The organism is Roseateles sp. P5_D6 (assembly GCF_054049415.1).
The window spans coordinates 1-54,720 of the sequence record NZ_JBFUMK010000007.1; the positions used below are offsets into that span (position 1 = coordinate 1).

Here is a 54,720-nt window from a genome sequence, read left to right on the forward strand (position 1 = left end):
CTCACTCAGCGGACGACGGCTGCGGTCATGCAGCGCCTGCGCATCGCCCGCGCAGGTTTCGAAACGGCTCAGCCACTTGTAGCCGGTCTTGGGGCTGATGCCGAACTGGCGACACAACGCACGCACGTTGGCGCCGTCCTGGCGGGCCAGGTGCACGAACTCTTGACGCAGGGACACGGTGTTCTTCTCCATCCAGACCATGGGCTTCTTCCGGGGCTTCGAAACCCCGAAAGCGTTACCCATGTCCTGGCACGGGTGTTACCCATGTCTCCGGTCCAAACAGCGCGTCAGAGAAAAGTTACCCGCCATCGCGGGGCGGACTCCCGCGGCACTGCATCGGGTCGAGAGGCTCTTCACAGAGTTATCAAGTGCATTTGCATTGTTGGGGTTCGCGCTGCTTGCCCTAACTTACCCGCTATGCGACCAGCAAGCATGCCGCCGAAGGCCTGGCAAGTGTGCAGCCCTGGACGGCACAGCGGCCGACACGCGCGCCGGCAACTCGACGCAGCGCTTCGGCACCGTCGACGAGATCGACCAGCCCATCGTCTTCCTGGCCAGCGACAAGGCGCGCTATCTGACCGGGCAGTCGTTGGCGGTGGATGGGGGAATGACGGCGCAGTGAGCGCCGCGGTCGTGCGGTGCGGGTGTTAGCCTGCACCGCACGGCCTGAACTCAGACGCAACGGCAGACGGGTTGGCACGCGCAGTTCGGTCCGCAGGCGCAGCCGGCAGTGGCTGCCGCGGCGGCCAGTTGGGTCGCAAGCGACTGGCAACCGCAGGTGCAGGAGGCGCCGGGGCAGTTGGCGCAATTGCAGGCGGGGGTGGTGGTGTTTTGCATGGATAGCTCCGTGAGGTGACAAAGATGCGGACCGGTTTGTCCGTGAAAAGAATTCTGTTCATTGCGGGCCCTGCCGGCTTGAACAAAACGGCTGATCTGCGCTGGCGCAGCGGGAGGCGTTGATGCCGTCGGCCAAGCCCATCGTCGGCATCGGCCGCGTGCTGCTGTGGAGCGGTGGCAGCCTGTGGATCGGCCGCGCCACGGGTCGCGCCCAGGCGCATGCCCATCACGCCATCCAGATTTCCATGGCCCTCACCGGGCGGCTGCGCTTGTGCAGCGACGAGCAGCCATGGCAGGCGCGCGCCGTCGCCATGGTCAGCCCGCACCAGCGCCATCAGTTCGATGGTGGCGGCGAAACGGTGGCGCAGATCTTTGTGGAGCCCGAGACCGCGCAAGGTCGTGCCCTGCTGCAGCAGTACGGTGCAGCAGCCATCGTCGACCTGCCCGTCGAGGCTATCCAGACCCTGCTTGCGGAATTGCTCGACGCATTCACCGCCGACGCGCTGGGCGAAGCCCTCGTCGATATCAGTCACCGCATCGTCGACACCTTGTGCGGTCAGGCGCCGCCCACGCTGAGCGTGGACCCGCGCATCAGCCGCGCCATCGAGTTCATGAGGGGCCGCCTGAGCGAGCCGGTGACACTGGCACAAGCCGCTGCCGCGGCACATCTGTCACCCAGCCGCTTCCGCCATCTCTTCGTCGCGCAGACCGGCATGTCGCTGCGGGCCTATCTGCTCTGGGCCCGCGTCGAAGCCGCCGTTGGTGCGGCCATGGGTGGGGTGTCGTGGACGGAAGCAGCGCAGGCCTGGGGATTTGCGGATTCGGCCCATCTCAGCCGGACGTGTCGGCGCATGTTCGGCATTGCGCCGACGATGTTGGTCAGGCCTTAGCGCGAAACAAGGCCCAAACAGGTCTGGTCAACGCGCATTGACGGTTGATGGCCTGCACGAGGCTGCCTAGCGCTGCAAGCGAAAGACTGCAGGCAATGCAACCAGTTCACGAGCGAGCGCGAACGCTGAATACGAAGCAACAAACAAGATCAGCCCCTTATCAACACCCATCGCAAAAGCCCAAATCAGTGCACTCACAGAAACCGCCCACAAAAGGAGAACAGACAGACGCCCGCCTTTGGTGGCATAGAGGGTCTTTCTGACTTGCATCGCTGATTCGGTCTGCTTCAGCTCTTCAGCGACCAAGCTCAACGCCTGGGCCTGAGCCGCTCCGGCAAAGCTGCCAATGCAGAAGGTGAGCATGGTCGCGTACCTTGCCTCGGGCCAGCCCAGATAGATCGCGACAGCAGTAACTGCCAGCCACCCGGCAATCAACAGCAGGTTGGCGCGAGGCGTCAGGCTCTTGTGCATACGGCATTGGCCTCAGTTCAATCCTTGCGCCCCGCACCAAGATACGTCTCAATCACCCTCGGGTCCGCCGCCAGCTGATCCGCCGGTCCACTGAGCCCGAACTCCCCCGTCTCCAGCACATGCCCGTGATCGGCCACTCGCAGCGCCGCACGCGCGTTCTGTTCGACGAGCAGGATGCTGACGCCACTGGCGCGCAGGTCGTCCACGATGGTGAAGATCTCGCGCACGATGAGCGGCGCCAGGCCCAGGCTGGGTTCGTCCAGCATCAACAGTTTGGGCTGGCCCATCAGCGCGCGGCCCAGGGCCAGCATCTGGCGTTCGCCGCCGGACAAGGTGCCAGCCGCTTGCGCGCGGCGCTCCTTCAGGCGCGGGAAGCGCGTGTAGACGCTGTCCATGCCGTCGCGCCAGCGCTTGTCGCCGAGCTTCTTGGGCCGCCAGCCGCCGAGCAGCAGGTTGTCCTCGACGGTCATGGTGCCGAACAGCTCGCGCTTCTCGGGCACCAGGGCCAGACCGGCGAGCACGCGCTCTTCCAGCGTCAGCTTGGCGATGTCTTCGCCCGCAAAGCGCAGCCTGCTGCTGCGCGACGGGATCAGGCCCATCAGCGCGCCCAGCAGCGTGGACTTGCCGGCGCCGTTGGGGCCGATGACGGTGACGACGCTCTTCTCCGCCGCGGTGAAGCTCAGCCCATGCAACACCTCGGCACGCCCATAGCCGGCGAGCAGGTCGACGACCTCCAGCAATGCGCTCATTCGTCCGCTCCCAGGTAGGCCGCACGCACCGCCGGGCTGGCCTGCACTTCGGCTGGTGTGCCCTCCATCAGCCAGCGACCGAACTCCATGACGACGATGCGGTCGGTCAGCCTCATGACGAAGTCCATGTCGTGCTCCACGAGCAGCAGCGACAGGCCCTCGCCCTTCAGCTGCCGCAGCACTTCGGCGAGCGCTTCCTTCTCCTTGTGGCGCAGGCCGGCGGCTGGTTCGTCCAGCAGCAGCAGCGACGGGTCGCTGGCCAGCGCGCGGGCGATCTCGACGAGGCGCTGCGGCCCCAGCGCCAAGTTGCCGGCCAGCTCATGGGCTTGGTCGCCCAAGCCGATGCGGCGCAGCTGGCGCATGGCCTCGGCGCGCGCCTGCGCCTCCTCGGCTCTGTTCAGGCCGAGCATCGCTCGCACGGTGCCGCTCTTGGTGCGCAAGTAGGTGCCCAGCGCCACGTTCTCCAGCACCGTCATGTCGGGCACCAGCTTCACATGCTGGAAGGTGCGGCTCAAGCCGGCGCGGGCGATGTCGCGGCTCTCGCGGCCGTCCATGCGTTGGCCGAGCAGCTCGACCTCGCCGCTGGTGAGCGGCAGCACGCCGGAGACAAGGTTGAAGGTCGTGCTCTTGCCCGCGCCATTGGGGCCGATGAGGCCGACGATGTCGCCGGCGCGGATCGCAAAGCTGATGTCGTTGACGGCGACCAGGCCGCCGAAGGTCTTCCTGATCTTGCGCACGTCCAGCAGCGCCGCGCCCGGCTGCGGATGGCTACGCGAACTCAAGACAGGCACCGATTCGTCCACCGCCCTCGCGCGGCCCGCCGGCAGCCAGCGCGCGATCAGCGGCCACAGGCCGTCCGGCGCAAAGCGCAGCACCAGCACCAATACGACGCCGAAGACGATGATTTCGTAGTTGCCCGAACCGCCGAAGACCATGGGCAGCACGACCTTGAGCTGGTCCTCCGCCAGTTTCACCAGCGCCGCCCCCGTGAAGGCGCCGCCGACCGTGCCGATGCCACCGAGCACGGCCATGAAGAGGTATTCGATGCCGAACTTGATGCCGAAGGGCGAGGGGTTCACGCTGCGCTGCATGTGGGCATACAGCCAGCCCGACACCGAGGCCAGCAGCGCCGCGACGACGAACATGATGAGTTTGTAGCGAAAGGTCGATGCGCCCATGGCCTCGGGCATGGTCGAGCCGCCACCGCGGTTGGTGTTCAGCGCCCGCATGATGCGGCCCGGCCGGGAGTCCAGCAGCCGCGTGACGCCCAGGGCCGCGAGCAGGGCCGCGAGCCAGATCAGCAGATAGATGCGGCGCTCGCTCTGGAAGCTGAAATCACCGAGCGTGATGGCCGGCAGGCCGAGCAGGCCGTCGTACTTGCCCAGCGCCTCCAGGTTGCCGACGAGGTAGTACAGCGCCAGGCACCAGCAGATGGTGGCCAGCGGCAGGTAGTGGCCCGACATGCGCAGCGTCAGCGCGCCGATGACCAGGGCCAGCACCAGCGTGATCGCGAGGCCCGCCACCAGCCCCAGCCACGGCGACATGCCCAGCGCGTTGCAAAGATAGCCGGTTGCGTAGGCACCGACACCGGCAAACGCGGCCTGGCCAAACGACGTCAGGCCGCCGACGCCCGTCAACAGCACAAGGCCGAGCACAACCAGAGAAAACAGGCCGATGTAGTTGAGCTGCGTGATCCAGAAATCCGGCACCGGGGCGAAGGGCAGGACCAGCAGGACCGTGGCCGCTATCGCGGCGAGCGCGGGGCGTTTCTGTGAAGCGATCATGGATTGCTGGGACCGATGAACACAGCCACAGAGGCACAGAGGCACAGAGGTTGAAAGGTCATAGCGCAACCCTTTGCAGCCCCTGCCGCAGTTGGGCGTGATTGAAGTTAATCAAAAGACCGGTGGGCACTTTCAACAACCTCAGGTAGGTCAGCAACTGCGCCGTATGAATCGGCGCAAGCCGCTCCACCGCCTTCAGTTCCACCACCAACTGCCGTTCGATCAGCAGGTCGACGCGGTAGCTGGACCCCAGCAACTCACCCTTGTAAAGCATCGGCACTTCAACCTGCCGGTCAACCTTCAGACCACGAATGCGCAACTCAATATCCATGGCAGCTTCATAAATGCTTTCAAGAAGCCCCGGCCCCAACTCCCGATGTACCTCGATGGCCGCAGCGATCACAGTTTCCGTGACCGCATAACTCTGTGCCTCTGTGCCTCTGTGGCTGTGTTCAGAGACCGTCATCAATGCTCCTCGTGGTGCGGATCCACGAAGGACCGCCAGAGGAGGATCGGCAGGATCACCGTGAAAACGATGACCTCCTTGAAGGCGCTGGCCCAGAAGGAGCCGAAGCTCTCGATAAGGCCGACGCCGATCGCGCCGGCCAGCGCCATCGGGAAGCTGGCCAAGCCACCGAACACCGCGGCGACGAAGCCCTTCAGGCCGATCAGGAAGCCGGTGTCGTAATAGATGGTCGTCGACGGCGAGATCAGCAGGCCCGACAGCGCGCCGATGAAGGCCGCCATCGTGAAGCTCAGCGAGCCGGCCGCGTCGCCCGAAATGCCCATCAGCCGCGCGCCGGTGCGGTTGATCGAGGTGGCGCGCAGGGCCTTGCCCATCAGGGTGCGCTCGAAGAAGAAGAACATCGCCACGAGCAGCGCGATGGAGGCGCCGAAGATGATCAGCGTCTGGCCCGTGAAGCTCAACGGCCCGACGTCGTAGCGCGCTTCCCAGAAGGCCGGTGTGCGATAGCCCTCGGCACCGAAGAAGACCAGGCCGACGCCGGTCAGCGCGAAGTGCACGCCGACGGACACGATGAGCAGCGTCAGCACACTGGCGCCCGACAGCGCGCGATAGGCCAGGCGGTAGAGCAGCGGGCCCATCGCCGTGACGATGGCCAGGGTCAGCAGCACCTGGATCCACAGCGCTGGCTGTTCCTGCGCCAACATCGGCAAAGCCACAGCCATGCCGATGGGAAAGCTCAGCGTCTGCATCAGCCCGAAAGCGATGCGCGCCATCGGCCGCCGCTCACGCAAACCCTGAATCACGTCCAGCATCGCAACCGCCGTGGCCATCAGCAGCAGCAGCCAGACCGTGCCCGGCACCTTGCCCATCTGCAGTGAAGCCAACGTCAGCGCGCCGAAGGCAACGAACTCGCCCTGGGGAATGAAGATGACGCGGGTGACCGAGAACACCAGCACCAGGGCAAGGGCGACCAGCGCGTAGATCGCGCCGTTGGTCAGGCCATCCAGGCCCAGGATCGCGGCAATCGTCAGGTCCATCGGGGGGGCGCGCAGGCTAGCAGCAGGAAGTGCGCGGATCGTAGCGACGATTTCCTACTCGACCCTTGCGCGAACCCTCACTTGTCCGGCTTGTCAGCCGGCCGGCGCGGCGTCTTCGCCAGCGTCCAGCGCCCCCCACCGGTCAGCTTCAGCACATGGCGGTGAAAGCCCGCCACGGCGGCGCGGTGGGCGATGCTGATCAGGGTGGTGCCGCGTTCGGCCAGCCGCTGGTACAGCCGCTTCTGGTTGGCATCATCCAGCGCGCTGGTGGCCTCATCCAGGATGGCCAGGCGCGGCGCATGCACCAGCAGGCGCGCGAATGCCAGGCGCTGCTGCTCGCCGCCGCTGAGCAGCTTTTCCCAGTCCTCGCTGCGGTCCAGGCCGCTGTCGCCTTCGGCGAGGTGGCGCAGCTGCACCTCGTCCAACACCTTCAGCAGCGCCTCGTCGTCGAGCTTGCTTTGCGTGCTGGGGTAGATGAGTTGGCTGCGCAGCGTGCCCACCTGCAGATAGGGCCGCTGCGGCAGGAAAAAGACATCCTCGCGCGGCGGGTGCAGTACCTGGCCGCTGCCCTGGGTCCACAGGCCGGCGATGGCGCGCAGCAGCGAGCTCTTGCCACAGCCACTGGCACCGGTGATCAACAGTGAGCCGCCTTCCGGCACGTGCAGGGAGAGCTTTTCGACCAGCACCCGGTCGCTGCCCGGCGCGTGCACGGTGAGGTCCTTGATGTTCAGCTCGCGGCCTTCCTGGCGGTCGATGCCGGCCTCGGGCAGTGCCGCATCCAGCACTTCGGTCATCACATGCAGGCGGTCGATGCCGGCCACGAAGCGCGAGAGGCTTTCGAAGTTGTCGATGATGAGGGACACCGCCCCCAGCACCGCCGCAAAGGCGCCACCGGCCTGCACGGCCTGACCCACCTCGAGTCGCCCGCCAAGCACGTCGGCGGCCAGCACGACGCTGGGCACCAGCAGGCTCAGCTGGCTGAAGGCCCGCTGGAAAAGGTTGAGCCCGAACTGCGCGCGGATCAGCTTGCGTGTGTTCAGCAGCGTGGCGCGCAGGCGCTGCTGCAGCTGGTGGCGCTCCTGGTCTTCACCGCCATAGAAGGCGATGGACTCGGCGTTCTCGCGCACGCGCATCAGCCGGAAGCGGAAGTCCGCCTCGCGCTTGAGCTGCCAGTAGTTGAGCCGGATCAGCGGCCGCCCGAACAGGCCGAGAGACAGCAGGGTGCCGGCCACTGCGTAGACGACGAGAAAGCCCACCAACGAATGCGACAGCGACCACAGCACGGCACTGAAGGCCACCAGTTGCATCAGCGAGCCCAGCAGGATGAGCAGGAAGTGCAGCGACCGGCTGGTGAAGGTGTTGATGTCGTCGGCGATGCGCTGGTCCGGGTTGTCGATCTCGTCGCCGGCGATGTGGAAGTAACGGCGCTCGCGCAGATAGCCGTCCAGGAAGCGGTGGGTCAGCCAGCGCCGCCAGTCGTTGGCATAGGCGTCGCGGGCGTAGTAGTAGATGGCAAAGATAGGCACCGCGAAGGCCATGATCCACAGCATGGCGCGCACCGCGGCCCAGAAGCGCGGCTCGTCGCGCGCCGCCAGTGCCGAGGTCAGCTCGCCGGTCTGGTTGTTCAGCAACACGGCGAACTGCGTCTCGGCCAGCATCAGCACGATGAGCCCGACCAAGAAGGCCCAGGCCCAGACGCGCCGGTCGCCCACCCAATAGGGTTTGGCCACGGTCATGAAGCGTTTCAATGCAGAAACAGGGGCGGCCATGAGTAAGCGATTGCAGTTGTCTAGACAAGGCTATCGTTACGGCCGGCGGTGGACTGTCGGACGGCATGCCGACGCGGCCAAAGCAAAGGCGCCCTCGCGGGGCGCCTTTGCTTTGGCGAGTTGCAGGGTCAGCCGTTGCGGGTGACCACCAGCTGGTTGTTGACCTGCTTCACCCCGTCGATGGCCGCGGCCAGCGTCGTAGCGCGCTCGCGCGACCTCGGGTCGGGCGCCTGACCGGACAGCGTCACCTGCCCGTCACGGGTGTCGACATTGATCTGCGTGGCCTTCAGCTGGTCATCCACGGCCAGCGCGGCATTGACCTTGGCCGTGATGTTCATGTCTGAAGAAACGCGGGCTGTCGCATCCGCGGCCTCGCGCGCCGACATGCGGGCGTCGGCCAGGACTTCGCTGCCTTCGCGCTTGGCATCGGCCACGGCGTTGTCCGCGCGCTGGCCGGCGCTCAGTTCATCGTCGGGCTGGCGGCTGCAGGCGCCAAGCGCGGCGGCCATGGCGAGAGTGGCCAGCAGGGGCAGGCGGGCAGTGGTGTGCTGTTTCATTGGGGCGTCCTTTCCGGTGCGAGGCCATCAGGCCGGTTTTCATACTTTGGACGTCTCTGGCCGCACCCGATTTCGGCCCAGGCGCCGATCGCCTGTCGGACCGAACCGACAGGCGCGTGTGTCAGCCAGCGTCCTACAGGCATGGGGCCCCCCGTCCCACGCCGGTCCCGGCAACCGGCCGCGAGCATGGCCTTCATGAAAGTCGCCGTCACCATTGCCGGCGCCGTCGTGCTGGTCGTCATTGCCGTCGTGGGCATGGATCTGGCCGGCTGGCCTGGCCTCGCGCCCCGGCTGGCCGCCCAGGCCGAGCGCGGCCTGGACATGGACGCCGGTGCTCGGCTGCACCTATTGTGGAAACCTCGGCTCGAGGCCCCCCGGCTGCGCGTCAGCGGCACCCGCGGCGAGCCCCTGGCCGACGCCAAGGACGTGCTGCTGAACTGGCAATGGGGTGACATCTGGGCCTGGCGCCGCGGCGCACCGCTGCGGCTGCGCCTGGTACAGGCCGAGTCCTTGTCCCTGAACTGGCAGCGTGACGCCGCCGGCCGCACGGCCTGGCCGGTGCAACCCTCGGGCGCCCGCGATGAGCCGGCCGAGCTGCCGCAGATCGACCACCTCGTCGTCCGCCACGGCAGCGCCCAGCTGGACGATGCGCCGCTGCTGTTGGTCGGCGACGCCCGCTTCGCGACCCAGGCCGACGGTCAGTGGACGGCCGATTTGAAGGGCAAGCTGCGCGGCCAGCAACTCGCGCTGAAGGCCGAAGCCGGCGCCGGGCTGGCCCTGCTCGCGCCCGCCGACACCGGCCTGCCGCCGGTGCAGCTGCGTGCCGAACTGACCCAGCGTGACGGCCGCATCGCTTTCGCCGGCACGGCCGCATCGCTGCTCGACGCCCGCGCGCTGGACGGCCAGCTGCAGGTGCGCGGCAACTCGCTGGCCGACGTCGGCCGCCCTTTCGGAATCACCCTGCCCAGCACGCCGCCGCTGGAGCTCAGCGGGCGGCTGCAGCATGCCTCGGGCGTCTGGCAGCTGGGCGGTGCCCGTGCCCGCATCGGCAAGAGCCAACTGGCCGGCGATTTCAGCTTCGACACCCGCGAGAAGTCAACACGGCGCCCCATGCTCAGCGGCATGCTGCGTGGCGGCCCGCTGCGACTGGCCGACTTAGGCCCAGCCGTCGGCGCGGATGCGCCACCCAGCCGCCCGGGCCGCGTGCTGCCCGACCGGCCGCTGGACCTGCCGTCGCTGAGCACGATGGACGCGCGCGTCGCCGTCGCGCTGACCCAGCTCGACCTCGGCAGCGCCAAGCTTGCGCCGCTGGCACCGGTGAATACCAGCGTGGTGCTGGAAGGCGGCGTGCTGACGCTGGAGAACTTCAATGCCGGCGTGGCCGGCGGCGAGCTGGCCGGCCGGCTGCGGCTGGACACGCGCCCCAGCCCGCCGCTGTGGCAGGTGCATGCCGACGTACGCGGCATGGCCATTGAGCAGTGGTTCAAGTTCCAGGCCAAGAGCCTGAGTGAACACCCCGTGACCGGCCGCATGCGCGCCGACATCGACGTGCAGGGCCACGGGGGCAGCACGGCCGCATTGCTGGCCAGCCTGAACGGCCCTATTCGCCTGCAGCTCGACAAGGGCAGCATTTCCCATCTGCTGACCGAAGCCACCGGGCTGGACCTGGCTCAAGGCCTGGGCATCCTGCTGCGCGGCGACAAGAACCTGGCGCTGAATTGCGCCCGCCTGGACGGCAATTTCAAGGCGGGTGTGCTGAGGCCACGCTCGGCCGTGGTGGACAACCGCGACAGCCGCATCGACATCGACGGCCGCATCAGCCTGGCCGACGAGACACTGGACCTGCGGGTGGTCGCCAGGCCCAAGGACTTCTCGTTGCTGACGCTGCGTTCACCGGTGCGCGTGCAGGGCACTTTGGGCGACCCGCGCATCGCCCTGGAGGGCAAGGCCCTGGGCGGCAAGGCCATTGCCGCCATCGCCCTGGGGGCGCTGGCGCCGCCGGCCGCCCTGTTGGCCTTCGTCGATCCCGGGGAGGACCTGCCGCCCGTGAGCTGCGATGGACCGGCTGCGGCGCCACGTGCGGATGCGAGCGCCAAGCCGGCTGTAACCGCGTCGGCGGCTTCCTACCCGGCAGCGCGGCGGGGGCCGGCACCCCAGCACCAGCGCCAGCCCTAGATTAGCGATGCCAACAGTCCAAGGAGAAACCTCATGCTGCGTTACGCGATCATCTTCTTTGTTGTCGCCCTCGTGGCGGCCCTGTTCGGCTTTGGCGGCATTGCCGCCAGCGCCGCAGGCATTGCCCAACTGCTGTTTTACGGCTTCATCATCCTGGCCATCATCAGCCTGGTGGTGGGGTTGATGCGCAGATAGCGACTCGGTTCGTCCCTGCGCGTGGCCCGCGTTCAGCTTCGAGAAGAAGCGCGACGCGGGCCACGCTTTTTGGTGCAGTTCCGACAGGCCTGCCACAAGCTGACAGGCTTGGAGCAAGGATCAATCAACGGGCCAGGCGCTCAACGGCCGCGATGGGGCTGTTCCTGGATGGCGTCGAGGAACTCGCGCAACGTCTCGCTGCAAGGCCCCTGGGGGCAGAGGAAGAGGCCTTCGGCCTCGGCGGGCACATCGGCCGCAAAGCCCAGTGTGCTCAGCGAATTCATCGCGTCGCCGCATAGCGCCACGGTGCGGCCGCAGCGCCAGGCCATTTTCAGCAGGGCTTGCAACTTGGCGCAGCCGGTTGGTGCAGCCCAGGCGTCGGAATTCAGCACGATAAGGCCGTCGGCCCAATCCGCCTCGACGGGCGGTTCGCCGAACTCGTCGTCCAGACGCCAGTCCAGGCGATGCACGCTGCTGTTTGCCGCCAGTACCGCCAGGTCGGCTTCGCAAGCCTGCATCACATCGGCCGTGCCGACCACGCAGATCAGCACGTCCGCAGCCTGCGAAGGTGCTGTTTCCAGCCGGGGCGGGCTGTCCATCATCGTGTCCATGATTGCATCTCCGCAAATCGGGATGCTTCACTCTCGCGCGGCCACCTCCGCACCCGCGTGAGCCTGCGGCGCGACGCCGTGTAGGACGGCGCGCCAGGCCCGCCTCAGTCCCCCAGGCGACGCTCCAGCATCGCATCGACGCTGTCCGCCAGGCGGCTCAGCAGCCCGCCGAGCACCGCCACCTCCTCGGCGCTGAAGCCCTGCAGCGCCTCCGCGCTCAACGCCTGCATAACGCCACGCGCCTTGGGCATGCGCTCGCGGCAGGCGGTCGTCAGCGAGATGAGGCGGCTGCGGCCGTCCTCGGGGTCGGGCACTCGCTCGACGAGGCCGTCTCTTTCCATGCGCGCCAGCAACTGGGCCATGCTGGGTTGCTCCACATGGGCCAGCCGCGCCAGCTCCGCCTGGGAGCGCGGCTTGCCGTCCTTCAGCGCCATCAGCACCGGCAGCTGGCCCAGCGCGAAGCCCTGCTCGCGCAGCAATTGGTCGGCCATGCGCTGGAAACCGCGGTGGACATGGCCGATCAGCTTCAGCGGCGGTTGGGGTTCTCGAGGCTCGGGCATGGACGCACAGAAAGGACTGATGAACGGTCCTTGACTTTACATAGGCGCCTATCTTAATATGAATAGGCTCCTATGCAGCGAGCTCGGCGTCTCATCCCGCTCCAGTCTCTGCTGCCACGTCCGGGCACGCCCTCGCGCACACTGCGTGGCAATCCCAACGCCGCCATCGAGCGGCACGCCAGCGCCCAACATCCCCCCATCAGGCCCCGCGCCTGCCACCGCCGCCGCCCATGCCCGAAGCCACCGCTCCAGCCACTGCCCCGCCGCTCGCCTTCACCCCCTACCAGCGCTTTGCCACCGGCCTGCTGACACTGCTGCAGTTCGCCGTCATCCTGGACTTCATGATCATGTCGCCGCTCGGCGCCATGATCATGCCGGCCATGTCGATGACAGCCCAGCAGTTCGGCCTGGTCGTGTCGGCCTATGCCTTCAGCGCCGGCATCTCCGGCCTGCTGACGGCAGGCTTTGCCGACCGCTTCGACCGCAAGAAGCTGCTGCTGTTCTTCTACGGCGGGTTTCTGCTCGGCACGCTGTGGTGCGGCCTGGCCACCAGCTTCGAGTCGCTGCTGATGGCGCGCATCGTCACCGGGCTGTTCGGCGGTGTCATCGGCTCCATCGTCATGGCCATCGCCGCCGACCTCTTCGAGCCGGCACTGCGGGGGCGCGTCATGGGCCTGCTGCAGGGCGGCTTTGCGGCCAGCCAGGTGCTGGGCCTGCCTTTCGGCCTCTACCTCGCCACGCACTGGGACTGGCACGCGCCCTTCATGGCATTGGTGGCCTTCGGAGCAGTCGGCGGCCTGCTGATCGCCTGGCGCATGAAGCCGGTGGATGCCCACTTGAAGCTGCAGAGCGACCGCAGCGCCTTCGCCCACCTCTGGCACACCGTCGCCAAGGCCCGCCATGTGCACGCCTTCGTCATCACGGCGCTGCTGACGACCGGCGGCTTCATGATCATGCCCTTCGCCAGCGCCTTCTCGGTGAACAACGTCGGCATCGACCTGCAGCACCTGCCCATGGTCTATCTCGTCACCGGCATCAGCACGATGTTCGTCGCGCCGCTGGTGGGCCGCCTCGTCGATCGCTTCGGCCCATTGCCGGTGTTCTTCACGGGCAGTGCCATCACCATCGTGATGGTGGCGATCTACACGCGGCTGGGTCCGTCATCGCTGACGACGCTGGTCGTCGTCAACGTCATCCTCTTCGCCGGCATCTTCTCGCGCATGGTGCCCTGGCAGGTTGTCGTCACCGGCATCCCCGCGCCGGAGCAGCGCGGCGCCTTCACGGCCATCAATGCGGCGTTGCAGCAGCTGGCTGGCGGCCTGGCGGCGCTGGTGTCCGGCCATATCGTGAGCATTGGCACCGACGGCAGGCTGGAGCACTTTCCGTGGGTCGGCAACGTGCTGATCGGCACGACGCTGATCGTCTGTGTGCTGCTGTGGCAGTTGCAGAAGAACGTGCCCAGGAAAAGTCCACGCTGACGAGCAGGCCGCGCCCCCCGGCCCGGCGGCCAGGCGGATGCTGGCGCCATTGCGCGCTGCCACTCACCCGACGTGGCCGAATCCCGGCGCAGGCACGCAGCGCCCCTGAAACGAGGCGTTTGTCACGGGTTGCCGTCTGGTGCCACATGCGGGCCGATGTCGCGTTGCCCCCGTCATGTCGCTGCGTTATCGTCGAGCGACCGGGTCACCGTTGGGAGGGTGCATGGGGCAGCCACAAAGCCGGGCATGTTGCATTGCAGCAGCTGCGCTATGGGCGGCGCCCGCGGCGGCCCAGGCCCCTCTGGTCGACCTCAGCCTGGAAGAGCTCGGTAACGTCACCATCACCTCCACTGCCAAGCGTGAACAGCGCCTGGGGGATGCGGCGGCCTCACTCTTTGTCATCACCGCCGACGACATCCGCCGCGCCGGCGTGACCCGCCTGCCCGAGGCCCTGCGCCTGGCGCCGAATCTGCACGTCGCCGAAACCTCGAGCGGCGACTATTCGATTAGTGCACGCGGCTTCAATGCCGGCTCGGCCAACAAGTTGCTCGTCCTTGTCGACGGGCGCTCGGTCTACACGCCGCTGTTTGCCGGCGTTTTCTGGGACGTGCAGGACGTGGCACTGGAAGACATCGATCGCATCGAGGTCAGCAGCGGCCCCGGCAGCACACTGTGGGGCGTCAACGCCGTCAACGGCGTCATCAACATCATCACGCGCAGTGCCTCGACCACGCGCGGCAGCCTGGTATCGGCGGCGACGGGCAGCCACGAGCGCGACACGGTGCTGCGCCATGGCTGGTCGCTGGGCGACGGCGGCGACATGCGCCTCTACCTCAAGCACACCAGCCAAGGCCGCACCGAAACGGCGGCGGGCACGCCCGTGGAGGATGCGGGCCACATGCTCAGGGGCGGCTTTCGCGCCGACTGGGGCCGCGGCAACGATCGCGTCACACTGCAGGGCAATGCCTATCGCGGCAACCACGGCCAGCCGCTGCCGGGCAGCATCGACGTCACGGGCGTGAACTTCGCGCTGGACACCATCCGGCTCTCCGGTGCCAACCTGCTGGCGCGCTGGGATGGGCCGATCGGCGGCGGCGAACTCAGCGTGCAGGGCTATCTGGACCGCACCGTGCGCGTGAACCCGCCCACCTTCGACGAGACGCTGGAGATCGCCGATTTCGAAGTGCAGTACACGTTGCGGCCCACGCCTGACCACACCGTCGTGCTAGGCGCCAACCATCGTCGCTCGCAGGACCGCGTCGGCCACGGCGCGCCTGAGTTCGCCTTCCTGCCCGAGCGACTGAACCAGGCCTGGACCAGCCTGTTTGTTCAGGACGAGGTCGCGGTTGCCGAGGGCCTGCGCGTGACACTCGGTGCGCGTGTCGAACGCAATGACTACACGGGCAACGAGTTCCTGCCCAATCTGCGCCTGGCATGGAAGCCTTCGCCCGGCCAGCTGTGGTGGGCTTCGGCCGCACACACCGTGCGCGCGCCCTCGCGGCTGGACCGCGACATCTACATCCCTGCCCAGCCGCCTTTCATCCTCGACGGCGGCGCGGGCTTTCGCGCCGAGACGGCCAATGTGCTGGAGCTCGGCTACCGCGGCCAGCCACTGCCCGCACTGACGCTGTCGGCCACGGCCTTTCATGGCAACTACGACCATCTGCGCACCCAGGAGCTGGCGCCCAGCGGCACGTCGGTCTATTTCGGCAACGGCATGAAAGGCCGCGTCAGCGGCCTGGAGGCCTGGGGCAGCCTGCAGGCTGCGTCCTGGCTGCGCCTGCACGGCGGCGTCACGCTGCTGAGGCCGCACCTGCAGCTCAAGCCGGGCAGCATCGACACCGCCGACTCCGTGGCCGCCGCCTCCGGCGCCATGCCACGCCAGCTGTGGCGGCTGCGTGCGGCCTTCAACCTGCCCAGCGATGCCGAACTGGACCTCATGCTGCGCCATGTCGGCGCCCTGAGCGCGCCAGACGTGCCGGCCTACACGGCCGTGGACCTGCGCCTTGGCCGGCGCATCGGCCCCGATGTCGACCTCGCGCTGGTGGCCCAGAACCTGTTCGGCAGCCACGGCGAGTTCACCGCCATCCAAACCCGCACCGAGTTCGGCCGCAACCTCATGCTCCAGATGCGCATGCGCTTCTTCTGATGAAGGTCGCCCGCCTCGCCCGCCGAACGCTGCTGCTCGCGGCGTTGGCCATCGCGGGCGGCGCGCGTGCGGGCGACGATGACGGCATGGCCGAATACCAGGTCAAGGCCGCCTTCGTCTGCAAGTTCGGCAACTACATCGACTGGCCACCGCAGTCGCTGGGCCCGGTGGGCGAGCCGTCTCGCATCGGCGTGCTGGCCAGCGAGGCGGTCGTCGAGGAGTTCCGCCGCACCGCCACGGCCACCTCCGTGGCCGGGCGGCCCGTCGAGGTGCGCCGGCTCGTGCGCGGCGAAGTGCCAGAGGGCGTCCACGCCCTCTTCGTTTCGCGCGGCATGGTCTCCTACACACCCAACCTGCTCGCGGCCGTACAAGGGAGGCCAGTCCTCACAGTCACCGAGTTTGACCCCGGCGGCGCAATGGGCATGATCAATTTCGTCGTCATCGACGACAAGGTGCGTTTTGACATCCTGTTGCCGCCCGCCACGCAAAGCGGCCTCAAGATCAGCGTGCGCCTGCTCGGCGTCGCGCGTCGGGTTGAAGGCAAGTCATAGATGTTCAGGCTCTCACTCCAACGGAGACTGCTCGGCGTCACGATGTTGACGGCCCTGGTCGCGTTGCTTGTCGCGCTGGGCGCGATGGTGGCCTATGACCTGAAGTCCTATCACGAAGGCTGGGTGGCTGATCTCAAGGCCCAGGCCGAGTTGCTCGGCCATTCGACGGCGCCGGCGCTGGAGTTCGACGACGTCAAGGTGGCCAGCGAGAACCTTGCGCTGCTGCGCCTGCAGCCGCGCGTGCGTGCCGCCGCCATCTACGGCGCCCAGGGCGAGCGCTTCGCCTCCTACACGGCCGCGGGCGCCGACGCGCCGCTGCCCGCGCATGCTGAAAAGCAGGGCGTGCACCGTGCCGACCGCGACATCGCCGTCGCCCTGCCCATCGTGCAGGACGGGCGCGCCATCGGCAGCGTCTATCTGCGCGCCGAGTACGCGCTGCATGACCGCGTGCTGACCTATCTCGGCATCGCCGCGGTGGTCGCCCTGGCCGCGCTGGGCATCGCTTTCCTGTTTTCCATGCGGCTGCAGCGCGCCGTGGTGCAGCCCATCCTCGCCATCAGCGATGTGGCCCGCGACGTCATGCAGCGCCAGGACTATTCGCGCCGGGCCGCCAAGATGACCGACGATGAGGTCGGCGTGCTGGCCGATTCCTTCAACGGCATGCTGGGTGAGATCGAGAAGCACGCCCAGGAAGTCATGCGGCTCAACGAGCAGCTGGAAGCCCGCGTGCACGAGCGCACCGCCCAGCTCGAGACCTCCAATGAGGACTTGCGGCTCGCCACCGCCGTGGCCGAGAAGGCCAACCGCGCGAAGTCGGAATTCCTGTCCAGCATGAGCCACGAGCTGCGCACGCCGCTGAACGCCATCATCGGTTTCGGCCAACTGCTGGGCACCAACATCGCTGACGCCAAGCCCGAGCGGCGCCAGGAGTTTGTCGACCACATCGTCGGCGCCGGCAAGCATCTGCTGACGCTGATCAACGAGATCCTCAACCTCGCGCGCATCGAGAGCGGCCATGTGGAGCTGTCGGTCGAGCCGGTGCCGCTGGACGATGTGCTGGCGGAATGCCGCAAGATGATCGAGCCGATGGCCAGCCAGCGCGCCATCGCCACCCAGTTCGTCAACAGCAGCGGCTGCGTGGCGCTGGCCGACCGCATGCGGCTCAAGCAGGTGGTGCTCAACCTCGTCAGCAACGCCATCAAGTACAACCGCCCCGGCGGCTCGGTGCGCGTGGACTGCGACCGGTTCGATGCCGGGCATGTGCGCATCTCGGTGAAGGACACCGGCGCCGGGCTCAAGCCCGAGCAGGTCGAGGCGCTGTTCCAGCCCTTCAACCGCCTCGGCCAGGAGGGCGGCCCCGAGCAGGGCACCGGCATCGGCCTGGTCGTCACCCAGCGCCTGGTCGAGCTGATGGGCGGCCAGATCGGCGTGCACAGTGTGCCCGGCGAAGGCAGCGTGTTCTGGGTCGACCTGCGGGCCAGCGAACTGCCCGCCGTGCCGCACGCCGAAACCGACTGGGGCGACCTGGCCAGCCTGACGGCCGCGCCGCGTGAGGGCGAGGCGCCAGCCACCGTGCTCTATGTGGAAGACAACCCCGCCAGCCGCCAGCTCGTCGAGGAGCTGCTGGCCGCACGCGGCGACATCCGGCTGCTGACGGCGCCCGACGGCCAGCGCGGGGTCGAGATGGCCCGGCAATATGTGCCCGACGTCATCCTGATGGACAACAACATGCCGCGCATGACCGGGCGCGAGGCCCAGTCCATCCTGCACATGGACCCGCGAACAGCCCATATCCCCATCATCGCGCTGACCGCCAACGCCATGCCCGATGCCGCGGTGGCGGGCCTGGCCGCAGGCTTCTTCCGCTACCTGACCAAGCCGCTGGAGCCGCGGCGGCTGCTGGAGGCGCTGGACAGCGCGCTGGCCACCGCGCGGGCGCGACGCTAGACGGCTGCCGCGGGTTTCTGCTGCTGATCGCGAAAGCGCCGCTGAGCCAGCACCAGCATGCGGGCGAAGGAGACGACCGGGCGCGGCAGCGGCTGCGGCCGCGGAAGCGTGGGCAGGGGCAAGGTGTTCATCTGAAGTCCTCAGTGAAGTCAACCGAAGGTGAAGGCATAGGCGCGGGCGCCGGGTGCATCGAAGCGGATCTCGAAAGTGCGTGCGCGCACCGGGCCTTGCTGGCGCACCAGCTGATAGAGGCGCTCGCCACTGGCCAGGCCGCGGCCGTCGGCGCCCACGTCCAGGCCCGCGTCGGTGCCAGGCGGCTGGCCGTCGAGGGTGATGCGGAATGGCAGCGGCTTGCCGTCAGTTGCGGGACCAAGCACGAGGTGCAGGTCGCGCGCTTGAAAGCGCAGCGCCACGCTGCCGCTGTCGCCCGACAGCTCGGCGTACTCGGGGCGCACGGTCCAGTCGCCGGCCAGCGACCACTCATTGAGCCGGGGGGTGCCACCGGCATAGCGCTTGAGGCGGTCGGGCAGGATGCCGCGGGCTGCACCGTGCCCATGGCCGAGATAGGTCTCGGGTGAGCGCACATTGGCGATGTCGGGCGCCAGGCCGATGCCGGTCGCCGCAACCTGGGCCATGCCCGCCTCCGGCGCCTTGCCAGCCTCGCGCAGCAGCTCGCGGATGACCCGCTCGGCGCGCTCATAGTCGCCCTCGCCGAGCTGCTGGTGGCGCACGCGGCCCTGGGCGTCAACGAAATACAGCGCGGGCCAGGCCTGGTTGCCAAAGGCGCGCCAGATGGTGAAGTCGTTGTCGAGCACGATGGGGTAGTCGAGCTTTCCTTCCATCGCGGCCTGGCGCACGCGCTTCACATCGCGCTCGAAGCCGAACTCAGGCGCATGCACGCCGACGACGACCAGGCCCTGGGGGCCGTATTTCTGCGACCAGGCGCGCAAGTACGGCAGGGTGCGCTGGCAGTTGATGCAGGAATAGGTCCAGAAGTCGACCAGCACGACCTTGCCGCGCAGGCCGGCGAGTGCCAGCGGCGGTGAGTTGATCCATTCGCCGCCACCGTCCAGGCGCGGGTCGGCCGAGGCGTGAGCGGTCATGAACAGGGCGAGCGCGGCGGCGACGGAGAGCCTTCTGGCGAAGTTCATGACGTGGAACTGCGGGTTGCGAAATCGATGGCGTTCATTATTATTGACCGATCGTTCAAAAACAAGTCCAATTCATTCATGGCAAGACCTTCCGAATTCGACAGGGACGAAGTCCTCCACCGCGCGATGGAGGTGTTCTGGTGCCAGGGCTTCGAGGCGACGGGCATGCCCCACCTCGTCGAGGCCATGGGCATCGGCCGTCAAAGCCTCTACAACGCCTTCGAGAGCAAGCGCGGCCTCTTCCTGGAGGCTCTGCGCCTTTACCAGGCCGAGCGCGCCAAGTCGCTGCAGAAGGTGCTGGCATCCGCGCCCTCGCCGCTGGCCGGCATCGAGACGCTGCTGACGTCCATCGCCACCTCCAGCGGCGTGGCGCGCACGCGCGGCTGCATGTCGGTCAACACCGCCGCCGAGATCGGCACCAGTGACGAAGAGGTCGCCGCCATCCTGCGCGAGGGCGCTAGGCGCTCCAAGGCCGACGTCGCCGCCGCGCTGGCGCAGGCCAAGCAGCAGGGCGAACTGCCGCCCAGCCTCGACGAGACCGCTGCCGCCGACTTCGTGCTGACCGTCATGCGTGGCTTGCGCCTGAGCGCCAAGGCGGGCGCCAGCGTCACCGAGACCCGCAATGTCGTGCGCATGGCTCTGTCGGCCTTGCGCCACTTCCAGGCCGAGGCCTGATCCAGCCACAAGCCCCGGCACCATGCGCGCCATCGAGAAAGTCGTCTACACGGCCCATACCCACACCGCCGGAGGCCGCGATGGCTGGGGCAAGTCCAGCGATGGCCAGCCTTTGACGGCGCCCACCAGCTCTGCCCCCACTCCCATGCGACGCGGGGCAATATCGACCTGCGCTTCGAGGTTCTCTAAGTCGCCAGCAGGTAGTCCACGAAGCACCTCACCCGCAGCGGCACATGCCGCTGATGCGGGTAGAGCAAGTTGAAGGGTCGCGAGCGGCCGCCGAAGGGCTTCAGCAGCTCGACGAGGCGGCCCTGGCGCAGCTCTTCCTCCACCGTGAAGCGATAGGCCTGGAAGATGCCGGCGCCGTGGCGAGCCAAGGTCACGCCGGCCAGCACATCGTCGGAGCAGCTGGTGCCGCCGGTGGTCTGGCGTTCGGCGTCCTTGCCGTCGACACGGAACAACCAGGGAATGGTGCGGCCACTGCTGGGCAGCTCGAACTGGATGCAGTCGTGCTGCGCCAGCTCGTCGAGTGACTGCGGCTCGCCACGCCGGCGCAGATAGTCGGGCGCGGCGACGAGCAACAGCTCGGCGTCCTCCAGGTGCCGCGCGATCAACGTCGAGTCGGCTGGCGCGCGCACGCGCACGGCGAGGTCATAGCCCTCGGCCGCGAAGTCGATGTTGCGGTTGCTGACGTGCACATCCACGCGGATCTCCGGGTAGCGCTCGCGGAAGGCCGGCAGGCGCGGCAGCAGGCGGTGGTGGCCATAGGTCGTCGGCACGCTGATGCGCAGCAGGCCGCTCGGCGCCGCCTGCCGGCCGCTGACCTCGCGCTCGGCCTCCATCAGCTGGTTCAGCACCTGGCGGCATTGCTCGTAATAGGCCTGGCCCGCGTCGGTGAGGCGGATCTGCCGCGTCGTGCGCACGAACAGGCGCACGCCCAACCTCTCTTCGAGGCGCGCCACCGTGCGGCTGACAGCCGCCGGCGTCACGCCCGCCGCCGTAGCCGCCGCCGTGAAGCCGCCCAGCTCCGCCGCCGCGCAGAAGAGCTCCAGGCTGCCCAGCATCAGGTCGTCGAATTGCCGATTCATGCCATCACATCATGTAAATACTGAAGTGGCCAGGATCTTATTTATTGATCACGACGTCGCCAATAGATTTGAGTCCATCGCAACCCAATGGAGTCATCCATGAACCACTCTCCTCGCACCGTCATCGTCACCGGCGCCTCCAGCGGCATCGGTCTGGCCATCGCTGCCGCCTTCCTGAAGCAGGGCGACAACGTCGTCGCCAACGGCCGCAACGCCGAGCGCCTGCAGCAGGCCGCCGTCGAACTCGGCAAGCCCGACAACCTGCTCACCGTCGCCGGCGACGTGGCCGACCCGGCCACCGGCACCCGCCTCGTACAGGCGGCCATCGAACGCTTCGGCCGCGTCGACGTGCTCGTCAACAACGCCGGCATCTTCAACGCCAAGCCCTTTGTCGACTACACGCCGGCCGAGCTGGATGCCCTCGTCGACACCAACCTCAAGGGCTTTGTCTACCCGTCGCAGGCCGCGGCCCGCCACATGGTGGAGCGCAAGGCCGGCCACATCATCAACATCACGGCCGCCATCGCGTCGCAACCCATCCAGGGCGTGCCAGCGGTGTTGCCGGTGCTGATCAAGGGCGGCATCAACCACGCCACCCGAGCCCTGGCGCTGGAGCTGGCACCGCACAACGTGCAGGTAGCCGCCGTTGCACCCGGCATCGTCGACACGCCGATGTACACGGCCGACATGCATGGCTTTTTGAACACGCTGCAGCCGGCCGGCCGCATCGCAACCGTGCAGGAGATTGCCGATGCGGTGCTCTATCTCGCCGGCGCGGCCTTCACGACCGGCGTCGTGCTGCCCGTGGATGGCGGCATGAGCTCCGGCAAATGGTGATGCCATGACCGACCGCGAAGAACTGCTGGCGCTGCTGCAGCGCTATTTCGACGGCCTCTACCGTGGCGATGTGGATCTGCTCGCGCAGGTCTTCCACTCGCAGGCGCGGCTCTACGGCGAGGTCAGCGGCCAGGTGCTGCTGCGCGACGTCGAGCCCTATCTGCAGGTGGTGGCCAAGCGGGCCAGCCCGCAAAGCCAGGGCGAGACCCAGCGCATGCAATTGCAGGCCCTGCGCATCGACGGCTCGGTCGCGCTGGCGACGGCGCGCTGCCAGATGCTGGGCTTCGACTACCTGGACCAGCTCAGCCTGCTCAAGGATGGCGGCCGCTGGTCCATCGTTGCCAAGCTCTATACCCATCAGGAGACCTGACCGTGCCCTACATCCGCATCGAGATCACCCGCGAAGGCGTGACGCTGGATCAAAAGAAGCAATTGATTGCCGAGGCGACCGACCTGATGGTCCGCGTGCTGAACAAGGATCCGGCGGCCACCTTCGTCGTCATCGACGAGGTCGACACCGACAACTGGGGCGTTGCCGGCCGCACCGTCACCGAGCTCCGGCACGAGCGGGCGGCGGTGCCAATAAAAAGATGAGGGCGCTCGCCATCGGCCGGCGAGGACCCTCATCGAAACACCAGCGGGCCACACCCGGACCACTGGCGGAGACACAGGCGATGAATCAGAAGCTGGCGCGCAGACCCACCTGGCAAGTGCGACCCGGCTCGCAGAGCGCGTACGGCGCGTTGGCCAACTGGAAGCTGGTGCGCTGCGAGGCGCGGGTCAGGTGGACGACGCCGAACATGGCCTGCCTCTGGTCAGAACTTCATCTGAGCGGTCAGCTGATAGGTACGGCCCGGATCCCAGTAGCCACGCACGGCGAGCTCTTCCTGGATGTAGGACTTCTGCGTGGCCTTGTTCAGGTTGGCAACGTCAAAGTTGAGCGACACGCCCTGCTTCCACCCCACCCAGTCGCCGATTTCGAGACGGGTCGAGAGGTCCGCCTGGTAGTAGGCCTTGTTGTACTTGAACATGGTGCCTGCCGGGATGGAATCCGTGTTCTTCGACTCGAACGGAGTCCGGGCCTGGTAACTGTTGCTCAGGCGGATGGAGCCGCGGCTGTTTTCGAAGTACACGGTCAGGTTGGCCGTATAGGGCGCCGCGCCAATCGGCACCTGGCCGCTGGTGCCTGCATCCTGCTTGGTACGGGTGTAGTTGGCGTAGAAGCCGAAGCCGTTGATCGGCAGGAAGCGGTCCAGCGACTGCGCCCAGCTCAACTCCCAGCCCTTGAGCTTCATGATGTCTTCCGTGTTGAGCGGCTGCGACAGCGGAATGTTGAACTTGTCGGGGCCGCCGGCCGCAGTCACCGCCAGGTCGATCGCGCTGCCCGCTGCGTACTGCAGCGAGTCGGCACCGAACTCTTGGCGGATCTGCGACAGCGTCATCTGGCGCACGACAGTGCGCGGGAAGTTCTTGATCTTCTTTTCGAAATAGGCCGCCGCGACATAGCTGCCCTTCTTGTCCGTGTACCACTCCCATCCAAAGTCCAGGTTCTTGGACTCGAAGGGCTTCAGCCCCGGGTTGGTGGCGGTGGCGTTGGACAGGGCCACATCATTGGACGTCGCCCTCAGCGGCTGCAGCGCCTTGGGGTCAGCACGGGTGATGGCCTTCGAAGCCGCCGCGCGGACGATCATGTCGTCAGCCAAGTTGTACGCCAGCGTGCCGCTGGGCAGGGTGTTGCTGTAGGAAGTCTGGCCCGTCGTCTCCGTGACCAGGTTCGGGTACAGGCCGCCGTTGGCCAGGCCTGCATTGCGCGGATCGGCCACGTTGCCCGTGTATGCGCCGACGCTCTGCGAGGTGCGCGTGCGGCGCAGGCCCGCGTCATAGCGCAGCAGGCGGTCGAAGACGCGCGTCTGGCCGGACACCTCGATGTAGTTGCCGAAGACGTTTTCACCGAAGTCCTGCGGAGACGCACCGCTGAGGGCGTTGCTGCCCGCGAGCTGGACCATGCCGGCGGTGATGCTGTCGTAGCTGGTGGCCCTAGCGAAGCGGCTCCAGTCAATCGTGACGAAGCCGTTGGGGCCGGGCACCAGGTACTTGGAAATGTCCGGCACGGCCGAGCCCTGATAGGCCAGCGCGGGCCCGCCAGCCGTCGCGCCCTGGCCGTAGCCAGGGTATTGCGTCGCCGGGTTGGCCGTGATCGGAATGATCGCGCAGCCATTCGGGTTGGTGTTGTTGGGCGCGTACATGCGCACGTTCAGGTTGCCGCCGCAGACGACGTTCTGCAGACGGCCATCGTCGTTGAACGGCGTGATCAGGCGGTGGTAGGTGTCATAGGCCATGCCACCCTTGAGGGTCAGGCTCTCGTCTCCCCAGGCCAGATTCCAGCGTGCACCCCTCGTCTTGATCTCACGGTCCTCACGATTGACGCTGATCTGGGCGCCCGTCGCGTTGCCGTGGTGATCCCAGGTGTAGCCGGCCGGGCTGTTCGGGTCGAAGCCGTTGGGCGTGTAGACCGGGAAATTGGCGTTGGCGCCGATCTTCACCGTGAACGGCTTGGCCGCGTCGGTCGGGACCAGGAGCGTGGGCGCGGTGCGGCTGAATTTGCTGCTGGCCTGATTGGCCTGCGCGTCCAGCGTCCACTTGTCGGAGATGCGCCATTCGAAGCCCGGGTTCACGGACGTGAAGCTGCTCCTCTCGTCCATGCGGCGGTATTCAAGGAAACCGGTGCCGTTGAGGAGGGTGCCGCCCGTCACGAAGCAGTAGACCGCGCAGTCGCTGCGGTCATAGCTCATTGCCGAAGGGATGACGGCGCTGTTGCGGACGTTGATGTCGAAGTCGACACGCTCCTGCTTGCTGGTCTTGCTGCCAGTCAGCAAATCAAGGTAGGCGTCGAAATCTGAGGTCGGGCGGAACTCGAAGCTCAGCAGGCCATTGGCACGGTTGCGCTCACCCGTGAAGTTCACCGGGCGCGGCAGGCGCGGCATGTAGCCGTTGTCCAGTTGCTGGATCGTGGCATTGGGGTTCAGCTGTTTCAGCAGCGCCATATCGACGGACTGGCCGGCTGCCAATGTCGTCGAACCATAGGTACCGGCGGCCGCAGCGGGCACAGTCGTCGGGATGCCCCAGGCACCGTTGGTGGTTGAGGTACCCGCGCCGGTCTGCAAAGGGTTGGTCAGACGGGGCGTGACCCAGTCGGTGCCGTCCTCGAAGCCGCGCGTGGTGATCTTGTTGCGGGCGAAGGACACGCCGGCCAGCACGCCGAAGGTGTCGCCGAACGTCGTGCTGTAGAGCGCCGTGCCGCGCGTGCTGGGCTTGGGCGCGGGGTCGTTCTTGGCCAGTTGCAGCTTGACGGTGCCGCGCGTGCCGGCCTTGTCGAATGGGCGGGCGTTGCGCATGTTCACGACGCCGGCGATAGCGCCTTCCAGCATCCCGGCCGTGGGGCTCTTGGACACCGTGATGCGCGAGAACAGGTCGCCCGGCATGAAGTCCAGGTCGACTTCGCGGTTGGCGCTACCGGCACTGCTGAAGCTCGTGGAGGCCGATGCGACGGGGTTACCGTTCATCAGGATGCGCGTGAAGTTGGAACCCAGGCCGCGGACCTGGATGTTCAAACCCTCACCCGTCACGTCGCGGTTCACCTGGACGCCGGGGATGCGCGAGATCGACTCGGCGAGGTTGTTGTCCGGGAACTTGCCGATGTCTTCGGCGTGGATCGAGTCCGACAGGCCGATGTTCTCGCGCTTCGAAAGCGCCGAGGCAGCCAACGAGCTGCGGATGCCGGTCACGACGACCGTCTCCAGTTGCTGGGCCGATGGTGCCGGCGCGGTCTGCGCATACGCCTGCGTGATCAGGCTGGCCAGCAGCGTAGTGCCCAGGGCCAGCTGTCGATCCAGGCGGGCGCGGCGGCGCGGCCGCGAATTGGTCTTGATCATCTTGTCTCCTGATTGGTTCTATGACGCCGCCACCACCAAAATGGTAGCGCGCACATTTTCAATTTACGTCCATAGGAAACCTCAGTCAACGAGGGTGTGTACTAATGTATTAGTGAGCTGCGAGACAGAAAGGCGGCTAAGAATTGCAAGGTGATCGAACATTGGATAGCGCTCTCAGGCTTGTCGGCCGACGGGCCAGACCGCGCCCCGTCAGCCGCGCCAAGACGCATCAAGCCCGCGATGACAATGGCGCCCAGCCTCCGCGCGCCAACGGCAGATTTGGCTCGCCCCTCGAGATGAACACCACGCTAGATCCCACCCGCCATGCGGCGCCCCAGGTCGTCGAAGCGCTTCGCGCCGCCATCATTTCGCTGGAACTGGCGCCAGGGAGCGCCCTCGACCGCGCCGAGCTGGCCCAGAGCTTCGGCGTCAGCCAGACGCCCGTGCGCGACGCGCTCATGCGGCTCAGCGAGGAAGGCCTGGTGCTCATCCGCGCCCAGTACACGACCCAGGTCACCCGTATCGACGTGCCGGCGGCCCGCGAGGCGCATTTCCTGCGCCGCTCCATCGAAATCGAAATCGCACGCCTGCTGGCACTCTCGCACGACCAGGCAGTGATCGACGACCTGCGAGCCCAACTGGCGCGCCAGGTGGGCCTCGCCGCCAGCAAGGACTATCCCGCCTTCATTGCGGCCGACAAGGAGTTCCACCGGTTGATGTACGTCGCCGCCGGCCTGCCGCGGCTGTGGTCGGTGGTGACGCGCATGTCGGGCCACATCGACCGGCTGCGGCTGCTGCACGCGCCGAGCGAGGGCAAGGCCGAGTCCATCCTGGCCGGCCACCTGGCCATCCTGCAAGCCATCGAATCGGGTGACGCGCAAGGCGCGCAACAGGCCGTGCGCGAGCACCTGTCGGGCACGCTGGCCTCGGTGGAAGAGATCCAGCAACGCTACCCCGAGTACCTCATCCTCTCTTGAAGCGCCGCCCGCTTCGCCCCCCGCTTGGCAGGCGCAATCGGTAGCGCTCACAATTCGGGCCGCCTCCCTACCGCACCGCGAGCCGCATGACCCCGACCGACCCCAGCTTCCTTCCCGCCGACGCCGAAGGCGCCCTGGTGGACATCTCCGCCCAAGCCGCCACGACGGCCCATGGCGTCGGCGCGCTGATGAAGCACTTGCGGAGCCGCGCACGATGACGCGCCGACTGCGCTCCCAGGACTGGTTCGACAACCCCGATCACATCGACATGACGGCGCTCTATCTGGAGCGCTTCATGAACTACGGCCTCACGCCGCAGGAGCTGCGCTCGGGCCGGCCCATCATCGGCATCGCCCAGAGCGGCAGCGACCTGAGCCCCTGCAACCGCATCCATCTGGAGCTGGCGAAGCGCGTGCGCGATGGCATTCGCGACGCGGGTGGCATCGCGATGGAGTTCCCTCTGCATCCCATCTTCGAGAACTGCCGCCGCCCCACCGCGGCGCTGGACCGCAACCTGGCCTACCTCGGCCTCGTCGAGATCCTGCACGGCTACCCGCTGGACGCCGTCGTGTTGACGACCGGCTGCGACAAGACGACGCCGGCGCAGGTCATGGCAGCAAGCACCGTCGACATCCCGGCCATCGTGCTGTCCGGCGGCCCGATGCTGGACGGCTGGTTCGAGGGGCAGCTCGTCGGCTCCGGCGCCGCCATCTGGGCCGGCCGCCGGCGGCTCGCGGCGGGCGAGATCGACGAAGAGACCTTCATCGAGATTGCTGCGGCCTCCGCGCCCTCGGCCGGCCACTGCAACACCATGGGCACGGCCTCGACGATGAATGCGCTGGCCGAGTGCCTGGGGCTGTCGCTGACCGGCTGCTCGGCCATCCCGGCGCCCTACCGCGAGCGCGGCCAGATGGCCTATGAGACGGGCCGGCGCATCGTCGACATGGCGCGCGAGGACCTGCGGCCGTCGAAGATCCTCAGCCGCGACGCCTTTCTCGACGCCATCGTCGTCAACGCGGCCATCGGCGGCTCGACCAACGCCCAGCCGCACCTGATGGCCATGGCCCGCCATGCCGGCATCGAGCTGACAGCTGCCGACTGGACCGAGGTGGGCCAGCACGTGCCGCTGCTGCTGAACATGCAGCCGGCCGGCCAGTTCCTCGGTGAGCGCTTCCACCGCGCCGGCGGCGTGCCGGCCGTCATGTGGGAGCTGAAGCGGGCCGGCCTGCTGCGCACCATCCGGCCGACGGTGACCGGCCACACGATGGCCGCCAATCTCGACGGCCGCGAGACGCAGGACCGTGAAGTCATCTACCCGGTCAGCGCACCGCTGAAGCCCGATGCCGGCTTCGTCGTGTTGAGCGGCAACCTGTTCGACTTCGCCATCCTGAAGGCCAGCGTCATCTCGGCAACGTTCCGCGAGCGCTACCTGAAGGACGGCGCTTTTGAGTGCCGGGCCATCGTCTTCGACAGCCCCGACGACTATCACACGCGCATCAACGACCCTGCGCTTGGCATCGATGAGGGCTGCATCCTCGTCATGCGCGGCGCCGGGCCGATGGGGTGGCCGGGCTCCGCCGAGGTCGTCAACATGCAGCCACCGGACGCGCTGATCCGGCGCGGCGTGATGAGCTTGCCCACGCTGGGCGACGGCCGCCAGTCGGGCACGTCGGACAGCCCCTCCATCGTGCACGCCTCGCCCGAGAGCGCCATCGGCGGTGGGCTGGCCTGGCTGCGCACGGGCGATGTCATCCGCGTCGACCTGATCGCGGGCCGCTGCGACGCGCTGCTCAGTGATGAGGAGCTGGCGCGCCGCCGCGCTGAAGATGCGCCACCTGCGGTACCGCCAAGCCAGACACCGTGGCAGGAGATCTATCGCTCAACGGTGGGGCAGCTGTCGACCGGCGCCTGCCTGGAACTCGCCGTGCCCTATCGCGCCGTGATCGACACGCCACCGCGGCACAACCATTAGGGCCTGCTAACACTACGGCAATGGGTCGCGAAGGCCTTCCGCCAGGGGTCAATCAAGGCGCGGCACGCCGCTCGCACTCGGGTGCGAGCCAGTGACGCAACGCCGAGTGGCCCCTGGCGGAGGGCCTTCCCTTCGGGTTGTGGCCAGAAAAGCCGCGTCCAGCGTTGCAAATGCTCGCCGGGTGTGCAACCCGGCTCCGCTTTGCGCCTTGCTCGCGGCTTTTCTGGCCACAACGCGACCCGTTGCCGTAGCGTTAACAGGCCCTGTGTGGTCACGCCGGGCAAAGTGCATTAAAGTGATATCTCCTTTTTCTGAGGTATCGCCATGCCCGTCCTCGAACAGCTCTCTCGTCTCGAACTGCCGGCTCGCGCGTTCAGCGGCTTCGTGCCCATTGCCTGCAGCCTGGGCGGGGCGGCAGCGGCGGCGGCGCTGTTCGTGTGGTCCCTAGGCAACCTGGCGCTGATGGTGCTGACCGTGCTCCTCTTCGCGGCCAGTTTGCTCATGCTGATCGGGATCTACATGCAGGAGCCCAACGAGGCGCGAATCCTGACGCTGTTCGGCCGTTATGTCGGCACCGACCGCCATGAAGGCCTTCGCTGGGCCAACCCGTTCGCGATGCGGGAGCGCATCTCGCTGCGCGCGCGCAATCTGAACGCGCCGCACATCAAGGTCAACGACAAGCGCGGCAACCCTATCGAAATCAGCGCCGCCATCGTCTGGCGCGTGCAGGACACGGCGCGCGCCGTCTTCGAGGTGGACAAGTTCGAAACCTACGTCGGCGTGCAGGCCGAGACGGCCATTCGCCATCTGGCCACACAGTTCGCCTACGACGACGGCGAGGACCTGGACCCCGACGAAACGACGCTGCGCGCCGGCCAGGACGAGGTCGTCAAGGCGCTGGTCGCCGAACTGCAGGAGCGCTGCGCCCAGGCCGGCGTGACGGTGTTGGAGGCCAAGATCACCCACCTCGCCTACGCCCCGGAAATCGCTCAGGTGATGCTGCGCCGCCAGCAGGCCGAGGCCATCATCAGCGCACGCAAGAAGATCGTGCAGGGCGCGGTGACGATGGTGGAGGAGGCGCTGCGCGGGTTGTCGGAGCGCGAGATCGTCGTGCTGGACGACGAGCGCAAGGCGGCCATGGTGTCCAACCTGCTCGTCGTGCTGTGCTCGGACAAGGATGCCCAACCCATCATCAACGCTGGCACGCTGTACGCCTGAGCGCGCCGCGGCATGGCCAGCCCCGACAAGAAGGCCTTCGCGTTGCGGGTGGACCCGGCGCTGTGGGCACAAATCGAACGCTTGGCAGCACAGGAGCTGCGCTCGGCCAATGCGCAGGTCGAAGTGCTGCTGCGCGAGGCGCTGGCGCGGCGCGGCATCAAGCCGGCTGCCAGCCCGGCGCCGCGGCGAGGGCGGCCACCCAACGAGCCGGGCGACACCGGCCAAGGGTAGACGCGCTCACGTCGAGACGGCTATATCCGGCCCATAAAGAACAGCACGAGCACGATCAGCAAAACCAGGCCGATCCCTCCCGTTGGCCCATAGCCCCAGCCGCGGCTATGGGGCCACGCCGGGATGGCGCCGAGCAGAAGAAGGATCAGCACGACGAGCAGAATGGCACCTAGACTCATGGCGGTCTCCTTGGTAGTTGGGGCTCACGATTCAACGGCGCTGAAGCGCCTTGAACCTGTGCCGACTCTCCTCGCAAGGCCGATCCGCAGGTGTAGGACTTGACCGCGCAACCGGCTAGCCCGATGCCGGCTCAGGACTTGCGCCATCGCACGGCCGCGCTCAGGTCTCCAGCCGACCCTTCAACGCGGCATGGTCGGCCGCCAGCGGCGTCACGCTGGCCGCAGCCGCCAGCGCGCCCAGCGCCTGCCGGCGCAGCGCCTCGCCATCCACCGGCTTCAGTGCCACCAGCCAGGCGGCCGCCTCGGCCCAGGCCAGCCGCGCCGGGCGACCCAGGCTGGGGTCATCGAACAGCGGCTGCAGCCGGGCCAGGGCCTCACGCAGTTGCGCTTGCGCGCCGGGCTTGTGAAGCTCGGCCAGCAGGGCGCCGTACACCGCTTGCAGGGCACTCCAGCGCAGTTCGGCCGTGGGATTGGGCGCGGTGCCGGGCGACGCCTTCCACGCGGCCAGGCCCTGCTCGACCACTGCCAGCGCCTGCCCAGGCCGGCCATTGCGCCAGAGCGCGAGACCATGCTGGGCGGCCAGCGTCCGCGGCAACTGGACCCATTTGCTCTGCGGGCCCTCCTGCCGGGCCAGGCGCTCGTTCTCGGTCCAGGCCAGGGTCGAGGCCTCGAGCGCTGCGGCCCATTCGCCACGGCGCAGTTGCACAAGCGACAGGGTATTGGCCTCTTGCAGCAGGCCATCGTGCCAGGCGATGTTGGCGGGCTCGGCCTCGACATTGGCGCGGCGCAACGGCATCGCGGCCTGCAGCTGGGCCAGCGCGTCGTCGAGCCGGTCCAGGCGCAGCAGCGTCAGCGCGCGGGATGCCAGAGCGACGCCGAGCTGGTGGCGGAGGTAGACCTCGGTCTTCATCTCGCCGGGTGCGGCGCGACGGTCGCTCTCGGCATGCATGGCGGTGTCGGCCAGCAGTTCGCGGTAGACCGGCTCGGCCTTGGCGTACAGGGCCAGGGCTTCGTCAAGCTGGCCTGCCGCGCTCAGCGTCTGCCCGAGGCTCAGGGTGGTGTTGGCCAGCTCCACGCCCAGGGCTGCGCGGCCCAGCACGTCGTCCCTGGCAAACGGGCGTGCCTGTTCAAGGCGCTGGAGGATGAGCCGGCTGTTGGTCACCGCACGCTCGCGCTGGCCGGTGTTGCGCAGCCGAACCGACTGCACCTGCAGCGCGCGGGCATGCCACTGCGCAAAACGCCAGTCGTGATGCTGGCTGGCCCACAGGCGCTCGCCCAGCTCGACGGCGCGCTGGGCCATCGCGTCGGTCTGGGCACCGAGTTCGGCCGTGCCAGTGGTGTCATTGCCCAACAACTCGGCGCGGCGAGCGAGGATGGCGGCGCTGAGCGCCTGCAGGTCGCCATCGGGCTGTTCGCCCTGCACCAGGGGGTCGAGCGCGGCGAGGGTCTGTGCCAGCAGCGCATCCTGGGCCTTGCTGCCGCCGGGCAGGTAGGCGATCGCATCGCCGAAGCGGAACACCAGATCGGCCGTGATGCCCTTGACCGCCGTCAGCCGCAACTCGGCCGCCGCGCGCGCTTGGCCGGCCACGTGTGCCTGCCAGGACGCCGCCGCCAGGCCCCCGGCCAGAGCCAGCACGACGCCCAGACCCAAGGCCACCGGCAGGCGGTTGCGCCGCACGAACTTGGACAACAAGTAGCCGCGGCTGGGCGCGCGGGCGCTGACCGGGTAGCCCGCAAGCGTGGCGCGCAGGTCGGCGGCGAACTGCTCGACGCTGGCATAGCGGCGGCCCACGTCCTTCTCCAGCGCCTTGAGCAGGATGTTGTCGAGATCGCCCTTGAGGCGCTGCCGGGTGATCAGCCAGGCCTGAGCATCGGGCGCCGCAGCGTCGGGGCTGCTCAGCTGCGAGGGACGGGTCGGCGCTTCGTCGAGCACCGCGCGCGCGGCCTCGGCGGGGCCGCGCGCATTGCGGCCGTAAGGACGCTGGCCAGTCAGCAATTGGTAGAGCAGCACGCCCAGCGAGTAGACATCGGTACCCGTGCCCACCGGCTCGGCGCGCACCTGCTCGGGGCTGGCGTAGTTGGGCGTGAAGGGGCGGACGGCGCCAAGGGTGCTGTCGTTCCCTTGCGCCTCGGCCGGGTCGAGCGCCTTGGCGATGCCGAAGTCGAGCAGCTTGACCTGTCCGTCGTACGTGACGAGCACGTTGCCGGGCTTGAGGTCGCGGTGCACGAGCAGGTTGCGGTGAGCGTGGGCAACGGCGTCGGCCAGTTGCAGGAAGAGCGCGAGGCGCGCGTCGATGGGCCGTGAGCGCGCCGCCTCATCGATGGGCAGGCCATCGATGAACTCCATGACGAAATAGGGCAGCCCGTCGGCGCTGAGACCGGCGTCGAAGAGCTGGGCGATGTGCGGGTGATGCAGCCGCGCCAACGCCTGGCGCTCCTGCGCGAAGCGCTGCAGCACGGCGTCGCTGTCCATGCCCCGCTTGATCACCTTGATGGCCGCGCGGCCCTCGAAGCTGCCGTCAGCGCGACGCGCCTCGTACACCTCGCCCATGCCGCCGCTGCCGATGCTGCGCACGACGGCCCAGGCACCGAAACGCTCGCCGTCGCGGGACAGGCTGGCGGCCACGCTCTCGGCGATGGGCCGCGATAGCAGCGGATCGCCGTCGGTGTGGTCGGCGTGATGGGCGAGCAGCGAGTGCAGCTCGGCCTTCATCGCGGCGCTCACGGGCAGCGCGTCGACATGCGCCGCACGCTCGGCCGCAGGCAGCGCCACCGCCTCATCGAAGAGGCTTCGCAGGGCGGCCCAGTCGGCGGGCGTGGGGGTGGGGGTGGTCATCGGCGGGCTCGGGGTGGGCGGTGGCGACGCGACTGTAGTGACGCACCGGCATGCGGGGGAGCGGGGGAACCGCCCCCCGTGCCATCACTGCTTGACGAGGCCGCTGCACTGCGCAAGCGACTTGACCGGTCGCGGCATGCGGTGGCTGGCGTCGGCGCTGTACGACGCCGGCACGTTCAGCGCCGCGTTGGCCGGCTGGTAGGCCAGCGTCACCCAGGTTTGTTCACCGGCGGTGAAGTAGTCCTGCGCCTGCACCGCCACGCTCTCGCCAAAGGTGACGATGACGTCGTCCTCGTCGCCGGCGAGGCGGGTCGTCACGTCAACATTGCCGCTCACCAGGTGGAAGACGCCGCTGCTCGACACGTCCAGCGTGCAGCTGCTGCTCGTGTAGTGGCCGACGAGTGCCGCCGACATGTCGGCCGCGGTGGCGCCGTTCAGCGTCGCGACGTTGGCGCCGCCTGCGCTGGTCGGGTTGGGGTTGCTCAGCCAGCACTCCACCCGGTCCGTGGCCGTGGTGAAGCCGGTGCCGCCCTGGCGCGCCACGCCTTGCGCCATCACACCCTTGACGAGGGTGAGCTGGGCGTAGCGGTCGTTCGGCACATCGCTGGCCTGGACCCGCGTGAGGCTGACGACATTGAGGATGAGGTCGCCCACGTCGCCGTTGACGGCGGCCTGCAGGCTGCGTCCACCGGCCGAGACGGTCAGCATGCCGTCCTTGGCCACGGCAATGCTGCACGAGGTGGTCTCCTGCGTCGCCTGGCCCGGCGTGAAGACGCGCCCGAGCTGGCCCTGCCAGGTGCCGATGGCCGGCGCGACGTCTGCGGCCATCGCCTGCCCCTTGGGCGTGAGCACGATGGCGTGCGGCGCCGGTGGCGTGGGATCGGTGCCCGTCAGCGCGGGCGGCAAGCGGTAGATGCCATTGGTTGCGGCGCTGAAGTCGGCGATCAGGTCGATGTAGGTCTTGTGGCTGGCAAGCGCGGCGGCCATGACACTGTCCAGCAGCGCGTCCGTGGAATCGCCCGGCTTGGCGTCGAACACGCCGGTGAAGGGGTCGAACGGCCCGGTGGGCAGCACGTAGCTGCCGGCCGTGAGGGTGGCAATCAGCTGGGTGAGCGCTCCGGCGGTGTCGAGCCGGGTGCCCGCCGGTGCGGCGGCCAGGCCCGCAAACCAGGTCGCGGGCGGCATGCCGGCAGCGCGCGCAATGGTCAGGTCGGTGAGGGTGGTGATGTTCACGCGCCCGGCGGCCACGGCAATGCTGTGCAGCGAAAGCGCATTCGGCACGCCGCCCACCTTGCCACCCGACACCTGCAGTGCGCAGGGCAGCGTGTTGGCCGGCACGTCGACGGTCCAGGTGCCGGTGGCGCTGGTCGGCAGCGAGACCGTGGCCGGCCCGCTGGTACAGGTGGCCGTGACCGTGCCGCCAACGACGGGCGCGCCGCTCGCAGCCACGCCGGTCAATGTGGCCTTGACAACCGCCGGGGCAGGCGCAGGCGCGGGCGCAGGGGCTGGGGCGGGTGCAGGCGCGGGGACGGGCGCAGGCGCTGTTGCGACCGGTGCAGGAGCCGGTACTGCGGGCGCCGTGGTGCCGCCACCCCCGCAGCCGGCCAAGGTGGCAACGGCCACGGTGGCCGCCGCGATCACGAGGCCACGCAGGCCGTGGGGAGTTGGGCAAGGGGTCGATGTCATGGTGGAGTCCGGTGGGAGGGGTGGCACCCCTCGCCGATTCGAGGGGCATGCCGGGGTACGCAGCGTGGCGCGGCCAAAAGGCTCATCGGGCTTGAAAACAGGCACGCATGAACCGAGCAATCCTTCGCAGGCATGTCGCGGCGCCGCGCGCAAAATGCGCGGCGCCATGACCGCTATGACTGCCCTGTCCGCTTCGAACCCCGCCGCCGCCGATGTCACCGAGTGGCTGCGCCGGCTCGACACGGACGCGGCCGGCGCGTCGAACCAGCTCTTCGAGCTGCTCTACGGCGAGCTGCACCGCATCGCGCGCGCGCACATGGGCCGCGAGGCGAACGCGCACACACTGAGCCCGACGGTGCTCACGCACGAGGCCTGGTTCCGCATGGCCGAGCAGACGCGCACGCAATGGTCCAACCGCGCGCATTTCCTGTCGGTGGCCTCGACCATGATGCGGCGCATCCTGGTGAACCACGCGCTGGCCAAGCGTACCGAGAAGCGAGAGGCGCAGCTGGTGTCGCTGTCGATCACCGGCGCACCGGAAATCGGCGTGCAGGCCGAGCCCGACGTGGTGGCCGTGCACGAGGCCATCCTGGCCCTCGAAGCCGTCGACCCGCGCGCGGCCAAGGTGGTGGAGCTGAAGTTCTTCGGCGGGCTCGAAAACGACGAGATCGCGCAGGCGCTCGATCTGTCGCTCGCCACCGTCAAGCGCGACTGGGCGCTGGCACGGGCCTGGCTGCGCCGCGAACTGGGCGCCGCACCGCTGGCCTGACGCGAGGGCGGAGGTTCACCTGGCGCTCTTCAACCGCTGCACCAGCGCATCCCGCGCGCTGCCGATCATGGGCAGGTAGGCCCGCTCGAAGCTGGCCTCGTCGAGCGTGACCGCGGCAGTCGCATTGCTGGTGCCACGCGAGCGGCCACCGGTCAGCAGCGCCAGGCCCATCGACAGCGCGTTGCTCGTGTTGTCTGACTTGCGCGACTCGTCGGTGGTGGTGTCGACGAGCGTGAAGCCTTCAGTCGCGCCCTGAACCAGGCGGTCGACGTAGAAGGCGCCGTTGACGCCGCTGCGCGACGTCGTGCGGAAGATGCGCTGCCCCTCCTGCGACACGATCTGCAGCTGGGTCTCGTTGGGGTAGAGCACCGGGCCGGCCTCGATGGAGGACTGTGAGCGACGCGCGATATTTGCCAGGAAGCCCTTGCTGCCGGAGGCGGTGCCGAAGCTCGCAAAGAAGTGCAGGCGCACGAAATGCAGGTCAAGCGCCTGCGCCACCGCGCTGGCCTTTGCACCGTTGGCACCGTCCAGCGCGGTGATGCGGTCGCTCAGCGTGCCGCGGCCTCCCGCCGTCTGGAAGAAGGCCGGCATGCCGGTGGGCGCGAAGATCTTGGAGACGGCGCCCGTGTCGTCGATGACGTAGGGCGCCGGCTTGCCCATGCGGGCCTCGACTTCGGCGTACTCGGGGCGCGCGCGAACCGTGTCCATGCCGACGACCTCAAAGCCGGCAGCGGTCAGCGCCTCGACGGTGTCGCGGTAGACGCGGTCGGTCAGCGCCTGCATCGCCGCATCCGGCACGCCGCGCAGTTCGGCCTGCACCGAGGTGCTGTTGCCCCCGCCGCTGCCGCTCGCCTTCAGCGTGGTGACGAATTCGATCCCGAACTGGTCGATGGCGACACGGCGCGCACCCTTGATGGCCGCGCCGTTGTCGCTGCCGACGGAGACCGTCGGCGCAGCAGTTTGCGCGGCGGCTGGCGGCACGCCAGCCAGGAGGGTGAGCGTGGCAAGGAGCAGCGGGGCGAGCAGTCGGCACATGGCGGTCTTTCGTGGCAGGGCTGAAACCTTCGGTTCGTCGAAGGGGACAACCTGGTACGCAAGACGGTCAGGTGAAAAGGCTCATCCCCACCACCCGTCAGCCCGCCTGCGCGGCTGGATACGACGCCGCCGTGACCGGCGAGACCAGGGACCAACCCATCGCCTTGTACAGAGCGGCGCCCGACTCCGTGGCCACCAACACGCCTTGCCTTGCCTCCAGATCGAGCGCGATGCTTGACAAGATGGTCATGATGCGTCGCCCCAGCCCCTTCCTCCTGTGGGCCTCGGCCGTGACGATTTGATCGAAGGTGGCGAACGGACCCTCGATCGCCACCTGGCCGCCGGCCGCGATTTCTCCTGAACCTGCGATCAGCCTGGCAAACGCGACCTCTCCCACCTTGTCGGTCTGCATGCGATAGCCCTCAGGGGTGGTGGCGTCGCCGCCCCTGAGATTGGTGCTCATCAGAAACTCGGGTTCGTGAAACTGCCAATGATGGGAGAGCAAGGGAGACACGCTTTCACGTGGTGCGCAGATCTTCAGCCAGCTGCCGGGGCCGGTCTCGGTGACAAGTTCTTGCAGGAGATGTCGATCAAGGGCGGGAAGAACATAGCGAGTCGTCTGCCCGGGCTTTCCGACCGAAATCTGAAAGCAGCCAGAGCGCCTGACCGGCGCTGGCGTGCGTCGCGAAATCGCCCAGCCGCAGGCCCAGGCACGAGCAGCGACCGCGGGATCGAGCGCGCCGGCGTTGCGGTCACCCTCGAAGTTGATGGATGAAGGGATCATCTGTGCAGTTCAGAAATGAAGGGCATCTGCATCGGCGGCCATGGCATCGGCAATCAGCCTCATGTCATGGTCGCTGACGGCAAACAGTCCGAAACGGAACGAATAGCCCCAGCGCGCGCGGTCCTGCACGAACTCGAAGCGGTCGATCAGCGGGGCGATGGGCGCTTCGCGTGCGGGCACATAGTCCACGTCCTTGCGGAAGGGGACGAAACCGCCACCCATGTCAAAGGCGTAGGGCTCGCCGGGCCTGACCAGCCCGAGCGACACAAAGGCCTGCAGCTTGTCGCTGCCGCCCATGGTGACCGTGGGCGCGTAGTAGGCCACGCGGTCACCGGGCCTCACGCGCCGCAACGGCGCGACCTTGCCATGGCACACCTGCATATAGCCTGCGCCGCGTTCCGCGCAGCCTCGGCGTGCGTGGGTGGCGCTGGCCACGGCAATCCAGTTGCCGCGCGGCGCGGCCATGCCGGCCTGTGCCGATTCCTCCCACAGGGTGGCGTTTTTCATCGGAGCGCCTCGTGCGCAAGTTGGGAATCGCCATGATGGCGGGACGTCGCGACAACGGCTTGTCAGCAGAAGGCACCCCGCCAGCCGGTGAGTCCTGCCCACGCCGATCGCGAGCGGGCAACGGAGTTCAGCAACGCGGCAACGGGCATAGTCCTGGCTCTTCCCTTGCCTTGAAGCCGATGACCCCGCCTCTCGCCGCCCGCGGCTCCTGCTACTGTGGCGCCGTCTCCGTCACGGTCCCATCGCCTTTGCGCCGCCCGGACAACTGCCACTGCGGCGAATGCCGCCGCCTGAGCGGTGCGGCATTCACTACGTGGATCACAGCGCCGCGCGATCAGGTCGTCGTGAACAACCCTGAGGGGCTGTCGGTGTTCTGCCCCACGCCCAACCTGCAGCGCTCGTTCTGCAAGACGTGCGGATCGCATGTCTTCACTGCGGACGCGCGGCTGCCAAGGGCCTATGGATTCCCCGCGGGGGTCTTTGAGGGCGAGCCCATCGAGCCGCCGGGCGAGGACTACTTTCTCGATGACAAGGCCCGTTGGTGTCGGCGTTCTTTACACCCAGAAAGCTGACCGCAAGCAAATCACTGCCACAGCAGGGTTTTCTCTGATGGCACGATGCTTGCTAATTCGTCCAGGTCTTTCTTTGGGAGTAAGTAACTATGTTGAAGTCTCTTGCCTTGGCCTCTGTGCTGTCCCTGGGCAGCCTCGCGGCTCAGGCCACCCCCTTCGTGTTGGGCACCGGCACGCTGGGCGCAATCACGGTCAACAGCGGCAACGTCGCTGTCGTGCCGAGCCTGGTGAACGACACTTTCACGTTCTCGCTCGCGTCGGCTTCGAGCGTGCAGAGCAATGTGACGACGATCTTCGGCAGCCTGTCGCCGGCCTTCTACAGCATCGTCAGCACCGGCGCCGATCACGTCGTGGGCGGCACTGACGACACCGTCATCACCGGCTTTGCCTTCACGTCCACGTCGACCGGGCACTTCACGAACCTGAGCGCCGGCAACTATTACTTCAACGTGTTCGCGTTGGCTAACCAGGCGCCGTCGGCCTACGCGATTTCGGCTTCGGCCACCGCGATGCCGGTGCCGGAACCTGAAACCTACGCCATGCTGGCAGCAGGCCTGGGCGTCATGGGTTTTGTTGCTTCGCGCCGCCGTCGCGATCTGTAATTGAATTGATTTCCGGGTCACTCAGACAGTGATCCGCCGAAGTCCCGAAGTCCGTAAAGCCCTGGCCTCAAGCGCCAGGGCTTTTTTCGTGGGGCGGCCATGCCGTCAACTGACTGCGCCGCGCGTGTTCACGTACAGCGCATAGAGCGAATGCGTGCTCGCCATGAAGAGGCGGTTGCCCTTGGCGCCGCCGAAGCAGAGATTGGCGCAGCGCTCGGGCAGGTGGATATGCGCCAGCGGCTTGCCCATGGGGCCGTAGACGCGCACACCGTCCAGCACCGCCGCATCAGCATCCGCGCTGCCGTCACTGCCAAAGCCACACCAGAGATTGCCTTGCACATCGACGGCCATGCCGTCGAAAGCCCCCGGGCACCCCGGGTCGATCAGCAGCCGCTTGTTGCTCAAGGACACGCCATCCACGTCATAGGCCCAGATCAACCGATGCGGCTGGGCGCGGCTTTCGATGACGTAGAGGGTCTTGCCGTCAGGGCTGAAGGCCAGGCCGTTCGGGCCCTTGAGGTCGTCGATCTGCAGTGTCAGCTCGCCGGTCACGCCGTCGATGCGGTAGACGGCCGGCGTCAATTCAGACTCGGCCTTCTCGCCCTCGAAGTCGCTGGCGATGCCGAACAGCGGGTCGCTGAACCACAGGCTGCCGTCGCCCGGATGGCAGGTGATGTCGTTGGGCGAGTTCAAGCGCTTGGCCGTATAGCGGTCGGCCAGCACCGTGATGCAGCCGTCGTACTCGGTGCGCGTGATGCGGCGCGTCAGGTGCTCGCAGCTGACGAGGCGCCCCTGGCGGTCGCGCACGTGGCCGTTGGCGTTGTTGCTGGGGTTGCGGAACTCGCTGATGGCGCCGGTGGTCTCGTCCCAGCGCAGGATGCGGTTGTTGGGGATGTCGGAGACGAGCAGGTAGCGCCCGTCGCCAAACCAGACCGGCCCCTCGGCCCAGGCCAGGCCGGTGGCCAGTTGCTCGACGCTCGCAGGGAAGAGGCGCAGCGGCAGGAAGGCGTCGTCCAGCACCTCGATGGCCGGGTCGGGCCGGCGGGCGTTGGGCGTGAAGGGGATCTTCATTGGTCTTCCGGCGCCTTCTCGAAGGGGCCGTGGATGACGAACTGGCCGCCCTGGCAGCGCACCTCGGGCCGGCTCGGGTCGACATAGGGCTGGGCCGCCTCGACCTCGGCGCGCCAGGGCTCGGAGCTGTCCTGGGGCTTGAAACCGATGTGGTTGGACGCGCTGTTGTCCCACCAGGTCGAGCGGTTGTCGCTCATGCCGTAAATGATGCTGTGGCCGACGACGGGCGCGCTCAGTGCGGCGACGAGGAGGCGCTCCAGGTCGTCAAAGCTCAGCCAGCTCGACAGCATGCGGCGGTCCGTCGGCACGGGCCAGCTGGAACCGATGCGCACCGACACCGTCTCCAGGCCGTGGCGGTCGAAATAGAACTGGGCCAGGTCCTCGCCAAAGGCCTTGGACAGCCCGTAGTAGCTGTCCGGCCGCGGCGCGGCCCTTGGCGTCAACGTCTCGCCCTGGCTGTAGAAGCCGGTCACGTGGTTGGAGCTGGCGAAGATGATGCGCTTCACGCCGCGCTGGCGGGCCGACTCGTAGACGTTGTAGGCGCCGACGATATTGGCCGGCAGCACCACGTCGAAGGGTTTCTCGATCGACACGCCGCCGAAGTGCAGCACGGCGTCGACATCCTTCAGCAGTGACTGCATGGCAGCCAGATCTTCGAGCGGCGCCTGCACGACTTCCTCGCCCTCGCCGGCGGGGTCCATGGGTGCGAGGTCCGACAGCCGCAGCACGTCGCAGTAATGCTTCATGCGCGGCCGCAGCACGCGGCCGAGGTTGCCGGCGGCGCCGGTCAGCAGCAGGCGCTTGAAGCGCGGGGCGGAGAGAGGGTTCATTTCAGGGCGATGCGTGTGGATTGCGGGCAGAGCGCGGGCCTCTCCCAAGCCGGCCCGCTTTGGGCTTAGACGAGCGGCTCACTCATGCGCCGATGCGCAAGGGCGGGCGCAGCCGCGGCGCCGCGTCGGACTGGCGTCGGACCAGCGCGAAATCCATGAGCTCATGCTCGCAGGGCAGAGGCACTCCGGTGCGGCGCGCGCGGATGTGACGCACCAGCAGGTCCACCGCGGCACCGGCCATCTCCATGATGGGCTGGCGCACGGTGGTCAGTTCGGGCCAGATGGTCGTGGCCAGCGGCGCATCGTCGAAGCCGACGACCGTCAGGTCGCTGGGCACGTCCAGGCCCATGCGATGGGCGATGGCGACCGTGGCTGCGGCCATGTCGTCGTTACTGGCGAAGATGGCCGTCGGCCGGCGCTCCTGCGAAAGCAGGAACTCGGCCGCGTCCAGGCCCGAGCGGTAGGTGAACATGCCCTGGGCGACGACCTCCTCCTCCTCGATGTTGAGGCCGGCGTCGGCCATCGCTGCATGGAAGCCGGCCAGGCGGCGGGCGCTGCTGCTCTGGTAGGGGTCGCCGATGATGAAGCCCATGCGGTGGTGGCCCAGGTTCAGCAGGTGCCGCGTCATCTCGTAGGCGGCCTGGTAGTCGTCGATGCCGACGGCGCAGACGGCTTCGGGCGGCACGCCGCTGGACACGACCACGGCCGGCGTGTCGGTCTCGGCCACGAGCTTCAGCAAGGGCTGGGAATCGCAGAAGGGCGGCGGCAGGATGAGGCCGTCGATGCCGTTGGCGATCATCTCGGCCACCGGCTTCTCCTCACCCTCGCGCGCGGCCTCGCAACGCTGCACGACGAGCTGCACATGGCGCAGGCTGGCCTTGTTCAGCAAGCCGATGAGGAATTCATTGAGATAGCCGGCCGTCGGATCGATGTAGAGCATGCCGATCCGAATCGGCTCGGACCCGGCCAGGTGGCGCGCGGCCTGGTTGGGCAGGTAGTTCAGCTCGGCGACGGCGGCCTGCACCTTCTCACGCGTGCCCGGGCGCACGTTCTGCTCCCCGTTGATGACCCGCGACACCGTCATCGGCGACACCCCGGCCAGCGCGGCGACATCGGCGATGGTCGCGACCTTGGGGCTGCGCCCGGAGCGAGCGGTTGGCTTCAAAAGGGTCCCTCGGATGGTGGTGGGTTTGTTTGCGCAATCATATTTGGCTTGGGGACTCTCAGCCGCCGCGCCCCGGCGCGAAGTTGAAGCGCAGCGCTTTGTAGTCGTCCAGCGAGCGCTCGGGGGGCCGCACGCCGGGCGGCAGCGGCAACCCCGAGGCGGACTGGAAATAGGCGAGGCAGGCATCCCGCCACCAGCGAGCCTCGGTCTCCTGCACTGCCAGGTAGGCGGTGACGTCGACATGGCGGGCGGGGTCGATGTCGGCTTGCAGCGTGGCCCAGCGCGCGCGCATGTCGACGACGCTCGCGACGCCACGGTCGTAGCGCGCTACCAATTCGGCCCACAGCGTGCGGCCAGACGCCAGCCGGTAATCCCAGGGCAGGTGGTGGAACCAGAGCAGCCACTCCTCGGGCGTCGTCTCCGGCCGTGCCAGGCGGGCGGCCCAGCCGGGCGCGTACTGGGCCGTCGCGTTGCTGCCGCGCGGCGAGCGGTCGAAACCGATGCCGTCGCGGCCGGCGCGGTGGAAGTAGACCGGGTTCCAATCGGCCCGCTCCAGGTTGTCGACCCAGGGCGCCGGGCCATGGTGGTGGCCCGTGCCCATCAGGTGGTGCAGGCCGAGGGGCGTCATGTAGTCGACGACAGCTTCACGCGAGGCCAGCATCATTGAGACGAGGGTGTCCACCGCACGCGGTGTCCTCGTGAAGGTCTGCTGCACCCATTCGCGGGCGATGTCGGCTGAGGCGAGATCCTGGTCCCAGGCCAGGCGGCCAAACGCGTACCAATTGGCGCAATCGAAATGCGAGCCGCACCAGTTGCGGTCGCTGCCGATATTGGCCACGCCGGCCATCGCCGTGATCTGGCGGGCCACGGTCGCTCCTTGTGGCTTCGCGCGGGTATCGGCGCGCAGAACCTCTTCGAACAGGGGCCCGAGGTAGACGAGGTGGGTGGAGAAGCCGAGGTATTCCTTGGTGATCTGTAGCTCCAGCGCCAGCGGCGTCTTCGGCATGGCGCCGAACAGCGGATGGAAGGGTTCGCGCGGCTGGAAGTCGATGGCGCCGTTCTTGACCTGCACGATGACGTTGGGCGCAAAGCGGCCGTCCAGCGGCTGAAACTCCGCATAGCCCTGCTTCGCGCGGTCACCCGCGTCCGGCGCGTAGACGAAAGCCCGCCACATGACGATGCCGCCGTGCGGCGCCAATGCCTCGGCCAGCATGTTGGCGCCGTCGGCATGGTGGCGGCCATAGTCCTGCGGACCCGGCTGACCCTCGGAATTGGCCTTGACGAGAAAACCACCGAAGTCAGGGATGCGCCGGTAGATCTCGTCGGCCTTGGCCTGCCACCAGGCGCGCACGGCCGGGTCCAGCGGGTCTGCAGTCTTCAGCCCGCCCAGTTCGACGGGCGCCGAGAAGCGTGCCGACAGGTAGACGCGGATGCCATACGGCCTGAACACATCGGCCAGCGCCGCCGCCTTGGCGAGGAAGGGCGCGGTCAAGGAATCGGCCTTGGCATTGACGTTGTTCAGCACCGTGCCGTTGATGCCCAGCGACGCATTCGCGCGGGCGTAGTCGACGTAGCGCGCATCGCGGATGTCGGGCAGCTTCCACCAGTCCCAGATCGACGCGCCCGCATAGCCGCGCTCGACCGTGCGGTCCAGGTTGTCCCAGTGGTTGAGCAGGCGCAAGCCGAGCTTGGGCGCGGAACGCAGGTCCAGCTTGCCCAGGTCGGCGCCCGTCTGCGCCGCGCGTAGCCAGGCAAAGCTGCCGTAGAGCAGGCCGATGTCGGCGTTGGCCGCGATCAAGGTCACGGCCCGGCCTTGGAGCTTCAGGCTGCGCAGCAGATAGCCCTCGCGGCCCAGCTCGGCCCAGGGCAAGTTCAGCCCGGCCGGCGCGCTGGCCGGCGTGACCAGCAGCAGAGCACCGTCCGCCAGCTGGGCCGACACGGCCGGCTCCCGCCCCGTCAGGCCCGCCACGCCGCGCTTCAATTCCGCAACGGCGGCCTGCAGCGTTGGTGACATCGGCTCGGCAGGGAGGATGCTGCGGGCCCGCGTCAGCACCTCGCTTTGAGTCACGGCTGGCAATGCGCGGTAGCGCTGCCACAGTTCGAAGCCATCCTCCACCGCACTCCATGCGGGTTGCAGCGCGGCCGCCAGCAGCAAGCCGGCCAGGCCTCGGGCCCATGTCTTCATCAGGTCTCCTGTATGGGCCGACCGGGGTCGCAACCCCGGAATCGCGGGAATGTTAGAGATTTCTCGCTTGCGCAATGCAAAATGGTAGCGCTACATTTGAGTCCATAGCAAGCGGTGTCGGAAGGACGCCGCTCAAGACGGAGACCGCATTGAATTCTCATCCCGCCCTACCGGCTCCCGCCACCTGCCCCGACGCCCTCGCGCTTCGGGGAGATGCGCCGAAAGCCGCGTGATGGTCGGGGCTGTCGCCACGCCGCCGGGCCGGCAGCGCTGGGCTATGCGCGCGCGGCCTTTTGTAGCGCCCACCGTCAACTACGTCCCCACCCTGCAGCGGCCCTTCGCGGCCGACGGGCTGTAAACCATCTAGGGCCCGCATGCAGTTCACCGCCGATCAGCACCTGCTCAAAGACCTCAACCGCATGGCCGTCGTGCGGCAGCTGAGCGCGTGGCCCGGGCAGTCGCGTGCGGCGCTGGCCGAGTCGCTACAGCTGACCAAATCCACCGTCAGCGGGCTGGTGAAGGAGCTGATCCACGAGGGCTGGCTGCTGGAGCGCGAGGTCGTCGCGACCGGCGAGCTGGGCCGCCGGCCGACGCCCCTCTTCGTCGACCCCGGACGGCTGGTGCTGCTGGGCGCCGAGCTGGGCGTGGAGGGCGTGCAGGTCGTCGCCACCTCGCTGACCGGCGACGTGCTGGCCCGTGCGCGCGCGCCGCTGGACGCCGGACGGGACGCTCCTCTCGCGCTGATGCGCGCCGCCCGGCTGCTGACGCAGGTGTACGCGCGCCTGGACACGCCGGCTCAGCGGGTCATCGGCATCGGCATCGGGCTGCCCGGCGGCGTGGACGAGCAACGCGGCCATCTGCATTTCGCCCACAACCTCGGCTGGCGCGACCTGCCCGTCGGCCGGCTGCTGGTCGAGCATCTGCGCAACACGCCGCTGCAAGGCGTGCCGCTGTTCGTGCAGAACGACGCCGATGCTGCGGCCCTGGGCGAGCTGGAGTTCGGCGCCGACGGCCGCGACCCGCTGATCTACCTGAGCCTGGGCCTGGGCGTGGGCGCCGGCATCATCGTCGAGGACCGGCTGCTGACCGGCGCTCACGGCCTGGCTGGGGAGGTCGGCCACACGACGCTGGAGATCGACGGCCCGCGCTGCAGCTGCGGCCGCCGCGGCTGCGCCGAAGCCATGATCGGCTTTCGGACCATGCTGCCCGCCGGCGAAGAAGGCGGTGGCCTGGCCGGGATCCAGCGCCGGCTGAGCGCCAGGCAGCCCGACAGCATCGAAGCCGTCGCCCGCGCCGGCAGCTATCTGGGCATGCTGCTGGGTAATCTCTGCGCCGCCTACGACCCCGGTCGCATCGTGCTCGGCGGCCCCGCCGTCGAGATCGGCGCCCCCTTTCTCGAGCACGCCTTCCGCACGCTGGAAGCCTATGCCAGCGCCGCCGGCGTGGCGCCGCCCCTGGTCACCCTGTCGCGCTTCGGCGTCGATGCCGTCGCCGTCGGTGCCGCGGCCCTGGCCCGCTACCGTCTCACCCGCCCCCTGATCGCCGCCAGCCGCCTGGCTGCGGCCGCCTGACTCTCTCTGCACCGACACATGATCACCAACCCCATCCTGCCGGGCTTTCACGCCGACCCCTCGATCTGCCGCGTTCCAAGTGATGGCGGTGACGACTACTACATCGCCACCTCCACCTTCGAGTGGTGGCCCGGGGTGCGCATCCACCATTCGCGCGACCTACAAAACTGGCGCCACCACAGCTACGCCGTCACGCGCAAGAGCCAGCTCGACCTGCTCGGCCACCCCGACTCGGCCGGCGTCTGGGCGCCCTGCCTGAGTTACTCGGGTGGCCAGTTCTGGCTCATCTACACCGACGTGCGCTCCACCTTCGGCGCATTCAAGGACACCCACAACTACCTGATCACCGCGCCCAGCATCGACGGCCCGTGGAGCGAGCCCATCTACCTGAACAGCTCCGGCTTCGACCCCAGCCTCTTCCATGACGACGATGGCCGCCAGTGGCTGCTGAACCAGCAATGGATCCACCAGCCCGGCAAGCACCACTTCAACGGCATCCTGCTGCAGGAGTACGACCACGAAGCCAGGCGCCTGATCGGCCCGGTGAAGAACATCTATGCCGGCACGCCGCTGGGCGTGGTCGAAGGGCCCCACCTCTACCGCCGCAACGGCTGGTACTACCTGCTGACGGCCGAGGGCGGCACCTTCTACGAGCATGCCGTCACGCTGGCCCGCTCACGCAACATCGACGGCCCCTACGAGACGCTGCCTGGCAACCCGCTGCTGACGGCCTGGCAGCAGCGCACCGACGGCCTGCAGCGCAGCGGCCACGCCAGCCTCGTGCAGACGGCCCATGGCGATTGGTACCTCGCCCACCTCTGTGGTCGCCCGCTGGAATGGAGTGGCCCCAACGCGGACAGGCAGAACGGCGAGTACGTCGGCCTGCACTGCCCGCTGGGCCGCGAGACCGGCATCCAGCGCATCCACTGGCGCGATGACGACTGGCCGGAGATCGAAGGCGGCGGCAATGCGCCGCACTTGCAGGTGGCCGGGCCGGGCCTTCCCGAGCATGTCTTCCCGGCCGAGCCGGCGCGCGACGATTTCGACGGCGTCACGCTCAACCACCACCTGAACTCGCTGCGCGTGCCCTTTGACGAAAGCTGGATCTCGCTGACCGAGCGCCCCGGCTGGCTGCGTCTGAAGGGCCGCGAATCGCTGATGAGCCTGTTCGACCAGAGCCTGGTCGCGCGCCGCCAGCAGCATTTCAACTGCCGCATCGAGACGCGCCTGGAATTTGCACCCGAGCTATTCCAGCAGATGGCCGGCCTGGTGGCCTACTACAACACTGGCAACCACGCCTATCTGCACGTCAGCCGCGATGTCGATTCCGGCCGGCGCGTGCTGCGCCTGACCGTCAACCGCGACTCGGCGCTGAGCGAGCCGGCCACGCCGGTCGTGCTGGCGGAGGGCCCGGTCGACCTGGCCGTCGAGTTCCGCCATGACCGCTACCAGTTCCAGTTCGCTCAAGCCAATCAAGCGGGCGGTGCCTGGCAGGACGTCGGCCCGGCGCTGGACACCGCCATGCTCAGCGACGAAGCCGTGACGCGCTTCGTCGATGGCTACGCGCGCAGCTTCGGCTTCACCGGCAACTTCATCGGCATTGCCTGCCAGGACCTGTCGGGCCAGCGCCTTGCCGCGGACTTCGACTACCTTTCTTACGAAGCACGGCCCTGAGACCGCGCCTCTCTTAAAACGACACGAGACACCCCATGGCCACCACCCACCAGCCCTTGTCCTTCATGGAGAAGGCCGGTTACAGCTGCGGCGACGCGGCTGCAAACCTGGTCTTCATGTCCATGATCCTGTTCCAGCTCAACTTCTACACCGACGTGTTCGGGTTGAGTGCGAGCACGGCGGCCGCCATCCTGCTGTGGCCGCGGCTGTGGGATGCCATCTTCGACCCCGTCATGGGCGTGCTGGCCGACCGCACCGAGACCCGCTGGGGCAAGTTCCGCCCCTGGGTGCTGTGGACCTCGGTGCCCTGGGCCGTCGTCATGGTGCTGGCCTACACGTCACCCGACCCGGCCTGGGGCTGGAGCACCGGCATGGTGGTGGCCTACGCCGGCATCACCAACACGCTGCTGATGACGCTGTACTCGATGAACAACATGCCCTACTCGGCCCTGGGCGGCGTCATGACGGCGGACCTCAACGAGCGCACCAAGCTCAACTCCTACCGCTTCGTGTCGGTCAACGTCGCGCAATTCGTCGTCGGCGGCTTCACGCTGCCGCTGGTGGCCAAGTTCGCGCAAGGCGCCGACCGCGCCCACGGCTGGCAGGTCACGATGACGATCTGGGCCGCGGCCTGCCTGCTGCTCTTCATGGTCACCTTCTTCACGACCAAGGAGCGCATCAAGCCCATCGCGCAGGCCAAGTCCTCGCCCAGGCAGGATTTCAGCGACCTGCTGAAGAACGGCCCGTGGATCGCGCTGGTGGCCTACACGCTCTTCCACTTTGCGCTGCTGGCGCTGCGCGGCGGCGCCCACTACAACTACTACCACCACTACGCCGACAAGGCCGCCATGTTCGACTTCGTTGCAGCCCTGGGCCTGACGACGCCCGACGCGGCAGGCACTGGCAGCCTGGCCGACAGCCTGGGCTACATCGTGCACGGCACGCGCGACGGCCTGGCCCAGTCCAACACGGCCGACGTGTTCAACAGCATCGTCAACATGGTGGGCACAGGCACCACCATCGTCGTCATCATGCTGTCGGTGGGCCTGTCCGCGCGCTTCGGCAAACGCACGGTCGCCATCACCTGCTTCGCGCTGTCGACGCTGACTGCCTCCGCCCTCTACCTGCTGCCGCCCACCGCTACCTGGGGCATGGTGGGCCTGGCCTTCCTGGGCTCCGTCGTCTATGCGCCGACCTGCGCCGTCATGTGGGCCATGTATGCCGACGCGGCGGACTACTCAGAGTGGCAGACCGGCCGGCGCTTCACCGGCATGGTCTTCGCCACCATCGGCTTCTCGCTGAAGGCAGGCCTGGCCATCGGTTCGGCGGCCCTGCTGTGGATCCTGGCCGGCTTCTTCGGCTACGACACCCAGCAAGCTGCGGCGCCCAATGCCATTGAGGGCTACCGCTTCATGTCCAGCATCTTTGTCGGCCTGCTGTTTGCGGCCTGCACAGTCTGCATGCTCGCCAACAAGCTGACCAAGCAGACCACGCTGACGATGGCCGACGAGCTGGCCCAGCGCCGCCAGAAGGCCGGCGCCGGCCCTGATGACGACGGCCCGGCCAATGCCGTACCGGCCACCGCCTGACCTCTTTCACCACCCTTCCCTGATCCCGCAGTAAGGACCCGCCATGAGCACCGCCTATTCCGACCTCCCCACCGTCCCCTACGAAGGCCCCCAGTCCACCAACCCGCTGGCCTACCACTGGTATGACGCCAAGCGCGTCGTGATGGGCAAGACGCTGGCCGAGCACCTGCGACCGGCCGTCTGCTACTGGCACAACTTCTGCTGGAAGGGCGAGGACATCTTCGGCCTGGGAGCCACCGCCCACCAGCGCAACTGGTTCGCCGAGGCTGACGCCGTCGCGGCCGCCAAGATCAAGCTGGATGCCGCCTTCGACCTCTTCGGCAAGCTCGGCCTGCCCTACTGGTGCTTCCATGACCGCGACGTGGCCCCCGAAGGCGCGACGCTGGCTGAGTCCAACCGCATCCTCGACGGCCTGCTCGAAGCCGCCGCCAAGAAGATGCAGGACCAGAAGATCGGCCTGCTCTGGGGCACGGCCAACCTGTTTTCCAACCCGCGCTTCATGAGCGGCGCGGCCACCAACCCCGACCCCGAGGTCTTCGCTTACGCCGCAGCGCAAGTGAAGCACGTGCTCGAGTGGACGAATCGCCTGGGCGGTCAGAACTATGTGCTGTGGGGCGGCCGTGAAGGCTACGAGACCCTGCTGAACACCGACCTCAAGCGCGAGCTGGCCCAGTACGGCCGCTTCCTCAGCGCTGTCGTCGAGCACAAGCACAAGATCGGCTTCAAGGGCGCCATCCTCATCGAGCCCAAGCCGCAGGAGCCCACCAAGCACCAGTACGACTACGACAGTGCCACGGTCTACGGCTTCCTGAAGACCTATGGCCTGGAGAACGAGGTCAAGGTCAATCTGGAGGTGAACCACGCCACGCTGGCCGGCCACAGCTTCGAGCATGAGGTCGCGACCGCCTGTGCCCTGGGCATCTTCGGCTCCATCGACGCCAACCGCGGCGACGAGCAGCTGGGCTGGGACACCGACCAGTTCCCCAACAACCACGCGGCCCTGGTGCCGGCCATGCTGGAGATCATCCGCGCGGGCGGCTTCACGACCGGCGGCACCAACTTCGACGCCAAGGTGCGCCGCCAGTCCATCGACCCGACCGACCAGCTCGAGGGCCATATCGGCGGCATGGACACCATGGCCCGCGCCTTCCTGAGCGCGGCGGCGCTGTACGAGAGCGGTCAGCTGGAGAAGGCCGTTGGCGATCGCTATGCGGGCTGGAACGGCGAGCTGGGCCAGAAGATCCAGGCGGGCGCCAGCCTTGACGAGCTCGCTGCCGTAGTTCACGCGCAAGGCATCTCGCCGGTCGCTCGTTCCGGCCGCCAGGAACGACTGGAAAACGTCGTCAACAACTTCGTCTGACGGATTTTTGGCTGATGAAAGCGGCCCAATAACAAAGCCACAGAGGCACTGAGACACAGAGACACAGAGCAATTCAGAGGCTTTTCTCTGTGCCTCTGTGTCTCTGTGGCCGTGTTCATTGAATCGGACCCCTGACCCATGTTTCTCGGCATCGACCTCGGCACCTCCGAGCTGAAACTGCTGCTGCTGGACGAGCAGCACCACATCGTCGCGACCACCGGCGTCGCGCTGACCGTGCAGCGTCCGCAGCCGCTGTGGAGCGAGCAGGACCCCGCTGCCTGGTGGGCCGCGCTCGATCAAGGCATGGCGCAACTCGGCCAGAGCCACGCATCCGCCCTCGCAAGGGTGCGCGGCATCGGCCTGTCGGGACAGATGCATGGGGCCGTCACGCTGGACGACGCCGACCGCGTGCTGCGGCCGGCCATCCTGTGGAACGACGGCCGCAGCGCCGCGCAATGCGCCGAGATGATGGCCGCCTGCCCCGAGCTGCCGGCCATCACCGGCAACCTGGCGATGCCGGGCTTCACGGCGCCGAAGCTCGCCTGGATGCGCCAGCACGAACCCGAGCTGTTCGCCCGCGTGGCCAAGGTGCTGCTGCCCAAGGACTGGTTGCGCCTTTGCTTGAGCGGCTCCTTTGTGAGCGAGATGAGTGACGCCGCCGGCACGCTGTGGCTGGACGTCGCTCGCCGCCGCTGGTCGCCCGAGGCGCTGGCGCTGACGGGGCTGAACGAGAGCCACATGCCGCGGCTGGTGGAAGGCAGCGACCCGAGCGCTGGCTTGAAGCACGAGTTGGCCGAACGCTGGGGCCTGCGCGCCGGCATCCCGATTGCGGGCGGTGGTGGCGACAACGCGGCCAGCGCCGTCGGCATGGGCGTCGTCAAGCCAGGCCAGGGTTTCCTTTCGCTGGGCACTTCGGGCGTCATCTTCCTGTGCAACGAGTCCTTCAGCCCCAACCCGGCGCGTGCCGTACACGCCTTCTGCCACGCGCTGCCGAACACCTGGCACCAGATGAGCGTCATGCTCAGCGCGGCGAGTGCGCTGCGCTGGGTGACGCTGCTGCTCAAGGAATCGAGCGAGGCCGAACTGATCGCCAAGGTCGCCCAGCTCACACCGGCCCAGCGTGAACGCGCGCCCCTCTTCCTGCCTTATCTGAGCGGCGAGCGCACACCGCACAACAACGCGAATGCGCAGGGCGTGTTCTTCGGCCTCGCGCATGAGCACGATGCCGCGGCCCTCGGCTACGCGGTGCTCGAAGGCGTGGGCTTTGGCCTGCTGGACGGCTGGCAGGCCTTGCAGGCCGGCGGTGGCACGGCCGAGTCGCTGTGGCTGGTGGGCGGCGGCGCGCGCAGCGAGTGGTGGGCGAAGTTGCTCGCCTCGCTGCTGAACATCCGCCTCGTCAATGGCGTGGGTGCCGAAGCCGGCGGCGCGCTCGGCGCGGCGCGCCTGGCTTGGCTGGCCTGTGGCGGCAGCGTCGACGAGGTCTGCCGCACGCCCGAGATCGCCCGCGTGGCCGAGCCCGATGCCGCGCTGGCCGCCGAACTGCACCCGCGTTTTGAGCGCTTCCAGCGCCTGTATGGCGCGCTGCGGGCCGAGTTCAGCTGAGCGTCACTGCCAGGCGGGCGGCTTCGCGCCATGCATCGCCGACACTGAAGCGCTCAGACAACTGATCTGCTCTCATCAGCACCAAGTCCTGCGCATGCGCCCCACCACCGCCTTCGCCGCCCTGCTCCTCGCCTTGCTCGCCGGATGCGGCGGCGGTGGAGGCGGTGCCGCCGAACAGCCCCCGGCCAGCACGCCGGCCCTGCTGACGCCCGAGCTGAGCTGGCCCGCACCGGCCGCCATCACCTGGGGCACCACGCTCAGCGCCGCCCAGCTCAACGCCAAGGCCAGCGTGGCGGGCAGCTATGCCTACACGCCGGCCACCGGCAGCCAGCCCGAGGTGGGCAGCCAGACGCTGAGCCTGGTCTTCACGCCCCAGGACGCGACCCGCTACCGCAGCGTCACGCTCAGCCGCCCGCTGCGGGTCGACAAGGCCCGACCGGCGCTGCGCTGGGATGCACCCGGGGCCGTCGTCGTGCAGGGCGCCGCCGTGACGGCCGCGGCCCTGGGCAGCGCACCCCGCGCCCTCTACGGCGTGCAAGGCACGGCCGACCCGGCCTCATTCAGCCTGCTGGACGGCCGGCCGCTGAGCCAGGCCAGCGCCACGCCCGGCAGCGCCGTGCTGCGCGCCCGTTTCCTGCCGCAGGACAGCGCCCACTATGAGCCGGGCTGGGTGCAGACCCTGCTGAGCGTCAAGCCCGCGGCAGCCATGGCCAGCGTGGATTTCGGCGCGCCACGCCAGACCATCCAGGGCTTCGGCGGCTCGGCGGCCTGGTACTACACGCCCATGGCCACCGCCCGCGCGGACGTGCTGTTCGGCACCCAGGGCGATGACGCCCTCGGCCTGAGCATCCTGCGCCTGCGCATCGCCCCCGCGGCCTGGGACGCCACCGCCCGGACCGCCGACACCGGCGCCTGGAGCGCCGAGATGGGCAATGCCGTCGCCGCACAGGCGCGCGGGGCTTTGGTGTTCGCCTCGGCCTGGACGCCGCCCGCCTCGATGAAGCTCGCCAATCCCGAGCGGCGCGACCCACTGTGGAGCGGGCGGCTGGACCCGGCCGCCTACGCCGCCTATGCCGAGTACCTGAACGCTTACCTGCGCTACGCCACGAGCCGCGGCGTGAACCTCTACGCGGTGTCGCCGCAGAACGAACCCGACTGGGACCCGGCCGACTACGAGTCCTGCCTGTGGAATGCCGACGAGCTCAAGGCCTGGATCGCCAACCACGGCGCGGCGGCCGTGGCCGGCACGAAGACGCTGCTGATGGCGCCCGAGTCGCTGAACTTTTCCCCCGCCACCACCGAGGCCCTGCTGGCCGACCCCGCCGTGGCCGCGCGCATCGGCGTCCTCGGCGGCCATCTCTACGGCGGCGTGCCGCAGGCGGCCGAGGGCGCACAGGGCCGGCCGGTGTGGATGACCGAGCACTTCCTGGATTCGGTCAACAAGTCCGGCACGGCCACGGCCTGGGCCACCGGCATCGACGACGCCCTGGCCATCGCGCGCGAGGTGCACGAGGGCTTCACCCTCGGCCAGTACAACGCCTACGTGCACTGGTGGCTGGTGAACGCCAACGACGCCCAGCCCACCGGCCTCATCGACGCCGCCAACCGGCCCAACCACTTTGGCCTGGGGCTCAAGCACTACGCCTACTTCGTCCGCCCCGGGCTGCAGCGCGTCGAGGCCACCGCCCAGCCGCTGCCGGGCGTGAGGCTGTCGGCCTACGCCTCGCCGGCCGGCGCCGCCAGCCCGCGCGCCGTACTGGTGCTGATCAACGACGGCAGCCAGCCGCAAACCCTGGACCTGGCCCTGGCCGGCCGCGCGGACAGCAGCTGGACGCCCTATGTCACGACCGCCACCGCCCGTTTCGAGCGGCAGGCGGCCTTGTCCGCCACGGCCGGGCGCCTGAGCCTGACGCTGCCGGCCAAAAGCCTCACCACCCTGGTCACCCCATAAGAACGAGACACCCCGATGAAGAAGACTGTCCTGCTGCCTGCCCTGCTGGCCGTACTGGCCGCCACCGCTCAGGCCGAGGTGCGCCTGGCCCCCGTGTTCGGCGAGCACATGGTGCTGCAGCGCGAGCGCCCGCTGCGCCTGTGGGGCCAGGCCACGCCCGGCCAGACGCTGACCGTCGAGTTGGCCGGGCACCAGGCCCGCACGCAAGTCGCCGCCGACGGCCGTTGGCGTGTGCAGCTGCCTCCCCTGCCCGCCGGCGGCCCGCACCGCCTGCGCGTGCAGGGCGACCAGACGGTGGAGCTGCGCGACGTGCTGATCGGCGATGTCTGGCTGCTGTCCGGCCAGTCCAACATGGAGTGGCCGCTGGCGACCACCGACACCGGGCCGCAGGAGGTCGCGTCGCCGCAGAATCCGCAGCTGCGCCAGTTGCGCGTGCCGTTGCGCG

General features: G+C 68.2%; 51 protein-coding genes and 1 pseudogene (1 of these 52 only partly in view). 27 read left to right on the forward strand and 25 right to left on the reverse strand.

The genetic code is table 11. The annotated features are described in order from the left end of the window. On the reverse strand, window positions 1–201 hold a 201-nt coding region (locus tag ACXJKM_RS11050), incomplete at its 3' end, for a helix-turn-helix domain-containing protein (protein WP_457352332.1). Between ACXJKM_RS11050 and ACXJKM_RS11055 the strand changes: the two genes are divergently transcribed. Together ACXJKM_RS11055 and ACXJKM_RS11060 are read left to right on the forward strand one after the other, a co-directional pair. After that, a complete protein-coding gene (locus ACXJKM_RS11055; protein WP_457352334.1) occupies window positions 179–622 on the forward strand; it encodes an SDR family oxidoreductase in 444 nt (147 codons plus the stop codon). The two genes, ACXJKM_RS11050 and ACXJKM_RS11055, sit on opposite strands and share 23 nt — an antisense overlap. A gap of 337 nt (window positions 623–959) precedes the next feature. Next, a complete protein-coding gene (locus tag ACXJKM_RS11060; protein ID WP_457352335.1) occupies window positions 960–1,727 on the forward strand; it encodes a helix-turn-helix transcriptional regulator in 768 nt (255 codons plus the stop codon). Between the two features lie 66 nt (window positions 1,728–1,793). Here ACXJKM_RS11060 and ACXJKM_RS11065 read toward each other — a convergent pair whose 3' ends face one another. The 7 genes from ACXJKM_RS11065 to ACXJKM_RS11095 all read right to left on the reverse strand — a co-directional run bounded on the left by ACXJKM_RS11065 (window position 1,794) and on the right by ACXJKM_RS11095 (window position 8,560). Next, the gene (locus ACXJKM_RS11065; RefSeq protein ID WP_457352337.1) at window positions 1,794–2,198 is read right to left on the reverse strand and encodes a hypothetical protein; all 405 of its coding nucleotides are present in this window, start codon (window positions 2,196–2,198) and stop codon (window positions 1,794–1,796) included. Window positions 2,199–2,215: 17 nt separating this feature from the next. Next, window positions 2,216–2,947 (reverse strand): ABC transporter ATP-binding protein, encoded by a 732-nt coding sequence (locus ACXJKM_RS11070; RefSeq protein ID WP_457352338.1) that lies wholly within the window; start codon window positions 2,945–2,947, stop codon window positions 2,216–2,218. Next, window positions 2,944–4,731, reverse strand: a complete 1,788-nt coding sequence (locus tag ACXJKM_RS11075; protein WP_457352340.1) for a branched-chain amino acid ABC transporter ATP-binding protein/permease — start codon at window positions 4,729–4,731, stop codon at window positions 2,944–2,946. The genes ACXJKM_RS11070 and ACXJKM_RS11075 overlap by 4 nt, the downstream gene beginning before the upstream one ends. Window positions 4,732–4,789: 58 nt before the next feature. Then, complete coding sequence (locus ACXJKM_RS11080; RefSeq protein WP_457352342.1) at window positions 4,790–5,197, reverse strand: GxxExxY protein; 408 nt, start codon at window positions 5,195–5,197, stop codon at window positions 4,790–4,792. Next, window positions 5,197–6,234, reverse strand: coding sequence for a branched-chain amino acid ABC transporter permease (locus ACXJKM_RS11085; protein ID WP_457352344.1), 1,038 nt, complete (start codon window positions 6,232–6,234; stop codon window positions 5,197–5,199). Before ACXJKM_RS11085 ends, ACXJKM_RS11080 begins: the two co-directional genes overlap by 1 nt. A gap of 77 nt (window positions 6,235–6,311) precedes the next feature. After that, window positions 6,312–7,970 (reverse strand): ABC transporter ATP-binding protein/permease, encoded by a 1,659-nt coding sequence (locus ACXJKM_RS11090; protein ID WP_056204709.1) that lies wholly within the window; start codon window positions 7,968–7,970, stop codon window positions 6,312–6,314. 161 nt (window positions 7,971–8,131) lie between these two features. Continuing rightward, entirely contained in the window at window positions 8,132–8,560 is a 429-nt protein-coding gene (locus ACXJKM_RS11095; protein WP_457320212.1) for a BON domain-containing protein, read from the reverse strand. 195 nt (window positions 8,561–8,755) lie between these two features. Between ACXJKM_RS11095 and ACXJKM_RS11100 the strand changes: the two genes are divergently transcribed. Both ACXJKM_RS11100 and ACXJKM_RS11105 read left to right on the forward strand, forming a co-directional pair. Next, complete coding sequence (locus ACXJKM_RS11100) at window positions 8,756–10,735, forward strand: AsmA family protein (protein WP_457320211.1); 1,980 nt, start codon at window positions 8,756–8,758, stop codon at window positions 10,733–10,735. Between the two features lie 33 nt (window positions 10,736–10,768). Further along, on the forward strand, window positions 10,769–10,930 hold the full coding sequence (locus ACXJKM_RS11105) for a DUF1328 domain-containing protein (RefSeq protein WP_082533043.1): 162 nt from the start codon (window positions 10,769–10,771) through the stop codon (window positions 10,928–10,930). 140 nt (window positions 10,931–11,070) lie between these two features. Here the strand turns inward: ACXJKM_RS11105 and ACXJKM_RS11110 are convergent, their stop codons facing one another. Both ACXJKM_RS11110 and ACXJKM_RS11115 read right to left on the reverse strand, forming a co-directional pair. Then, window positions 11,071–11,541: a hypothetical protein gene (locus tag ACXJKM_RS11110; RefSeq protein WP_056204716.1), complete on the reverse strand. Its 471-nt coding sequence runs from the start codon at window positions 11,539–11,541 to the stop codon at window positions 11,071–11,073. 104 nt (window positions 11,542–11,645) lie between these two features. Beyond that, window positions 11,646–12,101: a MarR family winged helix-turn-helix transcriptional regulator gene (locus tag ACXJKM_RS11115; protein ID WP_056204720.1), complete on the reverse strand. Its 456-nt coding sequence runs from the start codon at window positions 12,099–12,101 to the stop codon at window positions 11,646–11,648. Between the two features lie 230 nt (window positions 12,102–12,331). Here ACXJKM_RS11115 and ACXJKM_RS11120 point away from each other — a divergent pair, with 230 nt between their 5' ends. From ACXJKM_RS11120 to ACXJKM_RS11135, 4 genes are all read left to right on the forward strand, one after another. Then, window positions 12,332–13,579, forward strand: coding sequence for an MFS transporter (locus tag ACXJKM_RS11120; RefSeq protein WP_457352347.1), 1,248 nt, complete (start codon window positions 12,332–12,334; stop codon window positions 13,577–13,579). A gap of 223 nt (window positions 13,580–13,802) precedes the next feature. Then, window positions 13,803–15,728, forward strand: coding sequence for a TonB-dependent receptor plug domain-containing protein (locus tag ACXJKM_RS11125; RefSeq protein ID WP_457352349.1), 1,926 nt, complete (start codon window positions 13,803–13,805; stop codon window positions 15,726–15,728). Continuing rightward, window positions 15,728–16,279 carry a YfiR family protein gene (locus tag ACXJKM_RS11130; RefSeq protein ID WP_457352351.1) on the forward strand — a complete coding sequence of 184 codons (552 nt, stop codon included), beginning with the start codon at window positions 15,728–15,730 and terminating at the stop codon, window positions 16,277–16,279. The genes ACXJKM_RS11125 and ACXJKM_RS11130 overlap by 1 nt, the downstream gene beginning before the upstream one ends. Then, on the forward strand, window positions 16,280–18,226 hold the full coding sequence (locus tag ACXJKM_RS11135) for an ATP-binding protein (RefSeq protein WP_457352353.1): 1,947 nt from the start codon (window positions 16,280–16,282) through the stop codon (window positions 18,224–18,226). On the opposite strand, the gene ACXJKM_RS11140 is transcribed toward ACXJKM_RS11135, so the two are convergent. Both ACXJKM_RS11140 and ACXJKM_RS11145 read right to left on the reverse strand, forming a co-directional pair. Further along, window positions 18,223–18,357 (reverse strand): hypothetical protein, encoded by a 135-nt coding sequence (locus ACXJKM_RS11140; protein WP_457320199.1) that lies wholly within the window; start codon window positions 18,355–18,357, stop codon window positions 18,223–18,225. The genes ACXJKM_RS11135 and ACXJKM_RS11140 overlap by 4 nt on opposite strands. 18 nt (window positions 18,358–18,375) lie before the next feature. Then, window positions 18,376–19,377, reverse strand: coding sequence for a thioredoxin family protein (locus ACXJKM_RS11145; protein ID WP_457352355.1), 1,002 nt, complete (start codon window positions 19,375–19,377; stop codon window positions 18,376–18,378). A gap of 78 nt (window positions 19,378–19,455) precedes the next feature. On the opposite strand from ACXJKM_RS11145, the gene ACXJKM_RS11150 reads away from it, so the two are divergent. After that, the gene (locus ACXJKM_RS11150; protein ID WP_162247872.1) at window positions 19,456–20,052 is read left to right on the forward strand and encodes a TetR/AcrR family transcriptional regulator; all 597 of its coding nucleotides are present in this window, start codon (window positions 19,456–19,458) and stop codon (window positions 20,050–20,052) included. Between the two features lie 185 nt (window positions 20,053–20,237). Here the strand turns inward: ACXJKM_RS11150 and ACXJKM_RS11155 are convergent, their stop codons facing one another. Further along, window positions 20,238–21,140 carry a LysR family transcriptional regulator gene (locus ACXJKM_RS11155; RefSeq protein WP_056204737.1) on the reverse strand — a complete coding sequence of 301 codons (903 nt, stop codon included), beginning with the start codon at window positions 21,138–21,140 and terminating at the stop codon, window positions 20,238–20,240. A gap of 99 nt (window positions 21,141–21,239) precedes the next feature. Here ACXJKM_RS11155 and ACXJKM_RS11160 point away from each other — a divergent pair, with 99 nt between their 5' ends. The 3 genes from ACXJKM_RS11160 to ACXJKM_RS11170 are packed head-to-tail and all read left to right on the forward strand — an operon-like array spanning window position 21,240 to window position 22,571. Then, on the forward strand, window positions 21,240–21,977 hold the full coding sequence (locus tag ACXJKM_RS11160) for an SDR family NAD(P)-dependent oxidoreductase (RefSeq protein ID WP_200955355.1): 738 nt from the start codon (window positions 21,240–21,242) through the stop codon (window positions 21,975–21,977). A 4-nt stretch (window positions 21,978–21,981) separates the two neighbouring features. Further along, window positions 21,982–22,347, forward strand: a complete 366-nt coding sequence (locus ACXJKM_RS11165) for a nuclear transport factor 2 family protein (protein ID WP_056204741.1) — start codon at window positions 21,982–21,984, stop codon at window positions 22,345–22,347. A gap of 2 nt (window positions 22,348–22,349) precedes the next feature. Beyond that, the gene (locus tag ACXJKM_RS11170) at window positions 22,350–22,571 is read left to right on the forward strand and encodes a tautomerase family protein (protein ID WP_056204744.1); all 222 of its coding nucleotides are present in this window, start codon (window positions 22,350–22,352) and stop codon (window positions 22,569–22,571) included. Between the two features lie 85 nt (window positions 22,572–22,656). Here the strand turns inward: ACXJKM_RS11170 and ACXJKM_RS11175 are convergent, their stop codons facing one another. Next, window positions 22,657–22,779 (reverse strand): hypothetical protein, encoded by a 123-nt coding sequence (locus ACXJKM_RS11175; RefSeq protein WP_268795294.1) that lies wholly within the window; start codon window positions 22,777–22,779, stop codon window positions 22,657–22,659. Window positions 22,780–22,792: 13 nt separating this feature from the next. Next, a complete protein-coding gene (locus tag ACXJKM_RS11180) occupies window positions 22,793–25,909 on the reverse strand; it encodes a TonB-dependent receptor (protein ID WP_056204747.1) in 3,117 nt (1,038 codons plus the stop codon). A 296-nt stretch (window positions 25,910–26,205) separates the two neighbouring features. Between ACXJKM_RS11180 and ACXJKM_RS11185 the strand changes: the two genes are divergently transcribed. The 5 genes from ACXJKM_RS11185 to ACXJKM_RS11205 all read left to right on the forward strand — a co-directional run bounded on the left by ACXJKM_RS11185 (window position 26,206) and on the right by ACXJKM_RS11205 (window position 30,307). Beyond that, a complete protein-coding gene (locus tag ACXJKM_RS11185) occupies window positions 26,206–26,886 on the forward strand; it encodes a GntR family transcriptional regulator (RefSeq protein ID WP_056204750.1) in 681 nt (226 codons plus the stop codon). Between the two features lie 86 nt (window positions 26,887–26,972). Further along, window positions 26,973–27,104 (forward strand): hypothetical protein, encoded by a 132-nt coding sequence (locus ACXJKM_RS11190; RefSeq protein WP_268795295.1) that lies wholly within the window; start codon window positions 26,973–26,975, stop codon window positions 27,102–27,104. Then, entirely contained in the window at window positions 27,101–28,858 is a 1,758-nt protein-coding gene (locus ACXJKM_RS11195; protein WP_457352359.1) for an IlvD/Edd family dehydratase, read from the forward strand. The genes ACXJKM_RS11190 and ACXJKM_RS11195 overlap by 4 nt, the downstream gene beginning before the upstream one ends. Before the next feature lie 324 nt (window positions 28,859–29,182). Then, window positions 29,183–30,076: an SPFH domain-containing protein gene (locus ACXJKM_RS11200; protein WP_457352361.1), complete on the forward strand. Its 894-nt coding sequence runs from the start codon at window positions 29,183–29,185 to the stop codon at window positions 30,074–30,076. A 12-nt stretch (window positions 30,077–30,088) separates the two neighbouring features. Continuing rightward, the gene (locus ACXJKM_RS11205; protein WP_056204755.1) at window positions 30,089–30,307 is read left to right on the forward strand and encodes a hypothetical protein; all 219 of its coding nucleotides are present in this window, start codon (window positions 30,089–30,091) and stop codon (window positions 30,305–30,307) included. Window positions 30,308–30,327: 20 nt separating this feature from the next. On the opposite strand, the gene ACXJKM_RS11210 is transcribed toward ACXJKM_RS11205, so the two are convergent. The 3 genes from ACXJKM_RS11210 to ACXJKM_RS11220 form a co-directional block, all read right to left on the reverse strand. Continuing rightward, window positions 30,328–30,486 carry a DUF3309 family protein gene (locus ACXJKM_RS11210; protein ID WP_082533047.1) on the reverse strand — a complete coding sequence of 53 codons (159 nt, stop codon included), beginning with the start codon at window positions 30,484–30,486 and terminating at the stop codon, window positions 30,328–30,330. 160 nt (window positions 30,487–30,646) lie between these two features. Further along, window positions 30,647–33,322 carry a serine/threonine-protein kinase gene (locus tag ACXJKM_RS11215; RefSeq protein ID WP_457352363.1) on the reverse strand — a complete coding sequence of 892 codons (2,676 nt, stop codon included), beginning with the start codon at window positions 33,320–33,322 and terminating at the stop codon, window positions 30,647–30,649. A gap of 84 nt (window positions 33,323–33,406) precedes the next feature. Further along, window positions 33,407–35,008, reverse strand: a complete 1,602-nt coding sequence (locus ACXJKM_RS11220) for a hypothetical protein (protein ID WP_200955357.1) — start codon at window positions 35,006–35,008, stop codon at window positions 33,407–33,409. A gap of 166 nt (window positions 35,009–35,174) precedes the next feature. Here ACXJKM_RS11220 and ACXJKM_RS11225 point away from each other — a divergent pair, with 166 nt between their 5' ends. Continuing rightward, a complete protein-coding gene (locus ACXJKM_RS11225; RefSeq protein WP_162250716.1) occupies window positions 35,175–35,777 on the forward strand; it encodes an ECF-type sigma factor in 603 nt (200 codons plus the stop codon). 15 nt (window positions 35,778–35,792) lie between these two features. Here the strand turns inward: ACXJKM_RS11225 and ACXJKM_RS11230 are convergent, their stop codons facing one another. The 3 genes from ACXJKM_RS11230 to ACXJKM_RS11240 form a co-directional block, all read right to left on the reverse strand. Continuing rightward, window positions 35,793–36,812, reverse strand: a complete 1,020-nt coding sequence (locus tag ACXJKM_RS11230; protein ID WP_457352366.1) for a hypothetical protein — start codon at window positions 36,810–36,812, stop codon at window positions 35,793–35,795. 97 nt (window positions 36,813–36,909) lie between these two features. Further along, on the reverse strand, window positions 36,910–37,596 hold the full coding sequence (locus ACXJKM_RS11235) for a GNAT family N-acetyltransferase (protein ID WP_457352367.1): 687 nt from the start codon (window positions 37,594–37,596) through the stop codon (window positions 36,910–36,912). Window positions 37,597–37,605: 9 nt separating this feature from the next. Next, complete coding sequence (locus ACXJKM_RS11240; RefSeq protein WP_457352369.1) at window positions 37,606–38,103, reverse strand: EVE domain-containing protein; 498 nt, start codon at window positions 38,101–38,103, stop codon at window positions 37,606–37,608. A gap of 179 nt (window positions 38,104–38,282) precedes the next feature. Between ACXJKM_RS11240 and ACXJKM_RS11245 the strand changes: the two genes are divergently transcribed. Next, window positions 38,283–38,675 carry a GFA family protein gene (locus ACXJKM_RS11245; protein WP_457352371.1) on the forward strand — a complete coding sequence of 131 codons (393 nt, stop codon included), beginning with the start codon at window positions 38,283–38,285 and terminating at the stop codon, window positions 38,673–38,675. 113 nt (window positions 38,676–38,788) lie between these two features. Then, window positions 38,789–39,277, forward strand: a pseudogene (locus ACXJKM_RS11250) (FxDxF family PEP-CTERM protein); the annotation flags it as partial. A gap of 105 nt (window positions 39,278–39,382) precedes the next feature. Here ACXJKM_RS11250 and ACXJKM_RS11255 read toward each other — a convergent pair. From ACXJKM_RS11255 to ACXJKM_RS11270, 4 genes are all read right to left on the reverse strand, one after another. Then, a complete protein-coding gene (locus ACXJKM_RS11255; protein WP_457352372.1) occupies window positions 39,383–40,348 on the reverse strand; it encodes an SMP-30/gluconolactonase/LRE family protein in 966 nt (321 codons plus the stop codon). Beyond that, window positions 40,345–41,178, reverse strand: a complete 834-nt coding sequence (locus ACXJKM_RS11260) for an NAD-dependent epimerase/dehydratase family protein (RefSeq protein WP_457352374.1) — start codon at window positions 41,176–41,178, stop codon at window positions 40,345–40,347. Before ACXJKM_RS11260 ends, ACXJKM_RS11255 begins: the two co-directional genes overlap by 4 nt. 82 nt (window positions 41,179–41,260) lie before the next feature. Next, a complete protein-coding gene (locus tag ACXJKM_RS11265; protein ID WP_056204784.1) occupies window positions 41,261–42,343 on the reverse strand; it encodes a LacI family DNA-binding transcriptional regulator in 1,083 nt (360 codons plus the stop codon). Window positions 42,344–42,401: 58 nt separating this feature from the next. After that, window positions 42,402–44,528, reverse strand: a complete 2,127-nt coding sequence (locus ACXJKM_RS11270) for an alpha-glucuronidase family glycosyl hydrolase (protein ID WP_457352376.1) — start codon at window positions 44,526–44,528, stop codon at window positions 42,402–42,404. Between the two features lie 374 nt (window positions 44,529–44,902). Here ACXJKM_RS11270 and ACXJKM_RS11275 point away from each other — a divergent pair, with 374 nt between their 5' ends. The 7 genes from ACXJKM_RS11275 to ACXJKM_RS11305 all read left to right on the forward strand — a co-directional run. Next, a complete protein-coding gene (locus ACXJKM_RS11275; RefSeq protein ID WP_457352378.1) occupies window positions 44,903–46,099 on the forward strand; it encodes an ROK family protein in 1,197 nt (398 codons plus the stop codon). 18 nt (window positions 46,100–46,117) lie between these two features. Beyond that, the gene (locus ACXJKM_RS11280; protein ID WP_056204792.1) at window positions 46,118–47,773 is read left to right on the forward strand and encodes a glycoside hydrolase family 43 protein; all 1,656 of its coding nucleotides are present in this window, start codon (window positions 46,118–46,120) and stop codon (window positions 47,771–47,773) included. A 35-nt stretch (window positions 47,774–47,808) separates the two neighbouring features. Next, complete coding sequence (locus tag ACXJKM_RS11285; RefSeq protein ID WP_457352380.1) at window positions 47,809–49,362, forward strand: MFS transporter; 1,554 nt, start codon at window positions 47,809–47,811, stop codon at window positions 49,360–49,362. 43 nt (window positions 49,363–49,405) lie between these two features. Beyond that, window positions 49,406–50,722, forward strand: coding sequence for a xylose isomerase (gene xylA, locus ACXJKM_RS11290; protein ID WP_457352382.1), 1,317 nt, complete (start codon window positions 49,406–49,408; stop codon window positions 50,720–50,722). A gap of 138 nt (window positions 50,723–50,860) precedes the next feature. Continuing rightward, window positions 50,861–52,324 (forward strand): xylulokinase, encoded by a 1,464-nt coding sequence (gene xylB / locus ACXJKM_RS11295; RefSeq protein WP_457352384.1) that lies wholly within the window; start codon window positions 50,861–50,863, stop codon window positions 52,322–52,324. A gap of 94 nt (window positions 52,325–52,418) precedes the next feature. After that, complete coding sequence (locus tag ACXJKM_RS11300; protein ID WP_457352386.1) at window positions 52,419–54,275, forward strand: hypothetical protein; 1,857 nt, start codon at window positions 52,419–52,421, stop codon at window positions 54,273–54,275. A gap of 15 nt (window positions 54,276–54,290) precedes the next feature. Next, a protein-coding gene (locus tag ACXJKM_RS11305; protein WP_457352388.1) for a sialate O-acetylesterase crosses the window boundary here: on the forward strand, window positions 54,291–54,720 show its beginning. It continues 1,529 nt past the right edge of the window; the window shows 430 of its 1,959 coding nt (coding positions 1–430); its start codon is at window positions 54,291–54,293; its stop codon lies off the right edge, out of view.

Excerpts from the sequence above, each read along its gene's own strand:
- ACXJKM_RS11060 (WP_457352335.1), top strand. The coding sequence starts at position 960 with ATGCCGTCGGCCAAGCCCATCGTCGGCATCGGCCGCGTGCTGCTGTGG.
- ACXJKM_RS11065 (WP_457352337.1), bottom strand. The coding sequence starts at position 2,198 with ATGCACAAGAGCCTGACGCCTCGCGCCAACCTGCTGTTGATTGCCGGG.
- ACXJKM_RS11070 (WP_457352338.1), bottom strand. The coding sequence starts at position 2,947 with ATGAGCGCATTGCTGGAGGTCGTCGACCTGCTCGCCGGCTATGGGCGT.
- ACXJKM_RS11075 (WP_457352340.1), bottom strand. The coding sequence starts at position 4,731 with ATGATCGCTTCACAGAAACGCCCCGCGCTCGCCGCGATAGCGGCCACG.
- ACXJKM_RS11080 (WP_457352342.1), bottom strand. The coding sequence starts at position 5,197 with ATGACGGTCTCTGAACACAGCCACAGAGGCACAGAGGCACAGAGTTAT.
- ACXJKM_RS11085 (WP_457352344.1), bottom strand. The coding sequence starts at position 6,234 with ATGGACCTGACGATTGCCGCGATCCTGGGCCTGGATGGCCTGACCAAC.
- ACXJKM_RS11090 (WP_056204709.1), bottom strand. The coding sequence starts at position 7,970 with ATGACCGTGGCCAAACCCTATTGGGTGGGCGACCGGCGCGTCTGGGCC.
- ACXJKM_RS11095 (WP_457320212.1), bottom strand. The coding sequence starts at position 8,560 with ATGAAACAGCACACCACTGCCCGCCTGCCCCTGCTGGCCACTCTCGCC.
- ACXJKM_RS11100 (WP_457320211.1), top strand. The coding sequence starts at position 8,756 with ATGAAAGTCGCCGTCACCATTGCCGGCGCCGTCGTGCTGGTCGTCATT.
- ACXJKM_RS11105 (WP_082533043.1), top strand. The coding sequence starts at position 10,769 with ATGCTGCGTTACGCGATCATCTTCTTTGTTGTCGCCCTCGTGGCGGCC.
- ACXJKM_RS11110 (WP_056204716.1), bottom strand. The coding sequence starts at position 11,541 with ATGGACACGATGATGGACAGCCCGCCCCGGCTGGAAACAGCACCTTCG.
- ACXJKM_RS11115 (WP_056204720.1), bottom strand. The coding sequence starts at position 12,101 with ATGCCCGAGCCTCGAGAACCCCAACCGCCGCTGAAGCTGATCGGCCAT.
- ACXJKM_RS11120 (WP_457352347.1), top strand. The coding sequence starts at position 12,332 with ATGCCCGAAGCCACCGCTCCAGCCACTGCCCCGCCGCTCGCCTTCACC.
- ACXJKM_RS11125 (WP_457352349.1), top strand. The coding sequence starts at position 13,803 with ATGGGGCAGCCACAAAGCCGGGCATGTTGCATTGCAGCAGCTGCGCTA.
- ACXJKM_RS11130 (WP_457352351.1), top strand. The coding sequence starts at position 15,728 with ATGAAGGTCGCCCGCCTCGCCCGCCGAACGCTGCTGCTCGCGGCGTTG.
- ACXJKM_RS11135 (WP_457352353.1), top strand. The coding sequence starts at position 16,280 with ATGTTCAGGCTCTCACTCCAACGGAGACTGCTCGGCGTCACGATGTTG.
- ACXJKM_RS11140 (WP_457320199.1), bottom strand. The coding sequence starts at position 18,357 with ATGAACACCTTGCCCCTGCCCACGCTTCCGCGGCCGCAGCCGCTGCCG.
- ACXJKM_RS11145 (WP_457352355.1), bottom strand. The coding sequence starts at position 19,377 with ATGAACTTCGCCAGAAGGCTCTCCGTCGCCGCCGCGCTCGCCCTGTTC.
- ACXJKM_RS11150 (WP_162247872.1), top strand. The coding sequence starts at position 19,456 with ATGGCAAGACCTTCCGAATTCGACAGGGACGAAGTCCTCCACCGCGCG.
- ACXJKM_RS11155 (WP_056204737.1), bottom strand. The coding sequence starts at position 21,140 with ATGAATCGGCAATTCGACGACCTGATGCTGGGCAGCCTGGAGCTCTTC.
- ACXJKM_RS11160 (WP_200955355.1), top strand. The coding sequence starts at position 21,240 with ATGAACCACTCTCCTCGCACCGTCATCGTCACCGGCGCCTCCAGCGGC.
- ACXJKM_RS11165 (WP_056204741.1), top strand. The coding sequence starts at position 21,982 with ATGACCGACCGCGAAGAACTGCTGGCGCTGCTGCAGCGCTATTTCGAC.
- ACXJKM_RS11175 (WP_268795294.1), bottom strand. The coding sequence starts at position 22,779 with ATGTTCGGCGTCGTCCACCTGACCCGCGCCTCGCAGCGCACCAGCTTC.
- ACXJKM_RS11180 (WP_056204747.1), bottom strand. The coding sequence starts at position 25,909 with ATGATCAAGACCAATTCGCGGCCGCGCCGCCGCGCCCGCCTGGATCGA.
- ACXJKM_RS11185 (WP_056204750.1), top strand. The coding sequence starts at position 26,206 with ATGAACACCACGCTAGATCCCACCCGCCATGCGGCGCCCCAGGTCGTC.
- ACXJKM_RS11190 (WP_268795295.1), top strand. The coding sequence starts at position 26,973 with ATGACCCCGACCGACCCCAGCTTCCTTCCCGCCGACGCCGAAGGCGCC.
- ACXJKM_RS11195 (WP_457352359.1), top strand. The coding sequence starts at position 27,101 with ATGACGCGCCGACTGCGCTCCCAGGACTGGTTCGACAACCCCGATCAC.
- ACXJKM_RS11200 (WP_457352361.1), top strand. The coding sequence starts at position 29,183 with ATGCCCGTCCTCGAACAGCTCTCTCGTCTCGAACTGCCGGCTCGCGCG.
- ACXJKM_RS11205 (WP_056204755.1), top strand. The coding sequence starts at position 30,089 with ATGGCCAGCCCCGACAAGAAGGCCTTCGCGTTGCGGGTGGACCCGGCG.
- ACXJKM_RS11210 (WP_082533047.1), bottom strand. The coding sequence starts at position 30,486 with ATGAGTCTAGGTGCCATTCTGCTCGTCGTGCTGATCCTTCTTCTGCTC.
- ACXJKM_RS11215 (WP_457352363.1), bottom strand. The coding sequence starts at position 33,322 with ATGACCACCCCCACCCCCACGCCCGCCGACTGGGCCGCCCTGCGAAGC.
- ACXJKM_RS11220 (WP_200955357.1), bottom strand. The coding sequence starts at position 35,008 with ATGACATCGACCCCTTGCCCAACTCCCCACGGCCTGCGTGGCCTCGTG.
- ACXJKM_RS11225 (WP_162250716.1), top strand. The coding sequence starts at position 35,175 with ATGACCGCTATGACTGCCCTGTCCGCTTCGAACCCCGCCGCCGCCGAT.
- ACXJKM_RS11230 (WP_457352366.1), bottom strand. The coding sequence starts at position 36,812 with ATGTGCCGACTGCTCGCCCCGCTGCTCCTTGCCACGCTCACCCTCCTG.
- ACXJKM_RS11235 (WP_457352367.1), bottom strand. The coding sequence starts at position 37,596 with ATGATCCCTTCATCCATCAACTTCGAGGGTGACCGCAACGCCGGCGCG.
- ACXJKM_RS11240 (WP_457352369.1), bottom strand. The coding sequence starts at position 38,103 with ATGAAAAACGCCACCCTGTGGGAGGAATCGGCACAGGCCGGCATGGCC.
- ACXJKM_RS11245 (WP_457352371.1), top strand. The coding sequence starts at position 38,283 with ATGACCCCGCCTCTCGCCGCCCGCGGCTCCTGCTACTGTGGCGCCGTC.
- ACXJKM_RS11255 (WP_457352372.1), bottom strand. The coding sequence starts at position 40,348 with ATGAAGATCCCCTTCACGCCCAACGCCCGCCGGCCCGACCCGGCCATC.
- ACXJKM_RS11260 (WP_457352374.1), bottom strand. The coding sequence starts at position 41,178 with ATGAACCCTCTCTCCGCCCCGCGCTTCAAGCGCCTGCTGCTGACCGGC.
- ACXJKM_RS11270 (WP_457352376.1), bottom strand. The coding sequence starts at position 44,528 with ATGAAGACATGGGCCCGAGGCCTGGCCGGCTTGCTGCTGGCGGCCGCG.
- ACXJKM_RS11275 (WP_457352378.1), top strand. The coding sequence starts at position 44,903 with ATGCAGTTCACCGCCGATCAGCACCTGCTCAAAGACCTCAACCGCATG.
- ACXJKM_RS11280 (WP_056204792.1), top strand. The coding sequence starts at position 46,118 with ATGATCACCAACCCCATCCTGCCGGGCTTTCACGCCGACCCCTCGATC.
- ACXJKM_RS11285 (WP_457352380.1), top strand. The coding sequence starts at position 47,809 with ATGGCCACCACCCACCAGCCCTTGTCCTTCATGGAGAAGGCCGGTTAC.
- xylA (WP_457352382.1), top strand. The coding sequence starts at position 49,406 with ATGAGCACCGCCTATTCCGACCTCCCCACCGTCCCCTACGAAGGCCCC.
- xylB (WP_457352384.1), top strand. The coding sequence starts at position 50,861 with ATGTTTCTCGGCATCGACCTCGGCACCTCCGAGCTGAAACTGCTGCTG.
- ACXJKM_RS11300 (WP_457352386.1), top strand. The coding sequence starts at position 52,419 with ATGCGCCCCACCACCGCCTTCGCCGCCCTGCTCCTCGCCTTGCTCGCC.